General features: G+C 72.3%; 59 protein-coding genes and 1 tRNA gene (2 of these 60 running past the window's edge). 17 read left to right on the plus strand and 43 right to left on the minus strand.

The annotated features are described in order from the left end of the window. The 4 genes from AC6EXY_RS11215 to AC6EXY_RS11230 all read left to right on the plus strand — a co-directional run. Positions 1–151 carry the 3' portion of a CAP domain-containing protein gene (locus AC6EXY_RS11215; protein ID WP_499817313.1) on the plus strand. The gene continues 761 nt to the left of window position 1, outside the view, so the window shows 151 of its 912 coding nt (coding positions 762–912); the start codon falls outside the window, past its left edge; it ends in the stop codon at positions 149–151. A 264-nt stretch (positions 152–415) separates the two neighbouring features. Further along, a complete protein-coding gene (locus AC6EXY_RS11220) occupies positions 416–1726 on the plus strand; it encodes an NAD-dependent epimerase/dehydratase family protein (protein ID WP_499817314.1) in 1311 nt (436 codons plus the stop codon). Beyond that, complete coding sequence (locus AC6EXY_RS11225; protein ID WP_101833543.1) at positions 1719–2288, plus strand: GNAT family N-acetyltransferase; 570 nt, start codon at positions 1719–1721, stop codon at positions 2286–2288. Before AC6EXY_RS11220 ends, AC6EXY_RS11225 begins: the two co-directional genes overlap by 8 nt. A 439-nt stretch (positions 2289–2727) precedes the next feature. Continuing rightward, a complete protein-coding gene (locus AC6EXY_RS11230) occupies positions 2728–3810 on the plus strand; it encodes a nucleotidyltransferase domain-containing protein (RefSeq protein ID WP_101833542.1) in 1083 nt (360 codons plus the stop codon). Between the two features lie 40 nt (positions 3811–3850). Here AC6EXY_RS11230 and AC6EXY_RS11235 read toward each other — a convergent pair whose 3' ends face one another. From AC6EXY_RS11235 to AC6EXY_RS11280, 10 genes are all read right to left on the minus strand, one after another. Then, complete coding sequence (locus AC6EXY_RS11235) at positions 3851–5308, minus strand: PH domain-containing protein (protein ID WP_243407878.1); 1458 nt, start codon at positions 5306–5308, stop codon at positions 3851–3853. Continuing rightward, positions 5305–5790 (minus strand): PH domain-containing protein, encoded by a 486-nt coding sequence (locus AC6EXY_RS11240; protein ID WP_101833541.1) that lies wholly within the window; start codon positions 5788–5790, stop codon positions 5305–5307. The genes AC6EXY_RS11235 and AC6EXY_RS11240 overlap by 4 nt, the downstream gene beginning before the upstream one ends. 148 nt (positions 5791–5938) lie before the next feature. After that, positions 5939–8104: an MMPL family transporter gene (locus tag AC6EXY_RS11245; protein ID WP_101833540.1), complete on the minus strand. Its 2166-nt coding sequence runs from the start codon at positions 8102–8104 to the stop codon at positions 5939–5941. A 175-nt stretch (positions 8105–8279) separates the two neighbouring features. Then, positions 8280–9224 (minus strand): pseudouridine-5'-phosphate glycosidase, encoded by a 945-nt coding sequence (locus tag AC6EXY_RS11250; RefSeq protein ID WP_101833539.1) that lies wholly within the window; start codon positions 9222–9224, stop codon positions 8280–8282. A 128-nt stretch (positions 9225–9352) separates the two neighbouring features. Continuing rightward, positions 9353–11971 (minus strand): ATP-dependent chaperone ClpB, encoded by a 2619-nt coding sequence (gene clpB / locus AC6EXY_RS11255; protein ID WP_101833538.1) that lies wholly within the window; start codon positions 11969–11971, stop codon positions 9353–9355. A 201-nt stretch (positions 11972–12172) separates the two neighbouring features. Continuing rightward, on the minus strand, positions 12173–12739 hold the full coding sequence (locus tag AC6EXY_RS11260; RefSeq protein ID WP_101833537.1) for a heat shock protein transcriptional repressor HspR: 567 nt from the start codon (positions 12737–12739) through the stop codon (positions 12173–12175). After that, entirely contained in the window at positions 12736–13929 is a 1194-nt protein-coding gene (gene dnaJ / locus AC6EXY_RS11265; protein ID WP_101833536.1) for a molecular chaperone DnaJ, read from the minus strand. Before dnaJ ends, AC6EXY_RS11260 begins: the two co-directional genes overlap by 4 nt. Before the next feature lie 138 nt (positions 13930–14067). Continuing rightward, entirely contained in the window at positions 14068–14844 is a 777-nt protein-coding gene (gene grpE / locus AC6EXY_RS11270) for a nucleotide exchange factor GrpE (protein ID WP_101833535.1), read from the minus strand. Continuing rightward, on the minus strand, positions 14841–16670 hold the full coding sequence (gene dnaK / locus AC6EXY_RS11275; protein ID WP_101833534.1) for a molecular chaperone DnaK: 1830 nt from the start codon (positions 16668–16670) through the stop codon (positions 14841–14843). Before dnaK ends, grpE begins: the two co-directional genes overlap by 4 nt. Before the next feature lie 520 nt (positions 16671–17190). Then, positions 17191–18432, minus strand: a complete 1242-nt coding sequence (locus AC6EXY_RS11280; protein ID WP_101833548.1) for a nuclease-related domain-containing protein — start codon at positions 18430–18432, stop codon at positions 17191–17193. A 564-nt stretch (positions 18433–18996) separates the two neighbouring features. On the opposite strand from AC6EXY_RS11280, the gene AC6EXY_RS11285 reads away from it, so the two are divergent. Then, positions 18997–21207 carry a (Fe-S)-binding protein gene (locus AC6EXY_RS11285; RefSeq protein ID WP_101833533.1) on the plus strand — a complete coding sequence of 737 codons (2211 nt, stop codon included), beginning with the start codon at positions 18997–18999 and terminating at the stop codon, positions 21205–21207. 170 nt (positions 21208–21377) lie between these two features. Here AC6EXY_RS11285 and dcd read toward each other — a convergent pair whose 3' ends face one another. Next, positions 21378–21977, minus strand: a complete 600-nt coding sequence (gene dcd / locus AC6EXY_RS11290; protein ID WP_101833547.1) for a dCTP deaminase — start codon at positions 21975–21977, stop codon at positions 21378–21380. A 182-nt stretch (positions 21978–22159) separates the two neighbouring features. Here dcd and AC6EXY_RS11295 point away from each other — a divergent pair, with 182 nt between their 5' ends. The 3 genes from AC6EXY_RS11295 to AC6EXY_RS11305 all read left to right on the plus strand — a co-directional run bounded on the left by AC6EXY_RS11295 (position 22160) and on the right by AC6EXY_RS11305 (position 25537). Next, a complete protein-coding gene (locus tag AC6EXY_RS11295; RefSeq protein WP_101833532.1) occupies positions 22160–22930 on the plus strand; it encodes an HAD family hydrolase in 771 nt (256 codons plus the stop codon). Then, entirely contained in the window at positions 22927–25404 is a 2478-nt protein-coding gene (locus AC6EXY_RS11300) for a glycoside hydrolase family 65 protein (RefSeq protein WP_499817315.1), read from the plus strand. Before AC6EXY_RS11295 ends, AC6EXY_RS11300 begins: the two co-directional genes overlap by 4 nt. Before the next feature lie 62 nt (positions 25405–25466). Further along, a tRNA-Gly gene (locus AC6EXY_RS11305) sits at positions 25467–25537 on the plus strand. 92 nt (positions 25538–25629) lie between these two features. On the opposite strand, the gene AC6EXY_RS11310 is transcribed toward AC6EXY_RS11305, so the two are convergent. The 30 genes from AC6EXY_RS11310 to AC6EXY_RS11455 all read right to left on the minus strand — a co-directional run bounded on the left by AC6EXY_RS11310 (position 25630) and on the right by AC6EXY_RS11455 (position 42033). Continuing rightward, complete coding sequence (locus AC6EXY_RS11310) at positions 25630–26829, minus strand: tyrosine-type recombinase/integrase (RefSeq protein WP_499817316.1); 1200 nt, start codon at positions 26827–26829, stop codon at positions 25630–25632. Next, complete coding sequence (locus AC6EXY_RS11315; RefSeq protein ID WP_499817317.1) at positions 26829–27137, minus strand: excisionase family DNA-binding protein; 309 nt, start codon at positions 27135–27137, stop codon at positions 26829–26831. The genes AC6EXY_RS11310 and AC6EXY_RS11315 overlap by 1 nt, the downstream gene beginning before the upstream one ends. Before the next feature lie 320 nt (positions 27138–27457). Then, positions 27458–28759 (minus strand): DUF3631 domain-containing protein, encoded by a 1302-nt coding sequence (locus tag AC6EXY_RS11320; protein WP_499817318.1) that lies wholly within the window; start codon positions 28757–28759, stop codon positions 27458–27460. Next, a complete protein-coding gene (locus tag AC6EXY_RS11325; RefSeq protein ID WP_499817319.1) occupies positions 28756–29697 on the minus strand; it encodes a bifunctional DNA primase/polymerase in 942 nt (313 codons plus the stop codon). The genes AC6EXY_RS11320 and AC6EXY_RS11325 overlap by 4 nt, the downstream gene beginning before the upstream one ends. 99 nt (positions 29698–29796) lie before the next feature. Then, a complete protein-coding gene (gene ssb / locus AC6EXY_RS11330; RefSeq protein ID WP_499817320.1) occupies positions 29797–30270 on the minus strand; it encodes a single-stranded DNA-binding protein in 474 nt (157 codons plus the stop codon). A 20-nt stretch (positions 30271–30290) separates the two neighbouring features. Then, positions 30291–30680 carry an RRQRL motif-containing zinc-binding protein gene (locus AC6EXY_RS11335; RefSeq protein WP_499817321.1) on the minus strand — a complete coding sequence of 130 codons (390 nt, stop codon included), beginning with the start codon at positions 30678–30680 and terminating at the stop codon, positions 30291–30293. Between the two features lie 4 nt (positions 30681–30684). Then, complete coding sequence (locus AC6EXY_RS11340; protein WP_499817322.1) at positions 30685–30903, minus strand: hypothetical protein; 219 nt, start codon at positions 30901–30903, stop codon at positions 30685–30687. Beyond that, positions 30900–31382, minus strand: a complete 483-nt coding sequence (locus AC6EXY_RS11345; protein WP_499817323.1) for a hypothetical protein — start codon at positions 31380–31382, stop codon at positions 30900–30902. The genes AC6EXY_RS11340 and AC6EXY_RS11345 overlap by 4 nt, the downstream gene beginning before the upstream one ends. A 37-nt stretch (positions 31383–31419) precedes the next feature. Further along, positions 31420–31611 (minus strand): hypothetical protein, encoded by a 192-nt coding sequence (locus AC6EXY_RS11350; protein ID WP_499817324.1) that lies wholly within the window; start codon positions 31609–31611, stop codon positions 31420–31422. After that, positions 31608–32330, minus strand: coding sequence for a PP2C family protein-serine/threonine phosphatase (locus tag AC6EXY_RS11355; RefSeq protein WP_499817325.1), 723 nt, complete (start codon positions 32328–32330; stop codon positions 31608–31610). Before AC6EXY_RS11355 ends, AC6EXY_RS11350 begins: the two co-directional genes overlap by 4 nt. Further along, positions 32327–32719 carry a DUF6197 family protein gene (locus AC6EXY_RS11360; RefSeq protein ID WP_499817326.1) on the minus strand — a complete coding sequence of 131 codons (393 nt, stop codon included), beginning with the start codon at positions 32717–32719 and terminating at the stop codon, positions 32327–32329. The genes AC6EXY_RS11355 and AC6EXY_RS11360 overlap by 4 nt, the downstream gene beginning before the upstream one ends. Beyond that, the gene (locus AC6EXY_RS11365) at positions 32716–32907 is read right to left on the minus strand and encodes a hypothetical protein (RefSeq protein ID WP_499817327.1); all 192 of its coding nucleotides are present in this window, start codon (positions 32905–32907) and stop codon (positions 32716–32718) included. Before AC6EXY_RS11365 ends, AC6EXY_RS11360 begins: the two co-directional genes overlap by 4 nt. 74 nt (positions 32908–32981) lie before the next feature. Next, complete coding sequence (locus AC6EXY_RS11370; protein WP_499817328.1) at positions 32982–33308, minus strand: hypothetical protein; 327 nt, start codon at positions 33306–33308, stop codon at positions 32982–32984. After that, the gene (locus AC6EXY_RS11375) at positions 33308–33562 is read right to left on the minus strand and encodes a hypothetical protein (RefSeq protein WP_499817329.1); all 255 of its coding nucleotides are present in this window, start codon (positions 33560–33562) and stop codon (positions 33308–33310) included. The genes AC6EXY_RS11370 and AC6EXY_RS11375 overlap by 1 nt, the downstream gene beginning before the upstream one ends. An 88-nt stretch (positions 33563–33650) precedes the next feature. Further along, complete coding sequence (locus AC6EXY_RS11380) at positions 33651–33830, minus strand: hypothetical protein (RefSeq protein WP_499817330.1); 180 nt, start codon at positions 33828–33830, stop codon at positions 33651–33653. Between the two features lie 297 nt (positions 33831–34127). After that, complete coding sequence (locus AC6EXY_RS11385) at positions 34128–34544, minus strand: NUDIX domain-containing protein (RefSeq protein ID WP_499817331.1); 417 nt, start codon at positions 34542–34544, stop codon at positions 34128–34130. Positions 34545–34560: 16 nt separating this feature from the next. After that, entirely contained in the window at positions 34561–34815 is a 255-nt protein-coding gene (locus AC6EXY_RS11390) for a hypothetical protein (RefSeq protein ID WP_499817332.1), read from the minus strand. After that, the gene (locus AC6EXY_RS11395) at positions 34812–35057 is read right to left on the minus strand and encodes a hypothetical protein (protein WP_499817333.1); all 246 of its coding nucleotides are present in this window, start codon (positions 35055–35057) and stop codon (positions 34812–34814) included. Before AC6EXY_RS11395 ends, AC6EXY_RS11390 begins: the two co-directional genes overlap by 4 nt. Further along, the gene (locus tag AC6EXY_RS11400; protein WP_499817334.1) at positions 35054–35230 is read right to left on the minus strand and encodes a hypothetical protein; all 177 of its coding nucleotides are present in this window, start codon (positions 35228–35230) and stop codon (positions 35054–35056) included. The genes AC6EXY_RS11395 and AC6EXY_RS11400 overlap by 4 nt, the downstream gene beginning before the upstream one ends. 186 nt (positions 35231–35416) lie before the next feature. Further along, positions 35417–37630, minus strand: a complete 2214-nt coding sequence (locus tag AC6EXY_RS11405) for a cell division protein FtsK (protein WP_499817335.1) — start codon at positions 37628–37630, stop codon at positions 35417–35419. Next, a complete protein-coding gene (locus AC6EXY_RS11410) occupies positions 37627–37866 on the minus strand; it encodes a hypothetical protein (protein WP_499817336.1) in 240 nt (79 codons plus the stop codon). The genes AC6EXY_RS11405 and AC6EXY_RS11410 overlap by 4 nt, the downstream gene beginning before the upstream one ends. 76 nt (positions 37867–37942) lie before the next feature. Then, entirely contained in the window at positions 37943–38155 is a 213-nt protein-coding gene (locus AC6EXY_RS11415) for a hypothetical protein (protein ID WP_499817337.1), read from the minus strand. A gap of 64 nt (positions 38156–38219) precedes the next feature. Continuing rightward, on the minus strand, positions 38220–38465 hold the full coding sequence (locus AC6EXY_RS11420) for a hypothetical protein (protein WP_499817338.1): 246 nt from the start codon (positions 38463–38465) through the stop codon (positions 38220–38222). A gap of 102 nt (positions 38466–38567) precedes the next feature. Next, positions 38568–38768: a hypothetical protein gene (locus tag AC6EXY_RS11425; protein ID WP_499817339.1), complete on the minus strand. Its 201-nt coding sequence runs from the start codon at positions 38766–38768 to the stop codon at positions 38568–38570. Between the two features lie 136 nt (positions 38769–38904). Then, positions 38905–40023 (minus strand): hypothetical protein, encoded by a 1119-nt coding sequence (locus AC6EXY_RS11430; protein WP_499817340.1) that lies wholly within the window; start codon positions 40021–40023, stop codon positions 38905–38907. Further along, positions 40020–40373 (minus strand): hypothetical protein, encoded by a 354-nt coding sequence (locus AC6EXY_RS11435; RefSeq protein ID WP_499817341.1) that lies wholly within the window; start codon positions 40371–40373, stop codon positions 40020–40022. Before AC6EXY_RS11435 ends, AC6EXY_RS11430 begins: the two co-directional genes overlap by 4 nt. Then, a complete protein-coding gene (locus AC6EXY_RS11440) occupies positions 40370–40870 on the minus strand; it encodes a Pycsar system effector family protein (RefSeq protein ID WP_499817342.1) in 501 nt (166 codons plus the stop codon). Before AC6EXY_RS11440 ends, AC6EXY_RS11435 begins: the two co-directional genes overlap by 4 nt. Positions 40871–40911: 41 nt before the next feature. Next, entirely contained in the window at positions 40912–41244 is a 333-nt protein-coding gene (locus AC6EXY_RS11445) for a hypothetical protein (RefSeq protein WP_499817343.1), read from the minus strand. Positions 41245–41335: 91 nt separating this feature from the next. Continuing rightward, positions 41336–41578 carry a DUF6284 family protein gene (locus AC6EXY_RS11450; RefSeq protein WP_499817344.1) on the minus strand — a complete coding sequence of 81 codons (243 nt, stop codon included), beginning with the start codon at positions 41576–41578 and terminating at the stop codon, positions 41336–41338. Continuing rightward, positions 41575–42033, minus strand: coding sequence for a hypothetical protein (locus AC6EXY_RS11455; protein WP_499817345.1), 459 nt, complete (start codon positions 42031–42033; stop codon positions 41575–41577). The genes AC6EXY_RS11450 and AC6EXY_RS11455 overlap by 4 nt, the downstream gene beginning before the upstream one ends. Positions 42034–42433: 400 nt before the next feature. Between AC6EXY_RS11455 and AC6EXY_RS11460 the strand changes: the two genes are divergently transcribed. Next, entirely contained in the window at positions 42434–43444 is a 1011-nt protein-coding gene (locus AC6EXY_RS11460) for an NsdA family TPR-like regulatory protein (protein ID WP_499817346.1), read from the plus strand. Here AC6EXY_RS11460 and AC6EXY_RS11465 read toward each other — a convergent pair. Then, on the minus strand, positions 43401–44252 hold the full coding sequence (locus AC6EXY_RS11465; protein ID WP_499817347.1) for an NUDIX hydrolase: 852 nt from the start codon (positions 44250–44252) through the stop codon (positions 43401–43403). The two genes, AC6EXY_RS11460 and AC6EXY_RS11465, sit on opposite strands and share 44 nt — an antisense overlap. Before the next feature lie 840 nt (positions 44253–45092). Here AC6EXY_RS11465 and AC6EXY_RS11470 point away from each other — a divergent pair. After that, positions 45093–46100 carry a carbohydrate kinase family protein gene (locus AC6EXY_RS11470; protein ID WP_499817348.1) on the plus strand — a complete coding sequence of 336 codons (1008 nt, stop codon included), beginning with the start codon at positions 45093–45095 and terminating at the stop codon, positions 46098–46100. Between the two features lie 148 nt (positions 46101–46248). Next, entirely contained in the window at positions 46249–47208 is a 960-nt protein-coding gene (locus tag AC6EXY_RS11475; RefSeq protein ID WP_499817360.1) for a PIG-L deacetylase family protein, read from the plus strand. Between the two features lie 65 nt (positions 47209–47273). On the opposite strand, the gene AC6EXY_RS11480 is transcribed toward AC6EXY_RS11475, so the two are convergent. Then, positions 47274–48743 carry a glycosyltransferase gene (locus AC6EXY_RS11480; protein WP_423748133.1) on the minus strand — a complete coding sequence of 490 codons (1470 nt, stop codon included), beginning with the start codon at positions 48741–48743 and terminating at the stop codon, positions 47274–47276. 1050 nt (positions 48744–49793) lie between these two features. Between AC6EXY_RS11480 and AC6EXY_RS11485 the strand changes: the two genes are divergently transcribed. The 6 genes from AC6EXY_RS11485 to AC6EXY_RS11510 all read left to right on the plus strand — a co-directional run. Further along, entirely contained in the window at positions 49794–50690 is an 897-nt protein-coding gene (locus AC6EXY_RS11485) for a class II glutamine amidotransferase (RefSeq protein ID WP_101833529.1), read from the plus strand. Positions 50691–50877: 187 nt separating this feature from the next. Continuing rightward, positions 50878–51744: an LLM class F420-dependent oxidoreductase gene (locus tag AC6EXY_RS11490; RefSeq protein WP_101833528.1), complete on the plus strand. Its 867-nt coding sequence runs from the start codon at positions 50878–50880 to the stop codon at positions 51742–51744. A 97-nt stretch (positions 51745–51841) separates the two neighbouring features. Next, positions 51842–52231, plus strand: a complete 390-nt coding sequence (locus tag AC6EXY_RS11495; protein WP_101833527.1) for a hypothetical protein — start codon at positions 51842–51844, stop codon at positions 52229–52231. Between the two features lie 61 nt (positions 52232–52292). Continuing rightward, positions 52293–53054, plus strand: coding sequence for a GAF and ANTAR domain-containing protein (locus AC6EXY_RS11500; RefSeq protein ID WP_499817349.1), 762 nt, complete (start codon positions 52293–52295; stop codon positions 53052–53054). Between the two features lie 370 nt (positions 53055–53424). Then, positions 53425–54471 (plus strand): ABC transporter ATP-binding protein, encoded by a 1047-nt coding sequence (locus tag AC6EXY_RS11505; protein ID WP_207770460.1) that lies wholly within the window; start codon positions 53425–53427, stop codon positions 54469–54471. Then, on the plus strand, positions 54468–54651 hold the 5' end (the start) of the coding sequence (locus tag AC6EXY_RS11510) for an ABC transporter permease (RefSeq protein WP_101833526.1). 578 nt of this gene lie beyond the right edge of the window; 184 of the gene's 762 nt are visible here — the first part of the coding sequence; it begins with the start codon at positions 54468–54470; the stop codon falls past the right edge of the window. The genes AC6EXY_RS11505 and AC6EXY_RS11510 overlap by 4 nt, the downstream gene beginning before the upstream one ends.

Genomic DNA, 54651 nt, shown 5'->3' on the forward strand with positions numbered 1-54651 from the left:
CCCGGCCGCCGTGATGCAGGCGTGGATGAACAGCCCCGGACACCGCGCGAACATCCTCAACTGTGCCCTGACCCGCATCGGTGTCGGCGTCGCGAACGGCGGCACCTACGGCGTCTACTGGACCCAGGATTTCGGGACGCCCCGCCGATGACGGCACGGTGAGAAGGTGCCCCGGATCGGTGACGGTCGCCTGATCCCCGAGTGACGATCCGGTGACGGCCACGGGGAGGGGCGGTGCCAGCCTGACCCGCGGGACGTCCGCGTCCGTGGCCGGGTGTATCCCGTAGGGTCTGGACATCGTCGCCGACGGCGGCCCGGGTGTCGCGTGCACCGGGCGGGCCGGGCGGCGGCGGTCGCGACAGCGCCGTCGGCGCGGGCGGCCCCGGCGCGGGCGCCCCGGGCAGGAGGAGAGACCGTGGTTCGGGCGGTGGTCACCGGCGCGGCCGGTTTCCTCGGCGGGGCGCTGACCCATGCGCTGCGCCGGCAGGGGTTCGAGGTCGTCGCGCTGGACATCCGCCGGTCACCCGGCGTCGTCCAGGCCGACGTCACCCGGCCGGGGGAGTGGGAGCGGGCGCTCGAGGGCGCCGCCCTGGTCGTCCACGCGGCCGCCGTCGGGACCGGTGGGGTCGCCGAACTCACCCCGGTGCGGCCGGGACGTGCCGGCGCGCCGGTCCGGGTACCACCCGCGGAGGTCCGCCGGGTCGCGATCGGCGGTACGGCATCGCTGCTCGACGCGGCGACCCGGGCCGGCGTCGATCGGTTCCTGCATCTGTCCTGCGTGGATGTCCTGTCCCGGCCGCCGTCGTCCACCCCGGCCGGGGCCGCCGGGTCCCCGCGCGCCAGCGCGGACGGGCCGCTGCTCGACGAGTTCTCTCCCGTCGGCCTGACCGGGGACGCCCGCGCCGACGCCCTCGCGGCCGCCGAGCAGGCGGTCGGCTCCGCCGCCGCGCACGGGCTCGGCGCCACCGTCCTGCGCATCGGTGACGCCTACGGCCCGCGGGCCGGCCGGTGGACCCTGTGGCCGGTGCTGTTGCTGCGGGCCGGCCGATTCGTGCTGGTCGGCGGCGGGCGCGGGCTCGTCAGCCCCGTGCATGTCGACGACGTCGTCGACGCGGTCACGACGGTGGCCGCCGCGGACCGCGAGGCCGTCGCCGGCACGGTGCTGCACGTCACCGGCGGCGCGCCGGTGAGCGCCGCCGAGTTCTTCGGCTGGTACAGCCGGATGCTCGATCTGCCGGCGCCCCGCTCGGTGCCCGCCCGCGTGTTCGAGGCCGTCGGCGCCCTGGACCGCGTCCGCGCGCTGGCCCACGGGTCCACCGAGCCGGGGTCGCGCGGCGCGCCGGGCGTCGCCCCGACGGCCGGCGATCCGACGGACGTCCTGGTCGCGGACCGGGGCGGCGGCATGTCGGGGCCCGCGGCGGAGCAGGGGCAGGCGGCGTGGGCGGCGGGTGGCGCGTCCGGTCGGGGGCCCGGTCGGCCGGGCGCGGGGCTGGTCCGGGGCATCGGGGCCCGGCTCGCCGCCGGCGTCGACCCGCGGGCGCGGATCGACGTGGGCCCGCTCGGAGTACGCGACCTGACCCGCGAGGTCGGTTTCTCGACCGCCCGGATCCGCGAGCTGACCGGCTGGGAGCCGGCCGTGTCACTCGCCGACGGGATGGCCCGCACGGAGGTCTGGCTGCGCGAACGCGGACTGCTCGGAGTGCGGGAACCGTCCCGTCGTGGGTGAAGGGCCGACCCTCACCACGCCCCGGCTGCTGGCCCTGCCGCTGACCATCTGGAACGCCGGCTATGTCGCCGAGGAACTAGCCCCGGCGTTGGCCTACACCGCGGTCATGGCCCGATCGGGGGGGCGTGGCCCGACCACCGGCGGGCCCTACGGCGGCATTGTCGGCACCGATCCGCACGCACCCGCGCCGGATCCCCTCGACCCGGCCGGATCCCTGCGCCGCGAGCTGCGCCGCCGGGCCGGCGCCGGCCGGTCGGTGCTGACCTGGGTGTTACGGCGCAGGTCCGAGGCGGCGGCCGTCGGCCTGCTCGCCGCGGACACCCATGGCCGCCGGGCCGTCGTGGGGGTGTCGATCGTGTTCGGCTCCCGGCGGGAGGGCTACGCGACCGAGGCGGTCCGGGCGGCCGCCGGCTGGCTGGAGTATCGCGGGGCGCTCGTCGAGACGCGGATCCAGCGCGGCGACGCCGTCGGGAAGCGGCTGGGGCAGGCGACGTCCTTCGTGCCCACCCCGGTTCTGGTAGCCGAGTGGTGGCGGATCTGGCTGCGGCCGCCCGCCGAGTGAGCCTGCCGTCACGTCACTGTGCGTCATGTGGTCCCGGCGGGCACACCTCGGTGCGAGGACGCGGTGAGCTGGCGGGGCACCGCCCGGTGGCGGTCCGCCGCGCCTCGCGGTGATCCGCACGAAACGACCTGGTAAGAACGGTCGTGCGGACACACGGAACATTGTGCGGGTGTTGCCGTTCCGATGGCCTGATGTCAGGCGCGCGACACCCTCGTTCTCGTAATTTCACCGTCACACGTCGGGTGGCGGACACGCCGCGCCGGCAGCCCCCTGTTCAGACCGTGATGCCCTGGGGCACCATGTAAAGCGATGTCGCGACCGTTGGCCGACGGGCCGAGCGAGGGCGGGGCGTCCGCGACGGGCCGTGGGAGGTCCGTCGCGCGTCCGGGGAGGGGAGCCCGAACGGTTCGGCGCTACCTGCGCCTGGGAGGTCAGCAGCATGAGCGTGGAAACCCCTCGGGGAACACCGGCCGGAGTCCGGCCGGGCGAGGTCACCTATGACCATCTGATCATTCCGTCACACTGGCGACGGTCGAACGAGTCCACGCCCGGCGCGCCGAACGCCCTGTTCCCGCCCGAGGGCGGCGCCACCGATGCGTCGTCCCACCCGCCCACCGGGCCGATCAACCCGTCGACCGGGGCGCTGACGGGCCCGCTGCTGGTCGGGACGACCGCGCGGGCCTTCGCCAAGCTCGACGACATGATCCGCCTGTCCGCCGAGGACAAGGCGGTCATCGCCGCCCGCCGGGACGAGGCCGAGCGCGCGCTGCGGGCGATCTTCCCGCCGCGCTGCGCGCTGCCGCTGGTCGGCGTGGCCACGATCGGCTCCGCCGGGCGGGACACGATGATCCGCCCGCTGGACGAGGTGGACATCTTCGCGGTCTTCTCGGCGGCGAACAGCGCCTGGAAGCGATTCCGCTGGGACTCGCGCGACCTGGTGCTCTGCGTGCGCAACGCGATCGGCGGCGAGCGGATCCAGACGATCGGCAGCCGCGGCCAGGCGCTGCGCATCGTCTACGACTCGCCGCCCGACGTGCACCTCGTCCCCGCGTTCGACCACCCGCGGGCCGGCTATGTGATGCCCGACCGGGTCGGCGGCTGGCTGCCGACCCGCCCGGAGCGGCACATGAGCTGGACGGCGGATCTCGGTCCCCGGGTGATCTCGGCGGTCCGGCTGCTCAAGGCGTGGAACCGGGTGTGCGGCAGCCATCTGCGCTCGTTCCACATCGAGGCGCTCGCCGGCCAGGTTCTCGCCGGCAAGGGACTCAACACCCGGCAGGGCCTGGCCGAGGTGTTCCGGTACATGGACGAGGTCGGCCTCGCCGTGCCCGACCCGGCCGACGTCGGTGGCGACCTGGCCAGCTACGTCCGCCCGGAGGACCACGACGCCCTCGGTGAGACGATCCGGCTCGCCCGGATCTACTCGACGAAGGCGCTGGCGGCCGAGCAGGCCGGCGACCACGAGGAGGCCGTCGCCCTGTGGGGCTCGGTCTTCGGACCGGAGTTCCCGGCCTTCGGCTGAGCGCCCGCCCGCTGCCGCCCGCCCGCCGTCGCCCGCGTGCTCAGGGCGGTCCGTCTCCCGGGGGTGGCTCGGCGCCGGGGACTGCCCTGCGCCGGCCCAGCCGGGACCGCTCCGCCTGCGCGGCGACGATCCGCAGTGCCTCCTCCCTCCCGCGCAGCCCGGCCTTGACCCGGACCGGGCCGCCGGTGGTGTCGAGCTGCACATCGGCCAGCCCCAGCACCCGGACCAGCGGATTCGCCACCATCCGGATGCTCTGCACCTTGGCGTGCGCGATGACGTCGGTGTGCCGGCGCAGCAGGCCGTGCCGGCTGACGAACGCCGCGTCGTCGGCGCCGCAGGCCAGCGCCCACCAGTGCAGCGGCGCCAGCAGGACGGCGCGCCGCGGCGGGCGGTCCAGCCGGACCCGCCCGAGGTCCACTCCGGGCAGCAGCCTGCCGACCAGATCCAGCGCGTCGGCGCGGCGGGCCACCGGCAGCAGCACGGACGGCCCGCGTCCGGCCACGTTCATCCGGATCGTGGCCCAGCCGAACGGGCGCCACAGCAGCGGCTCGACGACGCTGATCGCCTGGACCCGGCCCGGCGGAATGGTCGCGTGGGCGCGTTCGAGCAGCCCGCTGTCGATGCGCAGCCCGTTCGGCGACGTGGACACCGTGTACGGGTAGCCGGCGGCGAACACCCGGATCGTGCGGTGCCACAGCCAGCCGAGCAGCGGGACGGCGCCGAGGAAGCCGGCCCGCGTCCCGGTCAGCAACGACGGGACGGCGATCGCCACCGCGCCGAACAGGGCCACCCACGGCGCCGGGGACAGCGCGATCGCGGCGACGAGCCGGCGCGGCGGCACCTCGGCGAGACGCTGGTGGGGGGCCTCGGGGGCATCACCCCCGAGTCCCGCGGCGGCGGTCAGCAGCGTGGCGCGCAGCCGGTGGGCGTGCCCGAGCGACAGGTAGCGCAGGTCGGAGGCGGCCTCACCGCCGTCGCCGTCGGCCCGCTCCCGATGCTCCCGGCCGGCGAGGTCGAGCCGCAGGATCGCGAGCCCGGTGAACCGGGCGAGCAGCGGCTGGACGATGTCGACGGACTGCAGCCGGTCCAGCCGGACGTACCGGGTCCGGCGGACCAGCAGACCGGTGTCCAGGCGCAGGTCGTCGCGCTCGATGCGGTACCGGGTGAACCGCCAGGCGGTGTAGCCGTAGAGCCCGGCGGCCGGAATGAGGAAGATCATGGTCAGCCCGATCGCCCGGGCGGTGACATCCTCGGCGAGGTTGCGCCCGACGGTCGCCGCGAACGCCGCCACGATCACCCAGCCGCGCAGGAACGGCGTCAGCGGATGCAGGCGGTGAAAACCATCCGGGGCGGCCGCCGGTGCCTCGCCCCGCACGGGCGCGGGCGGATCGGACCGTGGGACCGGTATGCCGCGGCCGGCGGGGCCCGTCGTGGCGGCCGGGTGGATGGGGACCGGCGCGACGGAGGTGTCGTCGGCGGCGCCGCGCTGCGTCGTCACAGGCCGGCCGACCGGGCTTCGCCGCGTTCGGTCAGCGCGTCGCGCAGCCGGGCGGCCTCCGGCGGGCGCAGGCCGGGAATGACGGCGTCGCTGGTCGCGGCGGCGGTGTGCAGCTGCACCCGGGCGATGCCGAACCGGCGGGCGAGCGGTCCGGCGGTGACGTCGACGAGCTGCAACCGGCCGTAGGGCACCACCACCAGCCGCTGGACGAGCACGCCCCGGCTGATCAGCAGGTCGTCCTCCCGCTCGGCGTACCGCCAGGCCCGGCACACCCGGCCAATCGCGAGCCAGGCCCAGCCCGCGACGGCGAGGGGCACCAGGGCGACCAGCGACCACGGCCAGCCGCCGACGGCGACCGTGACCAGCACGGTGAGCACCACCGCGGGAACGGCTCCGAGGATCAGCAGGGTGCGACGCAGTCGCCGCAGGTCCGGCGACAGGACCCGCCACCCCGCGGGGTCCGCCAGGAGAACGTCGGCCATGTCGCAACGATAGGTCGCGGCCTGGATACGTCCGAGCGGATTGGGGTGAGCGGCGCCGGACCGGTGATGGCTGGTGCTCCTGGGCCAGGCCCGATCGGGCCATCCCGGTGCTGGTCGGCCCCGTGCGGTGCTGGTCGGGCCCGTCCGGTCAGGTGCCGCCCGCGTCGAAGCCGTCGTTCGCGCGGGCGAGCCGGCCGGGCCACCAGATGGCGCGACCGATGTCCAGCGCGAGCGCCGGTACCAGGATCGACCGCACGACCAGCGTGTCGAGCAGGACGCCGAAGGCGACCACGAAGCCGACCTCGGCGAGCTGCACCAGGGGGAAGATGACCAGCGCGGAGAAGGTGGCGGCGAGCACGACGCCGGCGGAGGTGATGACGCCACCGGTCACCGCCAGGGCGTGCAGCACGCCTGGCCGCGAGCCGATCCGTGCCGTCTCCTCCCGCACCCGGGTCATCAGGAAGATGTTGTAGTCCACGCCGAGCGCCACCAGGAAGATGAAGGCGAACAGCGGCAGGGACGGATCTGATCCGGGGAATCCGAAGAGCCACCGGTAGGCGACCGCGCTCGCGCCGAGGGCGGCGAGGTACGACAGCACCACCGTCGCCATCAGCAGCAGGGGGGCGACGACCGCCCGTAGCAGGAAGACGAGCACCACCAGGACGACGGCGAGCACCATCGGGATGATGACCTGACGGTCCCGCTCCGCCGCCCGGCGCACGTCGAGGTTCACCGCCGTGTTCCCCCCGACCAGCGCTTGCGCCCCCGCCAGCCCGTGCAACCGCTCCCGCAGCGACGACACCGCCGCGAACGACTCCGGACTGTCCGGTCGCGAGCGCAGCACGACGAGGAACTGCGCCTTCCCGCCGGTCCGGCCCACCTCGGTACTGGCCGCGACCTCCGGGGAGCCGCGCAGGATGGCGGCGGTCGCCCGGGCGGCCCCCTCGTCGACGATGACGTAGGTCGGCGCGGTGGCACCGGGCGGGAAGTCGGCCGACGCCAGCCCGATGCCGCGCACCGACTCGACGCCGTGCCGGAACCCCTCGTCCTGCCGCAGCGAGGTGTCCATCGCCAGCAGGCCGATGGCGAGGGCGCCGAGGAGCAGGGACGTGAGCACCCACACGGTGCGGGGGCGCCGGTCGATCGCCGCGCTGATGCGGACCCAGCGGCCCTCCTCCTCGGCGAGGTCGAACTCGGTGAGGTCCTCGTGGCCCGGGATCGTCGGCGCCGCCAGCGCCGCGGCGTGCGCGGTGCGCGCGGCCGGCCCGCGCCTGGCCGTGTCCGTGACTGGCGGATGCTCCCCGAAATGCGGGATCCGCGGCCAGAACAGCCGGCGCCCGCACAGCACCAGCGCCGCGGGGAGCAGCGTCATCATCGTGATCAGTGCGGTGCTGATGCCGATCGCGCCCACCGGGCCGAGCCCGCGGTCGGAGGCGAGCAACCCGAACAGCAGGCAGAGCATGCCGATGATCACGGTGCCGGCGGAGGCCAGGATCGCCGGTCCGGCGCGGGAGACGGCCTCCCTCATCGCCCGGCGCGGGTCGCGGTGCCGGGTGAGTTCCTCCCGGTAGCGGGCGATGAGCAGCAGCGCGTAGTCCGTACCGGCACCGAAGACGAGTACCCGCAGGATGCCGGAGCTCTGCCCGTTGACGGTCAGCCCGGTGTGCCGGGCGAGCAGGTAGACGATGCCCGCCGCCGTCTGGTCGGCGATGCCGACCGAGATCAGCGGCACCAGCCAGAGGAACGGGCTGCGATACACCACCAGCAGGATCACCGCGACGATCGTGGCGGTGACGAGCAGCAGGAGGGTCTCGATCGTGCTGAACAGGTGGAAGGCGTCAGCGACGAGCCCGGCGGGGCCGGTGATCGCGATCTGGGCGCCGGGCGGTACCAGGGGGCGCGCGACCCGGCGCATCTCGCGGACATCGTCGGTGAACGCGGAGGCGTCGTCGCGCTGCGCGAGGGGAACGGTGAGGATCAGCGTCCGGTTGTGGGGGGAGGGGACCGGTCCGAGTACCGGACCGGAGGCGAAGGGGCGCAACGCCTGCCCGATCCTGGCGGCGGCCGCGCGATCGGCGTTGGTCAGACCGCCCGGCCTGTCCAGGACGACGATCGTCGGGACGGCGTCGCCGCCCGGGAAGTGTCGCTGCTCGGCGAGCAGTCGGGTCGATTCGGCGTCCGAGGGCAGGAACGCCGCCGCGTCGTTCCTCTGCGCGTCCGGAAGCTGGAAGGCGAGGGGACTCAGGGCCGCCGCGATGGCGAGCCACAGCACGATCACCACCCAGGCGGAGCGTCGCCCGATGATCCACGACACGACCCGACAGCCCCTTCCCGGCCGGGTCGCGATCAGCCCCCCGTCGCCGTCGCTCAGACAGCGCGGAGGGTGGTCCGCGCGACGCGGTCGGGATCTCCCCGCTCACCCGGCGCCACGGCCCTCGCCGGGAATCGTCGCAGCTCCACGTCGTCGGCGCCGCGCGGGCCGACGGAAATCACCCAGGCTGACCGGGATCTGACGCCGCGGTCCGCGCCCAGGCGACGGCGACGTCCGCGGCGACGGAGACGTTGTTGCGCACCGCGTTGATGTTGACCTCGAGACTGGCGCCGCCCGTCTCGAGGTGGAAGGTCTCCAGCAGGAACGGGGTGACGGACTTGCCGCGGATGCCGCGGTCCGCGGCCCAGGTCAGCGCGTCGGTCAGCACCCGGTCATGCAGGGCCGGGTCGAGCGCCTGGTCGGTCGGGAGGGGGTTGGCGACGACGATGGCCGAGGCCAGTTCCATCGCGTCGGCCGCCGCCATGACGGTGGCGACCTGTCCCGGCTCGCCGACTCGCCAGTCCAGGTCATAGGAGGTGTGCTGCAGGTAGAAGCCGGGGAACGTGGAGGTCCGATATCCGAGCACGGTGACGCCGAGGGTCTCCAGCCGTTCGAGGGTCGCGCCGACGTCGAGAATCGACTTGACCCCGGCGCAGACCACGGTGATCGGCGTGGTTGCCAGCGCCACCAGATCGGCGGACTCGTCGAAGCTGTCGCCGGCTCCCCGGTGCACGCCGCCGAGACCGCCCGTGGCGAATACCCGGATCCCCGCACGGGCCGCGAGCAGCGCGGTGGACGCGACCGTCGTCGCGCCTGTCCTCCCGGTCGCACAGGCAACGGGCAGGTCGCGGACGGACACCTTGAGTACGGCCGTGTCGTCGGCGATCCGCCGCAGGTCGGCCTCGTCCAGGCCGACCCGGGGAAGCCCGTCGATCACCGCGACCGTGGCGGGTGTCACCCCCTTCTCGCGCAGCTGGTCCTCGAGCTCCAGAGCGACGTCCCGATTGCGTGGCCGGGGCAGGCCGTGCGCGATCAGCGTCGATTCCAACGCCACTACTGGTGCTCCGACGGCCAGCGCCTCCCGCACGGCCGCCGAAACGACGATGTTCGATCTGCCCGCCATGCGCCGACCCTACGTCGGGACCACACTGTGCGATCTGGCATACGCCGACGATCGGCCGGCGGTAGCCGGGTGCACGCACCGCGTGGGTCGCCTGCGCCCGGGCGCTGGCCGCGGCCAGAACGCCGGGGTCAGAGCGTTTTGGCGGTGGCGTTCGCCGCCGCGCTCACGCTCAGGCCGGAGCCGCCGGGCGCGGCGTCGACGAGAACCTCGTCGCCGTCCCGTACCTGCCCGGCGAGCAGTTCCCGGGCGAGCTGATCGCCGATCGCGGTCTGCACCAGGCGCCGCAGCGGACGCGCGCCGAAGACCGGGTCATAGCCGACGTCGGACAGCCAGCTCTTCGCCGCGTCGGTGACCGTCAGACCGATCCGCCGGTCCTGCAGCCGCGTGCGCAACCGGTCGAGCTGCAGGTCCACGATCCGGGTCAGGTCCTCCCGGCCGAGCTGGTCGAAGACGAGGACGTCGTCGAGCCGGTTGAGAAACTCCGGCTTGAAGGCGTCGCGCACGGCGACCATCACCGACTCGCGCCGCACCTGCGGGCTGAGCGTCGGATCGGCGATGAACTGCGAACCGAGGTTGGAGGTGAGGATGAGGATCGTGTTGCGGAAGTCCACCGTCCGCCCCTGCCCGTCGGTCAGCCGCCCGTCGTCGAGGACCTGCAGCAGCACGTCGAAGACGTCAGGGTGGGCCTTCTCGACCTCGTCGAGCAGGATCGCGCTGTAAGGCCGGCGGCGGATCGCCTCGGTGAGCTGACCGCCGGACTCGAAGCCGATGTAGCCGGGCGGTGCGCCGATGAGGCGGGCGACCGAGTGCTTCTCGGCGTACTCACTCATGTCGATGCGGACGACGGCCCGCTCGTCGTCGAACAGGAAGTCCGCCAGCGCCTTCGCGAGCTCGGTCTTGCCGACTCCGGTCGGCCCGAGGAACAGGAAGGAACCGGTGGGACGGTCCGGATCGGAGATGCCCGCCCGGGCCCGGCGGACCGCGTCGGACACGGCCCGCACCGCGTCGTCCTGACCGATCACGCGGGTGTGCAGCTCGGACTCCATCCGCAGCAGCTTGGCGGTCTCGCCTTCCAGCAGCCGTCCGGCTGGGATGCCCGTCCAGGCTGCGACGACCTCGGCGACGTCGTCGGGGCCGACCTCCTCGTTGAGCATGGCCCCGCCGGGGGCGTCGGTGGCGGCCAGCGCGTCCGTGGCGTCCGTCAACCGCTTCTCCAGCGTCGGGATGGTGCCGTAGCGAAGCTCGCCGGCCTTCGCCAGGTCGAGGTCGCGCTCGGCGAGCTCCGCCGCCCGCCGGGCGTTCTCCAGCTCCTCCTTGATCTTCTGGACCTCGGAGATCGAGTCCTTCTCCCGGCGCCAGCGGGCGGTGAGGGTGTTCAGCTCCTCCCGCCGGTCGGCCAGCTCGCGCTGCAACCGCTCCCGCCGCTCGCGGGAGGCTTCGTCGTTCTCCTTCGACAGCGCCATGTCCTCGATCTCGAGCCGGCGCACGGCTCGCTCGAGCTCGTCGATCGCGACCGGTCGGCTGTCGATCTCCATCCGCAGCCGGGACGCGGCCTCGTCCATGAGGTCGATGGCCTTGTCCGGCAGGAAGCGGGCGGTGACGTAGCGGTCCGACAGGGTGGCGGCGGCGACGAGCGCGGCGTCGGTGATCCGGACGCCGTGATGCACCTCGTAACGCTCCTTGAGGCCGCGCAGGATGCCGATGGTGTCCTCGACGGTCGGCTCGCCGACCAGCACCGGCTGGAAGCGCCGCTCCAGCGCGGGGTCCTTCTCGATGCGGGTGCGGTACTCCTCGAGGGTGGTGGCGCCGATCATGCGCAGCTCGCCGCGGGCCAGCATCGGCTTGAGCATGTTGCCCGCGTCCATCGCGCCCTCGGCGGCACCGGCGCCGACGACGGTGTGCAGCTCGTCGATGAAGGTGATGATCTGGCCCTCGGCCTCGCGGATCTCGTTGAGGACGGAGGTCAGCCGCTCCTCGAACTCACCACGCAGCTTGGAGCCCGCGACCATGGAGCCCAGGTCGAGGGAGACGATGCGCCGCCCGCGCAGTGACTCCGGCACGTCGCCGGCGACGACCCGCAGCGCCAGGCCCTCGACGATCGCCGTCTTGCCGACGCCCGGCTCGCCGATCAGGACCGGGTTGTTCTTGGTGCGCCGGGACAGCACCTGGATCACGCGGCGGATCTCGGCGTCGCGGCCGATGACCGGGTCGAGCTTGCCCTGCTGGGCCCGCTCGGTGAGGTCGATGGAGTACTTCTCGAGCGCGCGGTAGGAGCCTTCCGGATCCCGGCTGGTCACCCGCCGGGCGCCGCCGCGGACCTTGTCGAACGCGCCGCGCAGCGCGTCCGCCGTGGCGCCGGCCGCGGTGAGGATGTGGCTCGCCTCGCCGCCTTCCTCGGCGAGCGCGACGACGAGGTGCTCGACGGAGGTGTACTCGTCCCCCAGCCGCGCGGCCTGCCGTTCGGCGTTGTTGAGGACGGCGATGAGCTGGCGGGACAGCTGAGGGGCCGAGACGCTCATCCCCGTCGCCCGGGGCAGCCGGGAGACGGCCGCCTCCGCACGGGCCTGGACCGACTCGACGGAGGCACCGACCGAGGACAGCAGGGTGGCACCGACCCCGTCGGGGGATTCGAGCAGCGCGGCGAGCAGGTGGAGCGGATCGACGAGCGGTGAGCCGTCGCCGGTGGCTCGGCTGATCGCCGCGGACAGAGCCTCCTGCGAGCGGGCGGTGAGGCGTTCAGCGTTCATGGCGGATCCCAGGGGGGTCGGGGAAAGTCGTTGTCGCGAGATACAACGCTCAGTATACCTGAGTCGTTCCCGCTCAACTCTGTCCTGATGTGTGGCGGTCGCCCGAAACGGCGAAGGGGCTTCCCGCGGTCCGTGACGGACCCGGCAAGCCCCCTGAGGTCGGGCGGTGGAGCGGGGCCGGCGCCTCTGCCGGCCGCGCCCTCAGCGGCGGGGAAGCGGCCGCCATACCACGACTGCCCCGCGGTCGACCGGGACGAGATCCCGGCGGTGGCTGGCGTGCGCCTCGGCCACCTGTCGCGCCGCGTCGGCGCGGGCGTGCGCCAACTCCTCGGTGAGCTGACGCACCTGCGCCTGCAGGGCCAGCACCTGGGCACCGAGCCGCAGGACCTGGCGGATGCCCTCGAGGTTGACGCCCTCTTCCTGGGAGAGACGCTGGACCTCCCGCAGCAGAGCGACGTCCCGGGCGGAGTACCGGCGCCCCCGCCCCGCGGTTCGTCCCGGCGTGACGATCCCGAGCCGGTCGTAGGAGCGCAGGGTCTGCGGATGCATGCCGGCGAGCTGCGCGGCGATCGAGATCACGTAGACCGGCGCGTCCTCGTCATGGGCCGGGCCAGGCAGTGGTCCAGTGGGGTAGTAGCCCTCCGGACGTACCTCGGTGGCCGAGAGCGGTGCCTCGGGTGCGGGTTGCTGGCCCGCTCGGCGTGCCGGCGCGGTCCGCGCGCGGGACGCGGCGGGCGGGTCGGACGTGCGGTTCGGGCGCGCGGTCATTCCCCTGCCTCCATCCGTTCCATCAATGGCGCCCGGGGGTCCTCGGGGTGGGCCTGGGCGAACTCCAGCAACGCCGTGCGGGCGCGTGGCGAGAGATCGGCCGGCTTGGGCACGGTCACCTCGAGCGTCACGATGAGGTCGCCGTGCCCGCCCCCGGACATCGGCACACCGCGGCCGCGAGCGCGCAGCCGCCGCCCGCTGGAGGTGCCTGCCGGCACTTTCACCGTGAGCGGGGCGCCGTCGAGCGTGGGCACCCGGACCGAGGCGCCCAGCGCCGCCTCGGTGATCGTCACGGGCAGGGTGATGGTCAGGTTGCTGCCCTCCCGATCGAAGATCGGGTGGCGTAGGACGTGAACCGTCACCTCCAGGTCACCGGCTGGTCCGCCGCGCTCACCGGGGGTGCCGCGGCCGCGGACGCGAAGCCGCTGACCGTCACTGACTCCCGGGGGGATCCGGATGCGCTGCTCACGCTCCCGGCGACCGGTGCCCCGGCAGTCCGGGCAGGGATGGTCGATCATCGTGCCCTTGCCCAGGCAGTCACGGCACGGCTCGGACAGCGCGAACCCGCCCTGGGAACGGGAGACCACCCCGAGGCCCCGGCAGGTCGGGCAGGTCCGGGGTGCGGTGCCAGGCCGAGCGCCACTGCCCTCGCAGGTGGTGCAGGTGGCGGCGCCCGGCAGGCGAACCGATGCCTCGAGGCCGGTCAGCGACTTCTCGAACGGAATCGTGACCTCTGCCTCGATGTCACCACCGCGGCGCGGCCCACGTCCCGGCGACGAGCGCTGGAACATGTCGAAGAAGCCGCCCAGGCCGCCGCCGCCCGCCCCGCCCAGCAGGTCCTCGAAGTTGAGGTTCGGGCTGCCGCCGTAGGCCGAACCCGGCGCGCCGAAGCCGCCGGGTGCCCCGAAGCCTCCCGGCCGCCCGCCAGTGAAACCACCGGGCCGCCCACCGGCGGCGAACAGAGCCCGGGCCTCGTCGTACTCGCGCCGACGACTCTCGTCGGAGAGCACGTCGTAGGCCTCGGACACCTCCTTGAAGCGCGCCTCGGCCTTGGCGTCCCCCGGGTTCTTGTCCGGGTGCAGTTCCCTGGCCAGCTTGCGGTACGCCTTCTTGATGTCGGCCGCCGAGGCGTCCTTTGGAACGCCGAGAGCGGCGTAATAGTCCTTCTCGACCATGTCGCGAACACTCACGGCGCCCCTCCTTCCCTCATCGTGTCATCCCGCCCGAATCGCCCGCCAGGGCGAGACGATGGCCGGCCGGCTCCGCCGCGGTCGGGACGGACCCCGGCCGGCGCGTCACGGCCGGCCGGGCGGCCTTGGCCCCCACTCTCAGTCGGCGCTGACAGTGGGCTCGCCGTTGTCCGGTCCGGGGATGCTGCCGGTGTCGTCCGGCATCGGGGCGGCGCGCTCGCCCTGCTCCGCGGGCCGGCCAGCCGTCTCGGCGACCGGTTCCGCGGCCGCCGGCGGCGCAGTGGTGGGCTCGCCGGTCGGCTCGGCGACCGAGACCTGCGCCGGGCGCAGCACGCGACCGGCGTGCAGGTAGCCGGCACGGAACACGTCCACGCAGGTTGGTCCGTTCACGTCCGACCGGTACGAGTGCATGAGAGCCTCGTGGATCGACGGGTCGAACTCGTCGCCGGGTGCGCCGTAGCGTTCCAGGCCGGCTGCTTCCAGCGCTGTCTCCAGCGCCTCGGCGATCGCCTTGAACGGCCCTTCGAGGTCACCGTGATCACGGGCACGGCCGATGTCGTCGAGGGTCGACAACAGGCTGGCCAGCACCTTCGCGGTGGCCTGCTCGCCGATCTGCTGGCGGTCGCGCTCAACCCGGCGGCGGTAGTTGTCGAACTCCGCCTTCAACCGCTGCAGGTCGGCTGTCCGCTCGACGAGCTGCGCCCGCAGGGATTCGGCCAGCTCGCTGTCGGCACCCTGGCCGGGCCCGCCGGCGGGAGCCGATCCCGCCGGCGCGCCAGCCGGGGAAGCGGACTCGGGTCGCACCTCACCGCTTTCCGGATCGATCCGTCGCCGGTCGCGCACGACCACGTGGGGCTCCTCGCCGTCGTCTCCGCCGCCCGTGCCCCACCAGTCACCGGACTGGCTGGAGGTCACTTCTTGTCCTCCTCGTCCACGATCTCGGCGTCGACCACGTCGTCGTCGGCGGGGCTGCCGGCGCCGGGCGCGCCCGCGCCGTCCTGGGCGGCCTGGGCGTACATGGCCTGGCCCATGGCCTGGCTCGCTGCCGCGAGAGCGTCGGCGGCCTCGCGGATCGCGGCCGTGTCGGTGCCGGCGACGGCGCCGCGCAGGGTGCCGAGCTTCTCCTCCACGTCCGACTTCACCGCGGCGTCGATCTTGTCGCCGTTCTCGGCGAGGAACCGCTCGGTGGAGTAGACGAGGGTCTCCGCCTTGTTCCGGGTCTCGGCCTCCTCGCGGCGGTTGCGGTCCTCCTCCGCGTACTGCTCGGCGTCGCGAACCATGCGGTCGATGTCGTCCCGCGGCAGCGCGGAGCCACCGGTGATGGTCATCGACTGCTCCTTGCCCGTGCCGAGGTCCTTGGCGGACACGTGCACGATGCCGTTCGCGTCGATGTCGAAGGTGACCTCGATCTGGGGCATGCCCCGCGGGGCCGGCGGCAGGCCGGTCAGCTCGAACATGCCGAGCTTCTTGTTGTACGCGGCCATCTCGCGCTCGCCCTGGAAGACCTGGATCTGCACCGACGGCTGGCTGTCCTCGGCGGTGGTGAAGATCTCCGAGCGCTTGGTGGGAATCGTGGTGTTGCGCTCGATGAGCTTGGTCATGATTCCCCCCTTCGTCTCGATGCCGAGGGACAGCGGGGTGACGTCGAGCAGCAGGACGTCCTTGACCTCGCCCTTGAGCACACCGGCCTGCAGCGAGGCGCCGACGGCGACGACCTCGTCCGGGTTGACGCCCTTGTTGGGCTCCTTGCCGCCGGTGAGCTCGCGGACCAGGTCGACAACGGCCGGCATCCGGGTGGAACCGCCGACGAGCACCACGTGGTCGATGTCGCTGACCTTGATGTTCGCGTCCTTCACCGCCTGCTGGAAGGGGTGCTTGCAGCGGTCGATGAGGTCGGAGGTCATCCGCTGGAACTCGGCGCGGGTCAGCGCGACGTCCAGGTGCAGCGGACCCTCGGCGGACGCCGTGATGTACGGCAGGTTGATCGTGGTCTGGGTGGACTGCGAGAGCTCGATCTTGGCCTTCTCCGCAGCCTCGCGCAGCCGCTGCAGGGCCATCTTGTCCTTGCCGAGGTCGACCCCGTGCTGACCGTTGAAGGTCTTGATCAGGTGGTCGGTGATCCGCTGGTCCCAGTCGTCACCGCCGAGGTGGGTGTCACCGGAGGTGGACTTCACCTCGACGACGCCGTCGCCGATCTCCAGCAGGGAGACGTCGAAGGTACCGCCACCGAGGTCGAAGACCAGGATGGTCTGCTCCTTCTCGCCCTTGTCCAGACCGTAGGCGAGCGCCGCCGCCGTGGGCTCGTTGACGATCCGCAGGACGTTGAGACCCGCGATCGTGCCGGCCTCCGTGGTGGCCTGGCGCTGCGCGTCGTCGAAGTACGCCGGAACGGTGATGACGGCGTCGGCCACCGGCTCGCCGAGGTAGGACTCGGCGTCCCGCTTGAGCTTCTGCAGGATGAAGGCGCTGATCTCCTGCGGGGTCAGCTCCTTCGCGTCGACCTTCATCTTCCAGTCGGTGCCCATGTGGCGCTTGACCGACCGGATGGTGCGCTCGACGTTGGTGACCGCCTGACGCTTGGCGACCTCGCCGACCAGGACCTCGCCGTTCTTCGCGAAGGCCACGACCGACGGGGTCGTGCGAGAGCCCTCGGCGTTCGCGATCACCGTGGGTTCTCCGCCCTCGAGCACGCTCACGACGGAGTTCGTGGTGCCGAGGTCGATGCCGACCGCTCGTGCCATGTCTGTGTGCCTCTCGATCCATGCCGGCGCCGCTGATCGTGCGTGCGAGCCGACCTCGTGGGGATGGAACCTCTCGGTGGACCGGCTCGCCGAGGGTCACCCGGAGAGTTCGGTCCGTCTAAAGCTAGGACGCCTCGATGGATTGAGTCTACCTGACTCAGGATGGCGGCCACCAGGGTTGCGGCGCAGAGATGAGTCTGTGTCACTCAACTTTTTGGCGGGAGATGGCATTCCCCTGGTGGCCGGGATGCCGGTTCTCCGCGCGGAGGCGCCACGCCGACCGTCTGGACCGCGCGATCGACCGAACTGGCCCGGTCCCACGAGACCGCGGACGCAAGCCCGGCAGGCACACGGCGGCGACGGCGTCCGAACTCCGGCCCGATCATGATCGGCGGTGGGCCCTCGCTCGCCGGTGGGCGGCCGGCGTCGGGGGCCGGGTCGAGGGCGACGCCAGCGATGATCGCGCGAGCGCGTGCCCAGCGCACAGGGCGGCGGTGGGTTGGCGGGAGTGCCGTGGGTGCTACGACCCGGCGGGAGGCGGCGAGGTGTCCTCGGGCGGGGTGTCGGCGCAACGGTCGCCCTGGCTGGGGGAGGCGGGCTGGTCGGCGTCCGTGCGCGGCGGGCGCACGGCGGCCAGGATGCGTCCGCGCCGGGCCCGGGGGCCGGCGCGGCCGGTGCCCGCCAGCCCGATCGAGGCGATCGGGCCAGTGCCCGCCGGTCCTTCGTCGTCGGGCGTGATCTCGTCCGCGCCGAGTTCGGTGGTCTCGGCGCCACCGGTGGCCTGGCCCGGCATGGCCAGCGGCATGCCGGCGCGGGCGTCGACGTCCGCCTGCCGGCCGAGGTCCGCCTCGATCTGGGCGAGCCGGTCGAGCATGCCGCTCGCGTCGCCGTCGCGCTCGCGGATGGTCCGCAGCGCGTCCATCAGCGTGAGCCACTGGTCGCGGTCGACGGTGACCTGGTCGGCCAGCCGGTTCGCCGAAAAGGCCGGGAACAGGCGCTCGGCGGCGGCGATGATCTGCCGGACCTCGCCCGGATTGAGCCGCCCCGGCTTCTTGCGGATGAAGTTGGCGACGTCCTTGATGCTGATGATCGTGACGCCGTCCAGCGCGCCGTCGCTCCACAGGACGTTGGCCTCGACCATCACCAGGATCGGGCTGACCGGGATCTTGAGCATCGGCAGCGCCGCGCGGATCTGGCTGCGGACTTCGCCGCCAAGCCAGGAGGCCCGGTCGATGACCGGCTTGAGCGACTCGCCGTCACACACCGCGCCGCCCTTGGTGTAGCGCAGGGTGCCCTTGCTGTTGTCGCTGCCCAGAACCATCACGCCGCCGGGCCCGATCAGCAGGTGGCCGATCGTCGCCTCCGAGTACGGCACCGCGCGGTCATGCAGGATGAGGTAGCCGTTGCGGCGCAGCCGGGCGATGGCACGGGCCGTCTTGCGCTCGGCCTCGGCGCCCTCCCGCAGCAGCTCGATGTCCGGCGCGGTGCCGAACGACACGACCATGATCCCCGCTGGCCAGGCCAGGAAGACCAGGAAGAACACGAGGATGGCGAGGCCGGGCTGGCCGACCCCGAACGCGATGACGAGCGCGAGGACGAGTCCGACCACGGCGGAGCGCACCGCCGTGCGGGGGATCTGCCGGGCCAGCCGGTCGCGCCGGACCAGTGCCTGGTTCTCGCGGGCCCGCTGGTACTCGGTCTGCAGGGAGTGCCCGGGACGGCCGACTCGGGTCATCGTCGTCGGCCGTGTGATCGTCGCCATCGTGCCCACCATGGTTCGCAGGGTTCGTCAACGTGGGTTGGGGCCCGCCCGCCGGGTACGCCGGGCGTCGTCGCGACAGCGCTGGCACGAGGCCCGCGGATGCCTCAGCGGAGCGGGCACCGCGGGACGTTCGATCGCCCGGTCACCATGGGCGAAAGGCCGACCCTATGGTGCGTCGATCGACCTTGTAGCACAAGGGTTGACATCATCGGATGGGGTGCCTTCGCGACGTGGGGTGGCGCGGGTCGTGACGATGCCGGGCGTTGCGCGTCGGTTGGGTGTCTGCCACTGAAAGTAGCAGTCCCGCCGGTCTCGCGCGGGTGATCGGACCTTCGGACCCCCTATGTCGGGCCGCTCGGACCACGTCGTGGCAGGGTCGGGTGGAGGCGGTGAAGCCGTCGCCCCCGATGCTCATCCATTGTCTCGTTATGGATTCGGAGGGTGAGATTTGGCGGGTAGACGGGCTGTAGCGCGCCCGGCGGGTGGCGCGCCTCACTCGCCCCATATGTTACTGACCGGTACGAGTAGGCTCGCCCGTGACGGTGGGTCCAGATGGAGGATGCTGTGAGAATTGCGATCGGTGGAGCGATCACGCTGATCGCTCTCGCGGTTGCCGGGCGCCGGGTGTTCTGGCTGTTCCGGCTGATCCGGTCGGGGCAGCCGGCCGAGGGCAGGCTGGACGACCTGCCCCGCCGCATCTGGACCGAGATCAGTGAGGTCGGGGGGCAGCGCAAGCTGCTGAAGTGGTCGGTGCCGGGTCTGGCCCACTTCTTCACCTTCTGGGGCTTCACGATCCTGCTGCTCACCGTCATCGAGGCCTACGGCGGCCTGTTCGACGACGACTTCCACATCCCGCTGTTCGGCCACTGGGCGGCCATCGGGTTCCTGGAGGACTTCTTCTCCGTCGCGGTGCTCGCCGGCCTCGCCGCGTTCACCGTCATCCGGGTGCGCAACGCACCGTCGCGGCTGGAGCGCAAGTCCCGGTTCTACGGGTCGCACACCGGCCCGGCCTGGGTCATCCTCGGCCTGATCACCGCGGTCATCGTGACTCTGCTCGTCTACCGCGGCGCGCAGTGGAACACCGGCAACCTGCCGCAGGGTCAGACCAAGTGGGCCTTCGCCTCCTATGTGGTCAGCCGGATCTTCTCCGGACTCTCGCACGACGCGAACGAGAACATCGAGACGGCGTTCCTGCTGCTCAACATCGCCGTGATCATGGGTTTCTCGGTGCTGGTGGTCTACTCAAAGCACCTGCACATCGGGCTCGCGCCGCTCAACGTCGTGCTCAAGCGGGAGCCGGTCGCCCTCGGCCCGCTGGCGACCACCCCCGACATCGAGAAGCTGATGGAGGAGGAGGAGCCGATCGTCGGCGTCGGCAAGATCGAGGACTTCTCCTGGAAGGCGATGCTCGACTTCTCCACCTGCACCGAGTGCGGGCGGTGCCAGAGCCAGTGCCCGGCGTGGAACACCGGCAAGCCGCTCTCGCCGAAGCTCATCATCATGGACCTGCGCGACCACCTGTTCGCCAAGGCGCCGTACCTGCTCGCCACCAAGGGCGCGGGTGAGGGCGAGGGTGCCGAGGCGCCGAAGGCCGTCACCGGGGTCGAGGAGGACGCGCACGCGCACCACGGCGTGCCGGAGTCCGGCTTTGGCCGGGTCCCGCAGCCGGGGCAGCCGCAGGTCGACCGCCCGCTCGTCGGCACCGCCGAGGAGGGCGGGGTCATCGACCCCGACGTGCTGTGGTCGTGCACCAACTGCGGCGCCTGCGTCGAGCAGTGCCCGGTGGACATCGAGCACGTCGACCACATCGTCGACATGCGCCGCTACCAGGTGATGATCGAGTCGGCGTTCCCGTCCGAGGCCGGCGTCATGCTGCGCAACCTCGAGAACAACGGCAACCCCTGGGGCGTCTCGCCGCGGACCCGCACCGAGTGGACCGAGGGCCTGCCGTTCGAGGTGCGAATCCTCGATGACGGCGAGCGGATCCCGGACGACGTCGAGTACCTGTACTGGGTCGGCTGCGCCGGCGCCATCGAGGACCGGGCCAAGAAGGTCGCCCGCTCGTTCGCCGAGCTGCTGCACACGGCGGGCGTGTCGTTCGCGATCCTCGGCACGAACGAATCCTGCACCGGTGACCCGGCGCGGCGTCTCGGCAACGAGTATCTGTACCAGGAGATTGCCAAGGCGAACATCGAGCTGCTGAACGAGACGGGCGTCAAGAAGATCGTCGCGACCTGCCCGCACTGCTTCAACAGCCTCGCCCGCGAGTACTCCTCGCTCGGCGGCCAGTACGAGGTCATCCACCACACCCAGCTGCTCGGCAAGCTCGTCGAGGAGCGCAAGCTGGTCCCGGTCACCCCGGTGGAGTCGTCGGTCACCTACCACGACCCGTGCTTCCTCGGCCGGCACAACAAGGTGTACACGCCGCCGCGGGAGATCCTGGAGGCCATCCCCGGCATCCGCGGCCAGGAGATGCACCGCTGCAAGGACCGCGGCTTCTGCTGCGGCGCCGGCGGCGCGCGGATGTGGATGGAGGAGAAGATCGGCAAGCGGGTCAACGTCGACCGCATGGAGGAGGCCCTCGGCCTCGACCCGGACGTCGTGTCGACCGCCTGCCCGTTCTGCATCGTGATGCTCACCGACGCTGTCACCGAGAAGAAGCTTGCGGGTGAGGCGAAGGAGAGCGTCGAGGTGCTCGACGTGTCCCAGCTGCTGGCGCGCTCCCTGGCGCCCGCGGCCCCGGCGGAGCCCGCTCCCGCCGAGCCGGTCGCCTGATCCGGTAGCCGTTCCCCGACCCTGAGGCCCAGGGCAGCGCGTCGATGGCGCGCCGCCCTGGGCCTTCGTCGTCACCTCGTCCGGTCGTCACCTCGTCCGGTCGTCACCGCGTCCGGGCAGCCGGCGTGGCGACGGGCCGGCATGGTGGCGACCCGCCGCGCCGAGTGCGGTCAGGCTGGCGGGTTCTGGCCGTTGCGAATGGGCCAGCGGGTGAAGTCCCGGTAGGCGCGCGACGGCGTCGGACCACGCTGACCCTGGTAACGGGAGCCGTAGATCGCCGAGCCGTACGAGTGCTCGGCGGGCGAGGTCAGTCGGAACAGGCACAGCTGGCCGATCTTCATCCCCGGCCACAGTTTGATCGGCAGTGTCGCGACGTTCGACAGCTCCAGGGTCACGTGCCCGGAGAAGCCCGGGTCGATGAAGCCCGCCGTCGAATGGGTCAGCAGCCCCAGGCGCCCGAGGCTCGACTTGCCCTCCAGCCGGCCGGCGAGGTCGTCGGGCAGGGAGACGACCTCCAGCGTCGAGCCGAGCACGAACTCGCCGGGATGCAGCACGAACGGTTCGTCCCCGTCGGGCTCGATGAGCTCGGTGAGGTCCTCCTGCTCGATGGAGGGGTCGATGTGGCTGTACCGGTGGTTGGCGAAGACCCGGAACCAGCGGTCCAGTCGCAAATCGATGCTGGATGGCTGGATCAGGTCGGGGTCGTGGGGTTCGAGACGGACCCGGCCCGCGGTGATCTCGGCCCGGATGTCCCGGTCGGACAGCAGCACGCCGTGGACGTTAGAGCATGCGCCGTCGATCTTCACCGGCCGCCCGTTGTTCCTCACGTTGGGACGTAGCGTGACGGGGGTAGGAGAGCCTTGCTCGCGCCGGAACACCCGAGGGGGACGGGGCTTCCGGCCGGTGGCGGCCAGCGGGCGACGGGAACGACGCGGACACAGGCGGGAGAACAATGCTCGGGCTACCCGATCACGTCGGATCATGCCTGTTCGATCTCGACGGTGTGCTGACGAACACGGCGACCGTCCACGCGGCGGCGTGGAAGGAGATGTTCGACGAGTTCCTGGAGAACTGGGCCAGCCGGTCCGGCGACCCGTTCGTCCCCTTCGATCTCGACCATGACTACGGCGAGCACGTCGACGGCCGGCCTCGCGTCGACGGGGTCCGCGCCTTCCTCGACTCCCGCCACATCCGCCTGCCCGAGGGCACCGCGGACGATCCGCCGTCCGCCCTGACGATCCATGCCCTGGCCAACCGGAAGAACTATCTCGTCCAGCAACGCATCCAGGCGGACGGCGTCGAGGTCTATCCCGGCTCGGTGGCCTATCTCCAGGAGGTCGTCGCGCGCGGAATCCCGCGGGCGGTGGTCTCCGCCAGCGCGAACTGCCGTGCGGTGCTGCGAGCGGTCGATCTTGAGCGGTTCATGGACGCGATCATCGACGGAACGGTCGCGGAGCACGACCACCTGGCCGGGAAGCCTGCGCCGGACACCTTCCTCGCCGGCGCGCGGGCCCTCGGTGTGACGCCGGAGCGGGCCGCCGTCTTCGAGGACGCGCTGGCTGGCGTCGAGGCCGGCCGGGCCGGGGGATTCGGCTTCGTCGTCGGCGTCGACCGGGTCGGGTCGGGGCACGCCGAGGCGTTGCGGGCGTACGGCGCGGACGTCGTCGTGCGGGATCTGTCCGAGCTGCGCGAGGCGGCCGCCCGGGGGCGAGGCCAGGCATGATCGACAAGGCGAGCTACCTGATCGAGCCCTGGTCACTGCGCGAGACCGGGCTTGACCTCGACGATCTCGGCCGGTCCGAGTCGCTCTTCGCGCTCTCCAACGGCCATATCGGCCTGCGCGGCAACCTCGACGAGGGAGATCCGCACGGCCTGCCCGGCAGCTACCTGAACTCCGTGCACGAACTGCGCCCGCTGCCCTACGCCGAGGCCGGCTACGGCTATCCGGAGTCCGGCCAGACGGTCATCAACGTCACCAACGGCAAGCTCGTCCGACTGCTGGTGGACGACGAGCCCTTCGACATCCGCTACGGCGACCTGCGCTCCCACCAGCGGGTGATCGACTTCCGGGAGGGATTGCTCAGCCGGGACGCGGAATGGCTCTCGCCGGCCGGCCAGCGGATCCGGGTGCACACGGAACGCCTGGTTTCGTTCTCCCAGCGGTCGATCGCGGCCTTCTACTACGAGGTGGAGGCGCTCGACGATCCCACCCGGATCGTCGTCCAGTCGGAGCTGGTCGCCAACGAGCAGCTGCCGGTGTGGCGCGGGGATCCGCGGGCGGCCGCCGTGCTGGAGTCACCGCTGATCTCCGAGCGGCACCTGGCCAGCGGCACCAGGGCCGAGACGGTGCACATCACCCGGCACAGCCAGATCCGGGTGGCGGCGGCGATCGACCATCACTTCGAGGGCCCGGACTCGCTGGCCGTCTCGGCGGAGAGTGAGCCGGATGCCGGGCGGGTGACGGCCACCGTGGTACTGATGCCCGGCCAGAAGCTGCGGATGGTCAAGTGGCTCGCGTACGGATGGTCGGAGCAGCGGTCCCTGCCGGCGCTGCGCGACCAGGCGGTGGCCGCCCTCGTCGCCGCCCGCCAGACCGGCTGGGCCGGGCTGGTGCGGGAGCAGAAGGAGTACCTCGACGCGTTCTGGCAGCGTGCCGACGTCGAGGTGGACGGCGATCCCGAGGTCCAGCAGGCCGTCCGGTTCGCGCTACTGGGAGTCCTGCAGGCCGGGGCGCGGGCCGAGCGGCGCGCGATCCCGGCCAAGGGCCTGACCGGGCCGGGCTACGACGGGCACGCCTTCTGGGACTCCGAGTCGTACGTGCTGCCGGTGCTGACCTACACGGCGCCGGACGCCGCCGCGGACGCGCTGCGCTGGCGGCACACGACGATGCCGCTGGCCCGGGAACGCGCCGAGCTGCTCGGCCTGGGGGGTGTGGCCTTCCCCTGGCGGACGATCCACGGCGAGGAGTGCTCGGGATACTGGCCGGCGGGGACGGCGGCGTTCCACGTCAACGCCGACATCGCGGACGCGGTCGCCCGGTACGTCAACGTCACCGAGGACGACCGCTTCGAGCGCGAGGTCGGCCTGGAACTGCTCGTGGAGACCGCCCGGCTGTGGCGCTCGCTGGGCCACCACGACCTCGAGGGACGCTTCCGCATCGACGGCGTCACCGGGCCCGACGAGTACTCGGCGATCGCCGACAACAACGTCTACACGAACCTGATGGCGAAGCGGAACCTGCTCGCCGCCGCCGAGGCGGCGCGCCGCCATCCCGACCTCGCCGCCGAGCTCGGCGTGGACGCGGAGGTCACCGCGAGCTGGCGGGACGCGGCCGAGGACATGTTCATTCCCTACGACCCGAACCTCGGCGTCCACCCACAGTCCGAGGGCTTCACCGAACACCAGGTCTGGGACTTCGAACACACCACGGCGGATCAGTATCCCCTGCTGTTGCACTTTCCCTACTTCGATCTCTATCGCAAGCAGGTCGTCAAGCAGGCCGATCTGGTGCTCGCGATGCAGCGATGCGGAGAGTCGTTCACCGACGACGAGAAGATTCGCAACTTCGCCTACTACGAAGCTCTGACCGTGCGGGACTCGTCCCTCTCGGCCTGCTGCCAGGCTGTCATGGCCGCCGAATGCGGCCATCTCTCCCTCGCGCACGACTACCTGCGTGAGGCCGCGCTGATGGACCTGCGCGACATCGAGCGCAACACCGGCGACGGCCTGCACATCGCCTCTCTCGCCGGCAGCTGGATCGCCCTGGTCGAGGGCTTCGGCGGCCTGCGCGACGGCGGCCAGGTCATCGCCTTCGCACCCCGCCTTCCCGAGGGCCTCACCCGACTCGCCTTCGGCCTGCTCGTGCGCGGCCGCCGCCTGCGGGTCGAGGTGTCCGACGCGACCGCCACCTACACCCTCTCCGACGGGCCCGCCATGACCCTGATCCACCACGGTCAGACGGTGCGCGTCCAGCCCGACGAGCCGGTCAGCCTGGACGTCCCGCCCCCGCCGGTGCTCGACCCGCCCCGGCAGCCGGCCGGGCGCGAGCCGCTGCGGTTCCAGCGCCAGTCGGGCGGGGGCACCAAGCCTGCCTCGGGCGCGGGCTCCAGCGCGGGCGGGTGGGCGAGCACCGGTGGCGGCGGGAACAGCCGAGGAGGAGCGAGCAGAGGGCGCATAGTGGGTGCCGTGGACGGCTGACCGTCACCGGCGATCCCCACGCTTCGGTGGCCTGGGCCTCCTGTATGATGCGCATGTACCACGCGGGCGTAGTTCAGAGGCAGAACACGAGCTTCCCAAGCTTGCAACGCGGGTTCGATTCCCGTCGCCCGCTCTATTCCTCCGCCCCTGGTCAGCTGCCCTTTCCAACCAGGGGCGGCGATCGTTCGGACGGTCTCGCATGAGCTACGGGCCATCCACGGGCCATTAAGCGGGGACCAGGGCCCCCGCGGCGCCGTCGTCGGGGTCGTCTTCCGGGCTCGTGTCGGTCGGTGGTCGGCTCGGCTTCGGCGGGGCCTGGCGGTCGCTGAGGCGCGCGTTAACGGCGTCCGCGATGGCTATGTCCGCGTCGGTAGACGTGTGCTGGTAGATGAGGGCGGCGCGCGGCGAGTCGTGCCCCATGCGCGCCATGAGGTCGCGCAGGCTCGCGCCGGGCGCTTTGGACGCCAGGGTGTTCCCGGTGTGACGCAGGTCGTGGAAGTGCAGTCCGGGAGCGCCGATCGCGGCCACGGCGTCCCCCCACTTCACGAGCGTCCGGAAATTCCCCCGCCGCAGAAGGGCGCCCTTCGGCCCGGTGAAGACGAACGCATCCGGCCTGTCCGGCACGTAGTCCTTCAGATGGGTGCGCAGGTCGGGAAGGATCGCGGCGGGCAGGGCGACGGTCCGAATCCCGGCGCGCGACTTCGGTGGCCCCAGCGTCGGCCCCTGGCCGCGGATCTCGACCAGGGCGCGGCGCACTCGGACGGTGCCGGCGTCGGCGTCGACGTCCTGGCGCTGGAGCGCCGTCACTTCCCCCCAGCGGAGCGAGGCGAAGGTGGTGACGAGGATGAACGCCCGGAATCGGGCGCCGAGCGCGTCGGCCAGCGCGTACACCTGCGGAATTGTCAACACCGGGCGTTCTGCGGCGTGCTCCTGGTCGGCGCCGGGCACCCGGCACGGGTTGACCCGGATCATCTCGTCCTCCTTGACTGCGGTCATGAGGATCGCGCGCAGTAGTCGGTAGGCCTTGGCCGCAATCCCGACCGACACGCCCTTCTTGAGCAGCGTCGCCCGCCACTCCCTGACCATCGGGGTGGTAAGCCTGCCGATTTGCACGCCACCCAGCTCCGGCACGATGTGCCGGTTGAACAGGCTGGTGTAAAGGTCGACCGTCGACGGGCGGAGGTTCGGCCGCTGCGCGATCCAGCGGGTTCCGTAGTCGGTGACGGTCACCTTCCCGCGTTCCGGATCGATCCACTCGCCGCGCAGCATCTGACCTTCCACGAGGGTCAGGAACCGCTCGGCTTCGCTCCGGCGGGCGAAGGTGTCGGGGGCGCTCCGCATCCGGCCGTCAGGACCCGGATAGCGGGCCTGGTAGCGGCCGGACTCGCGGCGTCGGATGCTGCCGAAGCGGCGGCGAGCGGGCATTAGCCGACGCTCCGCAGGTCGCGCCATACCTCGGAGGTGGTCAGCGGTTCGACGCGTCCGGCGGCCAGGTGGGCGTCGACGTCGGTGGCGGTGAGGCGGATCGATCGGCCGATGCGGTGGTAGGCGATGCGGCGGTCGGCGACCAGGCGGCGGACGTAGCGGACGCTCATGTTCATCCGCTCGGCGGCCTGGTCGACGGTGAGGACGTCGCCGTGGGGCGGGAATGGCGCGGCGGCCGGCGGATGTGCCGGGGCGGAGACCACACCGGTCGGGCCGTGGGCGTATCGGCGGGTGGGCGGAGGGGTCACGATGGGGTCGCCTTCTTCCGTGTTGAGCGGTGGGGCGGGCGGCCCTGGCGGGTGCTTGGCGGTGTTCGCCGGGGCCGTTTTTGGCGGTTTCGGGGCCTGGTTGATGGGGGCTGCTATCCGCTAGAGCCCTGGTCAGGCCGTGGATTGGGTGCTAGCGGTCAGATGAGACTCCTTCGGCGTTGATGTCCTGTCTTCCGACGGGACGTGGGCTTGGGGCGTGGGGGTGCTCCTTGCGGGGAGTGCAGCCCCGGCGGGTTGCTGGTAGGCGGTCGCCGGGGCCGCGTGTGGGCGGGTGGGATCGTCGCGTGGTGGGTGTGGGTTCAGGCCGTGCGTTGGTCCGTGGGCGCGCTGCTGCCGGGGGTATCCGTCCCATCCGTACCAAGCTCGTTTTCGCTGGTCAGGGGTGGTACGGATGGGGTTGCTGGTACGGATTGATCCGTACCAGGCAGGGGTGTTGGTACGGTTCGATCCGTACCGCCGGCGGGATCCGTACCGGGGTTGACCTGGGGTTTTACGGTTGGTACGGCTGGTACGGATACCCCCGGTGGGGTGGGGGTGTAGCGGCGCCAGGCGTCGGTGAAGTCGGCGGCGCGGTAGCCCTTGGCCTGTCCGACCGGGAACCGGATCGTGTCGCTTTTGATCTCGAAGTCGCGGAGGACGTCGCCCATCTTCTTGCCGGTGAGGCCGTTGGGTCCGCTGGTGGCCCAGGGGGCTTCGGGGTCGCTGTTGAGGGTTTTGAGGAGTTCCTCGGTGCGGGCGGCGGGCGGGTCGCCGAGGGCTGTGAATGCGGCGTGGATGTCGGTGAGCAGCCGGATACGGGTGGAGACTTCGGCGGCGTCGGCGGCCTGCTCGGTGAGGGCGAGGACGGCGCGGCGGGCGCGGGCGGGCCAGTGGGCGCCGGCGTGGTCGGCGACGGCGACGAGTGGTTCCCAGGTGTCGGCGGCGCGGTCCTCGACGGGCATGGCGGGTTCGGCGCGTTCCAACGCGGCGAGGTCGGGGCGTAGCCAGTCGGTGAGCTGGCCGGCGAGCGTGTTGAGGTGGGGGCGGTCGCGGCGGTGGCGGTAGGGGGAGACGGTTTCCCCGGGGGCGCGCCGACGCATGCGGACGACGACGGCCCGGTCTTCGATGGTGTCGGGCATGGCGCCGATGCCGGCGAGTGCGGCCATGGCGAAGGTGGGCAGGATCTCGCGGGTGCGGCTGACGTTGTCCCAGCGGATCGCCGGGCGGTTGCGTTGGTGTCCGGCGTTGAGCAGACCGCGGAGGTCCTCGTTGGCGTCGGCGTTCTTCCCCCCGAAGATCGTGTCCGCTTCGTCCACGAGCAGGGTCGGGGGGTCGTCGTCGATGGAGCGGTAGACGGCGGCGCTGGACGTGTTGACGGTGATCAGCGGGTTGTGGACGGTGGCTTCGGTGATGTCGAGGAGCCTGCTCTTGCCGCACCGCTTTTCCGGTCCGCGGATGACGAGGCGGGGCGCGTGGGCCCAGGCGGGTTGGGCGTGGGTGGCGGCGATCCACAGGACGACGGCGTCGGCGGCTTCCGTGCTCGGGAGCACGACGTAGCGGACCAGCGCGGCGCGCAGCATGTCGAGGAGAGCGGCGCCGTCGACCGGGGGTCGGGCGGTCATGCGGGGATCTGCCGGGGCTTGGCGGCACCGGCACGCAGACCGGAGCGGATGGTGGCCTCGACGCTCGCCCAGGTGAAGCCGTCAACGCCGATGTGGATTTCCGCAGCCTGCTTCAGCATGTCGGTGACCTCGCCGTCGGTGAGCGCGCCCCCGGCGGCGAGTTGTCCGAGTGCGACGGCGGACCGGAAGAGCGCAGTGTTCCGGCCCCCGGTGGTGGCGTCGGTGACGTAGGCGAGTTGCCGGCTGATCGCGGCGTTGAGGTAGGCGGTGCGACGCCCGGCGGGCAGGGCCAGGACGACGGGGCGCGGCGCGGGTCGGGGCGGGGTGAGGAGGGGCTGAAACAGGGTGGGGGGTAGCGGGGCGACGGGAAGGTCCCGGACGCGGGTGTAGGGGCGGCCGGCGACGTGGGTGCCGGCGGCGACGACCTGCCCTCCCCACGCGCGGGTGTCGATCCACGGGCCCAGCGTGCGGTTGGTGTTGCCCAGGCGGACGCCGGGCGGGGCGGCGTAGTAGAGATGCCAGCCACCACGGCCGGTGCGGACCATGTAGGTGCGGGGGACCTCGACACCGGCGCGGCGGGCGAGGACAGCGAGGACATCGGCGCCGTCGCGGACCTTCTCGGCCCGCCAGGCGGGCGGGAGCGGGGGGTCACCGGGTTTGGGGGTGTCGAGGTCGACGACGACTAGCCCGGACGGGCCGGTCGCGATCCCGACCCCGTGGCGGGGGTGAGCGTGCCAGTGGGCTTCGACCTGCGCGAGGTCGCACGTCGCGCGCTGCTCCCACGTGCGGTGCCCGCCAGCGCACGGCCCGGTGGCCGGGCAGTGGTCGACATCGTGGGCGAGCGGGACCTTCCGGCCGGGGCGTAGGGGGATGACGTGCCAGCCGCGGAACGCGGCGTTGAGCGCGACGGCGAGCGTGCCGGACGCGAACACGGGCATCAGCGCGGCTCCTTCCTGTAGGCGGGGGCGGCGGGGCGGGGCAGGCGGTCCGCGTGTGGCCCGGCCTGCCCCTCCTCGTCGCCGTGGGCGGGACGGCGTCTAGAACGGCGGTTCGTCGCTGAAGCCCTGCTCCGACTGGCCCGCGGTGCCGGCCGGGCGGGTCGGCGTGGCGGTGGACCAGACGTCGTCGTCCTGGCGGGCGCTGCCGCGGGCGGTGCGGGTGACGGCGGCGGTGGTGAACAGCAGGGACGGGCCGACGTCGTCGACGTCGAGGCCGAACATCGACCGGTGCTCGCCCTCGTCGGTGGTCCAGTGGTGCTGGCGCAACCGGCCCGTGACGATCACCCGGGTGCCCTTGTCCAGCGACTTGGCGGCGTGCTCGGCGGCCTGACGCCAGGCGGTGCAGCTCAGGAACATCGCGTCGCCGTCGGCCCACTGGTTCGTGGTCTTGTCGTAGCGGCGGGGGGTGGAGGCGACGGTGAACCGGCACATCGCCACCCCGTTCGGGGTGAACTTCAGCTCCGGATCGGCGGTGAGGTTCCCGACGACGGTCAGCGGGGTTTCGTTGGCCACAGGAATTGGTCCTTTCGCGGTTAGGCGGCGGGGTGCAGGAGTGACACGGGCGTGGTCTCTTCGCAGGTGAGGCAGTGGCCGTAGCGGGCGGGGATGACGTAGCCGGCGAGGGTGTGGCAGGCCGGGCAGAGGCGACGGCGGGCGCGGGCGGCGGCGAGCTGGGCGAGCCGGCCGGGGCTGGGCGGGTCGGCGAGTTGGGTGTGGGCGAGGTGGTAGAGGGCTGCAGTGCGGTAGCCGGCGCCGCTGCGGCGTGCGGGGTGTCCTCGCCAGGCGAGTTGGGCGACCGGGTCGGCGGTGGGGCGTAGACCCAGCGCGCGCAGCTGGGCGCGGGTGGCGAGATGGTCGGGGGCGAGCCGGTACGGGAAGGTGGGAATGCCGAACCGGTCGCCGCCGGGGTCGTGGAACCTCACGGCGTCACTCGGGGACGAGGTGGCGCTGCGCAACGACGGTCGAGAGTCCGGGGCTGCGCAGGAAGACCCCGCAGGCGCCGCAGTCGCTGGAGGTGGCGCAGCCGCGGGCGTCGGGGATGCAGAACACCTCTGCGACGGTCATCGGTTCGGAGGTGCGGGTGCGGCCGTCGACGACTTCGGTGATCCGGACCCGGCTGCCGACGCGGGGCGTGCTGGCCGTCACTGGGCGGTCCAGTAGCCGACGTGGATGGGCTTGGCCCAGGAGCTTCTGGCGCGCCGGTCGATCCAGATCTCCCCGTTGTCCTTGACGATCACCTCGTGCGGCTGGAGGCCGTCGCCGGGGGCGAACGCCTCGTGGTCGATGCAGGTCCGCCTGGCGATCTGGGCGCGTTGATCGTCGGTGAGTCGGGGCGTGGTCGTGGTCGTCTTGGTGGGCGTCGAGGGCCGGCGTGCGGGCCGCGGCGGCGGGTCGGTCCTGCGTGTCGCGGGCTGGGGTGCGGCGGCCTTCTTCGTGGGCTTCTTCTTCGGCGTCGGGGCGGCCGCGGCGGTCTTCTTCCTCGGGGTCGGCGTCGAGGTGGCGGGCTTCGCTCTGCGGTTTCCGGTCGCGGCGGGAGCGGCGGCGGTCTTCTTGCCCGTGCGGGCCTTCTTCGTGGCGGGCGGCGGCGGGGGCGGGGTGGTCTTCTTCGAGCGGAACAGGCCCATCTGCTTCTCCAGGTCTCGTGGTGGGGGTGGGGTGTGTTCAGGGGCGGGTGCGGGGCACGAGGCCGATGCCGCGGATCAGTCCGTCGGAGACGCGTAGCGCCTCCTGGTGGTGGTCGGGGCAGACGTTCATGCGGTCGCCGGCGGGGTCGGCGAGGATGACGACGGCGGGAGCGGTGCAGTCGAACCGTTCGCACACCGGATCGCCGCTGTCGGCGGTTCGTGGGCTCATGGGTGAGGACCGGCGGGCGCGAGGGCGATGACCGTGGCGTCGTCGCGGTAGCCGTCACTGTCCGGCTGGACCGCGCCGGTGATCGTGTCCGCGAGGGTTTGCAAGTCGTTCTGGTGGCGGAGCACCAGCGCGGTCAGCTCGGTCCCGGTGATGCTGTCGTGGACACCATCGGTGGTCAGCACCACCAGGCGTTCCGCGGGGATGACGACCTCGTAGACGGTGGCGACGACGGCGCGGCTCAGGGTGGTGCGCACCCAGTTGTCGTGATCCTCGGCGACGTCGGCGGGCAGGCCGTTGACGCGCAGCTGCTGGCCGACGGTGTGGTCGGTCGTGTACTGGCGGAGGATGCCGCCGGTCAGTCCGTAGGCGCGGCAGTCACCGATCCAGTGGATAACGGTGCTGTCCGGGTCGGCGACGGCGACGAGGGCGACCGCGTCGGGTTCCGGGCCGTCGGGGTCGTCGTCCGCGAGGAGGGCGCCGGCGGTGAGGATGCCGGCCAGGCCGCCGTAGCGGGCGGCGATGCGGGCGGTGACGTCGGCGGCGAGCTGGGCGGCGTGGGCGACCTTCGTGGAGTTGCCGATCCCGTCGACGATCGCGGCGACGGCCAGGTCGCTGGTGATGCGGATCGCGGTGGCGTCGGCGTTGTGGTCGCGGGTGCCCCGCCGGGTCGACACGGCGACATGGGGGACGGTCACTGCGGCGATTCGCTGCGGGCTCATCGGGTGTCCGCCGGGGTGCTGGTGGTGTTGAGGGTGGTGATGGTGGTGTCGAGCAGGGTGTGGACCTGGTCGAGGGTGCGGCCGTCGCGGTCGTTCCAGGCGATGACGATGTCCACGAGGCAGTCGAGGTTGATGCCGGCGGGGTAGTTGGTGCGGTCGGGGAGCTGTCCGGCGAGGGCGTCGACGGCGTCGGTGAACGGTCCGACGCCGCCGACCAGCCGGGCGGCGGTGATGCCGTCGTCGGGCGGCGAGCCGGCGGCCAGGCACAGGGCGCCGGCCAGGCAGACCTGTCCGGTGGGGCGCTGCCAGTGGTGCTGGGTCCAGCCGCGGCGGTCGAGTTCGGTGCGGGCGGCGCTTAGCAGGGCGGCGGCGGTGGTCGGGGTGGTCATGTCATCTCCGTGTGGCGGTGGGGGTCGGGGGTGCCACCGAGCCGGGTGATCTCGGTGTTCAGCGCGGTGATGCGCCCGCGCAGGTCGGCGGCGGCGTCGCCGCCCGGGTCGAGGCGCGCCAGGCGGCTTCTCCAGCTGGTGACCTGCGCCTTGCGGTCGTCGATCATCGCGGCGAGTTCGGGGTGCATGGGGGGCGGACGGCTCCTTGCCGGGTGGGTGCCGGGACGCGCGGGGCTGGGTCCTCGCGCGTCCCGGCAGCGGGTCAGCTGATCTCGTAGGCGCCGGCGGTCACGGCGTCGAGGACGCGGTGTACCTGGGCGTGCAGGCGGGGGTTGGCGAGGGCGTGGTGCACCTCGCCCGGGTGGGGGCTGGTCCAGGGGGCGGGCAGGGCGGCGAGGTCACGGGCGGCGCGGTGCAGCTCGGTGACCGGGCGAGCCCACGGCCCGCCGAGGACCAGGCCGGCGTGGCTGACCAGCGTCCAGCCGGTGCCGCCGCGGGGCCGGGTGACGTACAGGCCGCGGGCGACCTGCACACCCGCCACCCGCTGCGTCCCGCCGTCGGCGAGGGAGACGGTCAGCATCGTGGCCATCAGGCCGCACCGTTTCGACGGTTCTTGGCCTCGACGGCCCACAGCTTCTCCAGGTCGTCGAACGAGATACCGCTCGCCGGGTCCCTTTCGACCCCGTTCATCTGGTAGAAGTTGATGGACCGCCTGTTGGGAAAGAGCGGAGAAATTCTGTCGAGCACCTTGCTGGGGTCGATGCGGTCCGCCCATCCCGGGTGCGTCTCGTCGAGGTAGCGGGCGCCTCGCCCGACCCGGGTGGCGGCGAGTGTGCTGGTCATGTGATCTCCCAATTCTGATGGGCGAGCGAGATAGTCGATGTCGACACGGAGAAGTGCCCGTGGAGGTGGTGAAAGGCGAGGCTGTTTTCTAGCTGGCACCCCCGGTCTCGGGCTTCGGCTTCGGCCGGCGGACGTCGAGGGTGTCCGCCGCGTTGTTGGCGCGGTCAAGGACGACCGAGGTGGTGAGGCTGATAGCGCCCTTGATGAGGTGGCGGCGGTTCATCTCGCTGTCGAGGGCGTCATCAACCCGCTGACGGATCCGGCTCATCTGCGATTCCCTTTTCTGGTTTCGAGACCCTGTTTTTGGCATGGGGATAGCCAGTGCGCGGCAAAAGGGGGGAAGAGGAAGGGCTTACGGGAGTGGTTCTTGGTGGTTGGTGGGGTTAGCGGCAGCGGGTCATGCAGACGGCGCGGCCGCGGCGGACGGTGAGGGGCCGGCCGGTGGCCTGGCAGGACTCGCAGACCGGCATGGCCTGTCGTCTCGGCCGGCCACCGGCGGTAAGCGCGGGGTCTGCGGCCCGCCGCCGGCGGGTGGGTGCGCCGCCGAACAGGCGGCCCAGCAGGGTCATCGGGTGAGGCCGCTCAGGCGGGCGGCGTCGGCGAGGATCTGGTCGTGGTCGAACGCGAGCCGGCGGGCCTGGGCGAGGGGCGTCCAGGTGGCGGCGGCCGCGTCGTCGCCGGCGCGGGGGCGGGTACGGGCGGCCAGGGCGGTGAAGGCGTGGGAGATGTAGGGGCCGCGGGGGTCGCGGCCGGGCCGGTTGTAGACGGCGACCGGGTCGAGGGTCACCACGCGGATCCCGGTCTCCTCCCGCAGTTCGCGGATCGCGGCGGCGAGCGGGGTCTCGCCGGGGTCGACCAGGCCGCCGGGCAGGGCCAGGCGGCCCTGGAACGGGGGCCATCCGCGGCGGATCAGCAGCACATCGGCGGGGTCAGCGGTGAACAGGACTACGTCGACGGTCAGCGTGGGCGTGGGGCGGGGCATGGCGGGGTCCTTTCGGCTACGGGGCGGGGTTGGCCGGTGGGGTGTGCGCGTGGGCCTGGCGGACGGCCTTGCGTCGGGCGCGGCGGGTTTCGGCGGGGGTGCGGAACAGGCGGGTGCCGTGCTCACGCTGGTGGCGGGGGCACAGCGACTCGGAGTCGTAGAGGTGGCTGGCCGGGGCGTCGCAGTAGTCGCAGCACTCCGCGGCCGGGGCGGCGCTCACCGCTCGCCTGCGCGTGGGCCCCGGCGGGGCCGGGGCGGGCTCGGTGCTCATCGCGGACGTCCGTTCCGGCGGAGCTGAACGGTGAGGTCGCCGCCCCGGGCGGCGGCGGACAGGGACAGGACGCTGGCGATCGTGATGGCGGGCGGCCGCGGGCCGCGGCCGGTGGGGGTGGGCAGCTGGGTGCCGAGCCGGCCGGCGACGGCGGCGACCAGCCGGTCGGTGGCGTCGCGGTCGTGGACGCCGGGCACGTCGGCGATCACGACCACGGCGACCCGGTGCGTGGTGACGCTCACTGGTCGGCCTCGGCTTCGGCCCGGTGAGCGGCGCAGAACGGCGACGGTGTGTCGGCCGGCTGGGTGCAGCGGCGGTTCAGGCACTCGCCGTGGTTGAGCAGCCGGTCGAGGGGGCTACCGGGGCGGACACCGCCCACGGCGGTGACGGTGTGGTCGCGGTCGTTGCTGGACATGACCAGTCCTCCCTGTGGTTACTGTGGGTGATGGGTGGTGGGTGTGGCGGGTGGAGGGAGGGAGGCGGGCCACGGGGTGGGCCTGCCGCTCTCGGTGGGGGCTGCGGGGGCGTCGCGGGGGCGGCTCGCTGCTTCCCTGATGGCTATCTGTGCTGGTGGGGGCAGGGAGGCGGTGCAGGGAGGGGGTTAGGGAAGTTTCCCTGTGTTCGGAGCCTCTCCCTGATCGTTTCCCTCCTCCTGGCTGTCACGGAGGGCGATGGCCGCGTGGAGGTCTTCGGCGCGGATGACGCTCTGGCCGTCGGACTTGCGGATGGCGATGTGGTGGGCGGCGAGGGTGGCGCTGAGGGTCTGGAAGGTCCAGTCCTCGTAGAGGGCGGGGACGGCTTCGGCGAGGCGGGCGAGCACGATCTGGGTGCGGACCCGCTTCTCCCCGCGTAGCGCGGCGGCGATGTCGGCGAGGTGGTCGACCTGGACCGGTTCCGCGGCGGGGGTGGGGCGCTCCCCGAGGGGGATGTGGGGGTGCACGCCGGTCATCGCGCGGGCGATGACGTCGGTGGCGGCGTCCCAGCCGGTCTCGTCGTCGACGGCGATGTAGTACCAGCTGAGGATCTCGAAGCGTTCGGTGGTGGCGCCGGTGAGCAGGCTGGTGCCGCGGTCCTTGCCGGGGCGTAGCTCGGTGGCGCGGATCCCGGCCTGGAAGCTGCCGTCACCGAGGAACCCGTCGTTGGACCGCCAGGTCTTGACCGCGAAGCAGGCGTTGAGCTTGACCAGTTCGACGATCTTCGGGGGGATCGCGTCGGCGCGGGACGACTGGGTGTCGAACGCGAGGATGATCGCGGTCTTGCGGGCCCGGCGCAGGGTCTGCACGGCGAAGTCGGCGGCGGGTTTGCCGTGCTCCTCGTGGCCGAACAGTTCGTGGCACTCGGAGAACAGCACGACCAGGGGGCGCAGGTCGGGGTGCTTCTCCGCGACGCCGCGGGTGACCTTCTTCGCGCCGATCTCCTTGAGGCGTTCCTCGCGGCGTCCGACCTCGGCGTAGAGCTCTTCGAGGGCGGTGCGGCCGGCGGCGGCGACGCTGTCGTCGATCCCGCGGACGTAGCGGGACAACCGAGGCCGGTAGGCGTCGAAGTCGCCGTTGTTCGCGAAGACGAACACCCACAGCTCGGCGAGCGGGTCCAGGGCGGCGTCGAGCATCATGACCCGGGCGGCGTTCGACTTGCCCTGTCCCATCATCCCGCCGAAGACGATGTTCGCTTCGACCAGCGGCGGGGCGATGACGTCCCCGCGTTGGCTGGTGCCCAGCGGGATCCCCGCGAACACGTCGGCGGTCCCCGTGTGCAGCAGCGGATAGTCGGGCGCCGCCCGGCCGGCGGAACCGGCGTCGGCGACCCACAGGTCGACGTAGCCGGCGCGTTCGGCGGCGCTGGGCCAGACCTCCATCGGCGCGCGGGCGAGGTTGCGGGCCAGTACCGCCCGCTTGTCAGCGATCATGTCGGGGGTGACACCCAGCGGCAGGGAGAACACCGTCTGGTAGCCGCGGTTGTTCACCCGCACCGGTGGGGTGTCGAAGGCGACCTGCCAGCCTTCCCGGCTGATCGCTTTGGTGAGTGGGGCGATCCCGAGGTGGGCGAGGGCCTGCCCGATGCCGGTCGGGGTCACGATGAGGGTGGTCTCGTCACGGTCGGCGGGGGCCATTGCCCATCCCGGCACGGTGCCGCTGGCCCGCCCGGTGCGCCAGGCGACCAGCAGCCAGGCGGGGATCGCCGTGTACAGGCCGATCTGCCCGGCGATCAGCAGCAGTGCCAGGGTGATCCGGCCAAGGTGGGCGAGGAACGTCCAGTACGCCTGCCACGTCCACCCCGCGGCGCCGGTCAGACCGATGAGGATCCCGACACCGAGCAGCAGCACGCCGACCACCGCGGTCACGGACACTGCGGCGATGACCCCGCTGCGGATCAGGCTGGGCAGGGCCAGCAGCGCCTGGCGTCGCTTCGCCTTGGCCTGCGCGTACCGGTCCAACCACAGCGCCAGCGTCTCGGCGTCGCCGGCGGCGCGGGCCGCGCGGATCTGCTCGCGGATCGCCGCGTGCGTCACCGCGTCGGCCATCCGCCGCACCCACACCGCATGCCCGTAGCCGACGTGGACCAGGGCCCGGCCCACCGGCCGGGCGGCAGCACGCACCGCGTCGACCCGCACCAGCGGCCCCGGCCGGCGCGGCTCGAGCACCCCGCCCCCGGGACGCCAGCTTCCGGCGACCGGGCCGGCGGCGGGGCCGGTGACGACTTCCCCGTCGATGACCCGGTCCTCGTCCACCGCGACCAGCGGCGACCACGGCCCCGGCAGGACCATGCCATCGACCTCGTCGTCGGGCTGGTCGGGGGTGAGGGTGGGTTCGCTCATCGGGCACCTCCTCGGAAGGCGTTGGTCAGATCAGGTGGGAGAAGGACGGTGGAGGCGCCGAGCGGGCTGATCCCGGTCAGGCGGCCCACCGCGGTGTCGGCGCGTTCGGCGTAGGTGACGACCAGCGCGACCAGGAGGCCGACGATGCGCAGGGCCAGGACGACGACGGCGAGAGCGACGACCGGTGCGGCGATCCACCAGGGCAGGCGGCGCAGGTCCGCGGGGATGCTGCTCACCGTGGGCCGGCGCCGGTGGTGGGGTGGGGGGCCCGGCCCGCCGGCGGGGCGGGGGCGGGCCGGCGGGCCGGGCCGGTCACTGCTGCGCGCTTTCGGCGGCCAGTTGCGCGTCGAACCGTTCCTGCGCGCGGTGCCAGGCCCGCCCGATCGGGGCGACCTCGGCGCGGGTCAGCCACCCGCGGCTCACCAGCGGGTCGAGGATGCCGACCAGCTCACCGAGCAGGTACACGTCCTTGTCGAGGTCACGCAGCTTCGTCGACCACTTGCCGGGCGGAAAGATGGGACTCACGGCTGTCTCCTTCGGTGTAGGCGATGTGGGTGCGGGTCAGTGGTGCGGCGGGGCGAAGCGGCGCCTACTCCTTCGCCGTGTCCAGGGCGGCGGCGATCTTGGCGGCGTCGCCGTAGCCGCGGATGACCGTGGCGGTGATCCGCGCGACGGTCTGGCGGTCCGCGGCCGCGATGAAGCCCTCCCGCACCGCCCAGGCCAGCGACGCATCGGCGTGCGACATGTGGTCGGCGAAGGTGACAGCGGCGGCCTTCATGGCCTTCGCGCCGTTGATCCCGGTGAATCTGCTGTCACCGTTGGTGGTCCTCGACATGGGATCGGCTTTCTCTTCGGGGGTGGGGTGTCAGTGGCGGCGGCCGATTAGGGTGGGCCCGGCCCGCCGGCGGGCGGGAGACGGGCCGGCGGGCCGGGGCGGTCACCGCTGCCGCTGCCGTTGGTCCAGCTCGTGCTGCCGGTCGAACTCTGCGCCGGCCTTGTCCAGCGCCTTCTGGATCGGGCGGATCAGGGTGGAGGGCAGCAGCCCACGGGCGACGGCCGCGCGGACGGCGTCGTTCGCGGTGTACAGCGTGTTGAAGTTGATGTCGGCCTTCACCAGGGCGGTTTCCTGATAGGGCATGGCAGTCTCCTTGGTGATCGGGATAGGTGGCCGGGGTTCAGCGGCGGCGGCCGGAGCCGCTGTTCAGGACCAGCAGCGGACCGGTGTTGTCGCAGAACTCGCTGCGGCAGAGCGGGGTGGCCTTCACAGGGGCTCCTCAGGGGGTGTCGGGGTAGAGCTCGGCGTTGACCTGGTCGCGTAGGTCGCGGGCGGCTTTCGCGCCGATGCCGAGGGCGGTGCGGATCTGTTCGCCGCTGACCGGCCGGCCGTTCTTCCGCGCGACCCGACGGGCGGCGGCGAGCGCCTGGGGGGCGGTGAGTTTGCGGCGGGCCTGCGGATCGACCTGGGGACGTCGGCGGGCCGGCGGCGGGTCGAGGGGAGGCGGCGGGTCGGCGAGCGCGACCCCACTGGTTCCGGCGGGGGTGGTGTCGTCGTGATCGTGCTGGTCGGCTGTGGTAGTCGAGTCGGCCAGCCGGTCGGCGTTGAGGGCGGGTTCGGCGGGGCCGCCGTCGATGTCGAGGTCGGCGAGGGCGGCGTCCCACGGGTCGAGGACGGGCAGGGCGGTGGGGGTCAGCTGGGTGGTGCGGGTCAGCCGGTGGCGGCGGGTCTGGTAGGTGCCGGGGGTGTGGACGAGCCGGGCGGTGCCGTCGGCGTCCAGGACGACGGCGGCGCGGCGGATCGCGGCGCGCCGGGCCTGGTCGACGCGGCGGTCGGCCCGGCGGGTGAGACGGGCGGTGGCGCGTTCGGCGCGGCTACGGGGCGGGCTGGCGATCGCGAGCTGGTGGGCGATGACGCCGGCGACGGAGACGACGGCCATCACCGGCCCGGCGGCCGCACCCCCGCCGGAGCTCAGGCCGTGGGCGAGGTTCATCCCGAACGCGACCAGGCCGAACAGGACGGTGCCGGCGGTGAGCATGACGGTCGGCCGGTCGGGGTGACGCCGCCGGGACTCCAGCACGGCCATCGCGAACGCCCACACGCCCAGCTCGGACAGCAGCGGCAACGCCAGGCCGGTCGGGTTGCCGTACAGGTCCCAGCCGTACATGGCCATGGCCGGTATCGCCATGAGCGCGGAGACGGCGGCGAGCGGGTAGATGAACAGTTCCACCCTGTGCTTGGCCCGCCACGCCGCCCGCTTCTCCCGCCGCTCGGCGCGGGTCTTTTCCCGGGCGGCCGCGTCGGCACGGGCTTCCTGCCGGTCGGCGGCCAGGTCGAGACGGTCCTGTTCGCGGGCGGCCGCCCGGTCCGCGCGGCGCTGCTCCGCCCAGCTGCTCACGACAGCCACCCCCCGCCGAAGAGCACGACCGCGGCGGCGAGCAGCGCCACTGTCCCGGTCTCGTGGACGACGGCGCGCAACCGGTGCCACCAGGCCGTCGGCCACTGGCCTGGTTCGGGGTCCACGAGAACGCCGAGCGTTCCCGTGGCGGTACGGGCCAACAGCCCGCCCGCGAGCAGCACGGCGGCGTGCCCCGGCGTGCCCGCGGTCCACAGGAGCTGTCCGATCCGGCCGGATGCCGCCTGGCCGAACAGGCGGGTCAGCAGCCCGAACCCCACCACCTGAAGTGCGATCATCTGGCCGAACTCGGCAGTCCAGTCCAGGGCCGCCACGGCCTGCCGGCGGATCATGCCGTCACCGCGATTCCAGCGGCGGCGAGCAGCACCAGGGCGACGCCGAGCAGGCGCAGCCCGTCGCGGTTGCGCTGCCACTTGGCGGTGACGATGCCGGCGAGTGCGGCGGTCTGCCGGTCGGCGGCGGCCAACGCCCGGGGAGTGTTGTCCAGGACGTCGGTGAGCAGACCGGCCTGGTCGGCGGCCCGGACGTGCCAGGCGTGCCAGGCCGCGGCCGGCACCGCCAGACGGCGCGGGATCGCCGGGCACAGCGACGTGCCGAGCAGCAGCACCCCGCCGATCCCGGCGGCCAGACCCGCCCACCACAACACCAGCGCCAGCGCGCCGGCGGGCTGGCCGGTGGACACGACGAACCCGAGCCCGGCGGCGGCGCCGGCGAGCACGATCCCGACCTGCCCGTCGGACCGGGCGGCCTCACCGCGCATCGACGCGATCAGGTCGGCGCGGGTCCGCATCCGCTCGGCCAGCGGCACGGCGGACGGCTGATCGGACATCATCATTTCCCTCCCTTCGAGGGGTGTGGGCTGGGTGGGGGTCAGCGGCAGGTGGGGCACAGCGCGCCCCGGCGCTTGAGCGTCAAGGTCTGCCCGACCTGGCCGCACTCGTCGCAGGCCGCGGGGTTACGTCCGCTGGCGGACCGCGGGGCGACCCCGCCGGGCAGCGGGCGCACGGTGACCCGCCCACGGCTCTTCTCGATCTGACCGTGGGGAGTGAGCTGGATCGATCGGCCGGCGAGCCGGTCGGCGGCACGCTTACCGGCGCCGACGATGCGGTCCCCGATCGCACCGGAGGGGTTGCAGGCCTGGCACAGCTCGACGCCCCGCCGGCCGGTGCCCTCGCAACGAGGGCAGATCCTGTTCTTGCCCATCACAAAACTCCTGAACAGCAACGAAACGGACGCCTCAGGCGCGGCAGCGGCCGTGACCGCCACCCGCGCAGGGCGAGACGGAGGAAGAGGGTTAGGCGGCGGCCAACGTCAGCGGCCGGACGTCGACGTCGGCCAGGCCCACCGGCAGCGCAGCGCCAGCGGTCGCGACGGCGATCAGCAGGTCGACCTCGGCCAGACTGGCCGCGATCGCCGGCCACTCGGCGTCGATCGCCCGCAACTCCGCCCGCGTCGGACCCCGCAACTCGGCCAGCGACCCGGCCGGGCCGGCCGGCAGGGAGACCCCCGCCGACCGGATCCCGCGACGTCCGCTCACCGCGCACCGCCATCGGCGGTGGCGAGCAGCGCCCGCGCCTCGGCGCGGACCGTGTCGTCGTGCAGGTGGGTGTAGACGTCGACCTCGACACCGTCGAGGTCCATGCCGGTGACCTCGGTGAGGTCGACCGACATGTAGTCCTCCCCGTCGTGGCGGATGCACGGCCGGGCGCCGAGGATCTCGGCGACCGCGCGGATACCCGCCAACCTGGCCCGGTCCTCGGTGGCCTCATCCGCGTCGAGGGCGGAGGGGTAGTCCGTCACCTGGACGCCCAGCCACCGCCGATGCGGGAGCGTCATCAGGTACAGGCCCGCGGCGCCACCGACCCGGCGGACCAGGTCGAGAGCGACCTGCAGCGCCGCCACCTGATGATCGACGCCGGCCAACACCGGCCACGGCCGAACCGCCGAACCGGCGTCCGCGATCGAACCCTCGGACGTACGCTCAAGCAGCATCTTTCGTTCCTCTCAGCAGGGGGAGCACTTGGTGCACCGACCCCGGCGGGTAGCCGCCCGCCGGGGTCTTACAGCTCCGAAAGTACAGACTCACGCTGTACCGGTCAAGCATCGATTTCGCGCCGGGTGTGTCCTGGTGGCGCCTGTCGATCGTCGCCCGGGGAGGGGCGCTCCCGGTAGAGGACTCGGGCGGACTCGGGCGGACTAGTCCGCTGATGTAGCTTCTCGTAAGGGATACGCGACGGAACGCAAGAGGTGCCGGATGATGTCGATGCATGCCAAGGACATCGGAACCCTGTGTGAAGGGCGCGGGTGGTCCCGAGCCCGCTTGGTCCATGAGCTACGCCGGACGGCAGCGGCGCGTGACAGGCGTCTGCCTGGCGAGGCAAGCCTTCAGCGCATGATCCGCCAGTGGAACGCCGGGGACCGCGTGCCGTCCGACTTCTACGCTGAGCTGCTGTCGGCGGTGTTCGGAGTTCCCGTCTCAACGGACCGCAACGGCGGCGGGACGGAGATCCCGGCCGGGGACACCATGTTGGCGCTGGCGGAGCGCCTGGAGTCGTCCGCCGCAGTGGACGTCGAGCTGATCAATCTTCTTGAGGATCAGACGGAGTCATACCGGACGCTCGACCGTCGGCTCGGGGCGAAGCGGATTTTTGGCCAGGCCAATAGTCATGCCGAGAACATTCGAGAGCTGTTCAGCCACTCAATTCCCGGGTCACATCGCGCCGGTCTCGGTGCAGCCGCCGCAGAAGCGGCAGCCCTTGCCGGTTGGCAGGCATTGGATCTAGGCGAGCTTGAAAGCGCATGGCAACTTCACGAAATGGCAAAAGCTGCCGCTCGGGAAAGCGAAAGCCCGTCAATCCTTGCGCACGTTACTGCACAGCAGGGCTATGTGCTGCTAGACGCCAATCGCAACGAGGACGCAATTTCGCTAATGCAGTCCGCAAAGTCTGCGGCGCAGGGGAAAGTGTCCCCGCTGATCTGGGCTTGGTTGTGTGCGGCTGAAGCTGAGTCGCTCGCCGCTGCCGGGCGGGATGCGGCGACGCGGGAAAGTCTGGACGAGGCGGCGGCAAGCCTGAGTAATGACGCCGGTGAGAAGATACCGTTCGTATTCCTCGACGAAGTTCATCTGTCGAGATGGCGGGGGCACTGCCTTGCCCGCCTCGGCGCGGTCGAGGCGGTCGAGGACCTGGCCGCTGCCCTCGATCGCCTCGACCCGACGTTCACACGTGCTGCGGCGGGGCTCCACTGCGATCTTGCCCTGGCCCTATCCGTACAGGGCCAGTACGTCGAAGCTCGGGACGAGGCGCGGACGGCCGAGACGCTCGCCCAACAGACGGCGTCGACTCGTCAGCGGCGGAGGATCAGGCGCCTGACGTCCGCAGGTCCCGAACAGTCGGCCCACTGAGCGCGAGGACGTGCAGCAAGGCGACCAAGGAACCGGAGTTGCGGACCTGACCGTCCCTGATGAGGTCTGGAATGTCTGCCAGAGGAACCCATTCCATCCGCTGCATTTCGGTCTTCTCGCTCGGCTCTCCGACCTTTTCCGCCCCGATACCGAGGAACACGTGATGCGGGCATTCCAGCATTCCGATCATCGGCTCAAAGGTGACCAGGTGCTCCAGCTTTCGAGGTCGATAGCCGGTTTCCTCTTCGATCTCGCGTGCCGCCGTTTCCGACGGCTGCTCACCCTCGTCAATGAGTCCGCCTGGCATCTCCCAATTCCAGATGTCGGGCACGAAGCGGTGCCGCCACATGAGCAATACGTGAGTCAGCGAGTCGTTCAGAAGGGCTGTCATTGCCGCCGAAGGCATCCACACGATGTGGTGCTCGAACCGCTGACCGTCGGGCAGCTCGACGTCTGCCAGTCCGAGGCGGATCCACTCGCTCTCGTACAGGGAACGCTTCCCGTGCACGATCCACTCCGACTCGGCGATTCCCTCGGTCACCACGAGAGGCCCCTGATCGTGGGGTGCGGTCGGCGACTCGCTGTCGGCGATCGGCCGCCCGCCTACCCCCGGGCGCGGGCGGGCGTCGTGCCATTCGGTGATCGTCTTGGGGCGCCACATGTGGGTGCGGCCGATGGTCTGGTCCGGCGGCGGCATCTGTCCACGGGTCCGGTAGGAGGACACCGTGCCCACCCGAACATCGAGGTAAGCAGCAACGTCGGACGTCGTCCACCAGTCGGCGGTCAGGGCGGGTGATCCTTCAGGCACCAAGACATCTTGCCGGAGGGTTGGGGGGCCGCCAAGGGCACTTGGCCGGTGCGACCCGACGGGGGCGGAAGTTGACGGGGTGGGAGGCTTCACGTCGGTCTCCTGTAGGCAGTGCGGCACTGGTGGTCGACCGGCGAGGTCTGGCACGGGCGCGGCGCGAGGGTCCGGCCGGGCCATCCACGGGCCAGATGGTGAGGTGACGCGGGGGCACTCGGGGCCACATCAGGACGCGCCGACCGGGGAGGGTGGGGCGTCAGGGCGGGGGGCGATCAACTTCCCAAGCTTGCAACGCGGGTTCGATTCCCGTCGCCCGCTCCAGTCTTTCCGTCCTTGGCCTGGGGACGCTTTCTGGCCAAGGACGAAGTCTTTCCGGCCGGCCGTGATCGGGCTGCGAGCCATCCACGGGCCAACCATGCCTGGACGAGGGCACGAACGAACGTCACCCCGAGTCCCACAACGCGCCCACGCGCCTTTCTGCGCGGTCTTTGTGAAGCCGCGCCGCACAGGGCCCGGATGCCCGAGGTGCAGGCACCGATCGTCGGTGCCGCGGTGTAGTCGCTTCGTGGCGCGGAGCTCCTCACGCCCGCCGGGCCCCGGGCCCGGGCCCCGGGCCCCTGCCATGCCTGCACGTGACCGCCGATGGCGTCCCGGCCGGTACAGGCAACTCTTCCGAACGATCTTGGGGTGACTACGGTGGGTGCGTAGCGGGTTGGTCGCCGATGACGGGTCCTTATATGAGGCTTTGTGTGGATTGGTGACGGTACTCGAAGGGCGGAGCGACCGGGTGACGGTGCGCCAGGCGGAGGTGGATGCGCGATCGAGGAGCGGCCCCGGGGCGAGATGAGTACCGAGCGTGTCGGAGAGGGCGACCTCCCGCCACGCTTCGTGGTCGCGGGGGCGTTCGTGCTGGACTGTCTGATCGAGGCCGCGGATCTGCCGGCCTGGGGACGGTACCTGCGGGCCGACGCGATGCGGATGGTGCCGGGGGGCAAGGCGTTCAACCAGGCCGTCACGCTGGCGCGGCTCGGTCTCCAGGTCGCCGCGGTCGGGGCCGTCGGGCGGGACCCGGTCGGCGTGGCCATCCGGTCGGTGCTGGTCACCGAGGGCGTCGAGGTGTCCGCGATGGCGGTGCGCCCGGGTGCGCCGACCCCGGTCTGCGTTGTGCACACCCGGGGTGACGGCGAGAAAGCGGTGGTCTGGCGGGTGCCGGATGAGCTCGCGGGCACCGGTCATGACCTTGCCCGCGCCGTCGGCGCGAGCGGCGGCCACGTCGACGCGGCTCTGGTGACGTTCGAGTTCCCCTGGGCGGTGCCCGATCTCGTGACCGCGGCGGCGAAGGCCGACGCCCGGGTGATCGTCGACCCGGCGCCGACCGTACGGGACGCGGGCCTGCTCGACGAGGTGCCCTGGGAACTGGTGGACGTGCTCGTGCCGAACGAGTCCGAGGCGCGTGCCCTGCTCGGCGCGCACCCGGCCGCGGCCGGCGCCGCCCTGCAGCTCGCCGCGGCGGTCGCGGACCGGCTCGGCGTGCCGACCGTCTGCGTCACGCTCGGCGCCCGGGGATGCGTCCTGCACACCGCCGAACGGAGCACCCATCATCCGGCGCCGCCCGCCGCGGTCGTGGACACCACGGCCGCCGGCGACGCGTTCACCGCGGTGTTCGCCGCGAGGCTGGTCGCGGGCCAGCCGCCGGACGAGGCGGTCCGTGCGGCGCTGCTCGCCGCGGCCCTCACCGTGGCACGGCCGGGGGCGTACGAGGCCCTGCCCACCGCGCGTGAACTGCGTGATGTCACCGCGCGTGGTGATCGGGGCCGGGGCCGGGGAGCGCTGTCCCACCGGGCATGCTGAAGGGGCACGCGGTGGGCGCGTTGCGGCCAGGCAGCACGAATTCCGGGATTGGCATGCGGGGATCCGTTTCGGCCGGGTGTCGGACACGGTCGGGCAGACGCGGGACGCTAGGGTCCCGAGCTGTCGAGGGGAGGCGGTCACGGTGACGATGACGACGGCGTGGCAGTCGGTGCGGCGCGATCCGCGGACCGCGAAGTCCGAGGTGATGGTGCTGGCCCGCTCGGCGTTCCGCTGGGCCTGGACCCGGCGTGGCACCGACCTGACCGCGGCCATGGCCCGGTCGTCCTGCCTGGTGGTGGCACCGCATCCCGACGACGAGACGCTGGGCTGCGCGGTGGCGGTGATGCGCAAGCGCGCCGTCGGGACGCCGGTGACCATCGTGATCGTCTCGGACGGTGCCAGGGCCGAGCCGGTGACGCTGCCGCCGGCCGAGCTGGTCGAGGTGCGGGCGGGCGAGACGCGGCGGGCGTGCGCGGCGCTCGGCGTCGGCGAGACGGACGTGCTCTTCCTCGGCTTCCCCGACTCCGAGCTCGGCGAGCATCTCGATGCCATCGCCGGCCGGCTGTCCGAGATCATCCGGGCGCGCGGGCCCGCGCAGATCCTGGTGCCCACGTCCTGCGAGGGCCATCCGGATCATGACGCGACGCACGAGGCGGCGCGCCGGGCCGTCGCGGCCACCGGGTTCACCGGCCAGGTGCTGGAGTACACGGTCTGGCTGTGGACGCACTGGCCCTGGACCCGCGGCTACGGAACGCGGGACAGGTCGGTGAGCCGGCTGCTCGTCGAGCCGTTCCGCCGGCTGGGCGACGCGCGTCCCCTGCTCGTCGACGCCCGGGGGCTGCGAACGCGGCAGCGCCGCGCGCTCGCCGAGCACGTGACCCAGGTCGGCGCCGGTGATCCGGGCGGAGCTCCGTCGGCCGGGGGCGCGGCCGGCGAGGATGCCGGCACTCCGGTGACGGGACCGCTGCTGGCCACCCTGCAGAGTCGATACGAGGTCTACGTCCAGGCGGGCGCGCTTCGCCACCTGGACTTTCCCCGCCCGTGGCGGTCCAGCGGCCCGGTCGGGGCGACGATCGAGCGCCGGGCACGACCCGGCGCCAGCGGGTAGATCGACGCTACCCGGTCAGAGCCGCTGCGCCGGCGTGAGCGGGCCTGATATCGGCGATTTCGGTGTCAGCCGGTTCGCCGCTGCTCGCCGCGCGGCGCGGGGCCCGCGGGGCTGGCCGCCTCCGAGGCGGCAAGAAGGTTCGGCGTGGTGGTCGGCACGACGATCGCGGCCGGGCCGGACCTGGGGGAGACGGGCGCCTGCGGGTCCGCCGCCGTGGCGCCGTCCGGCCCAGCCACATTGCCCGGCGACGCCGCCGCGGGCAGGGCCAGCGGCTGGACACCGCGCCAGCGCCCGCGCCGGCGGACGCCGACCTGCTCGAACTGGACGATGGCGCGCCGGTAGGCGTCCTCCTTGCGGCGGGCGATCGTCATCGGGTCGATCTCCCGCACCCCGGTGCGACCCTGCGCGCCCACGACGGCAGCGCGGGCGGGATCGAGCAGGTACGGCGCGAGCGCGGCGGCCAGCGCCTCCGGGTCCCCGGGCGGGACCGCGGCGCCGGCGCCCCAGCGCTCGACGAACGGCGCCACGCCGGTGCGGGTCGTGGTGACCACCGGCCGGCCGGCCGCCATCGCCTCGGCGGCCGCGATGGAGAAGCTCTCGAAGCGGCTCGGCACCGCGACGACCCGGGCCCGGCGGTAGACCTCGCGGATCTGGTCGCCGGAGAGGTGGCCGGTGAACTCCACGTCGAGCCCGAGTTCGCGGACCCGGCGGTCGAGCCAGGTACCGGCCGCCATCCCGTTGATCAGTCCGGCGGGGCGGCCGGCGAGCACGAGCCGGTGCTCGACGCCGGCGGCGCGCAGCCGGGCCGACGCGTCGAGCAGCACGTCGACGCCCTTGTAGGCCTCCAGGCGGCCGATCGCGGCGACGGTCGGCGTCGTGCCGGAGACGTCGGGAACGGTGAGCCACGGCACCGCGTCGAACGGGTTGGGGATGACCTCGACGGCCCGTCCGTCGAGCCAGCCGCGTTCCCGCAGCGTGTCGACGAGCAGCTGCGACGGCGAGGTCACCACATCCGCCAGGTCGGCGGACATGCGGTCCAGACGGTCGGCGAGCCGGCCCTTCGGGCCGATCGGCGCGCCGGCCAGCCGGACGGTGAGCATCGTCGGGCAGTGCAGATGGATGGCGAGCGGCCGCGAGTGCGACACGGCCTGGATGAGGCCGCGTGTCTCGCCGTCCTGCGTCTCGATGACGTCCGGGCGCAGGTTCAGCCGGCGCATCCAGAACGTGTATGACAGCGGCAGGCTCGCCCGCAGACTGATCGAATCCCGTGGGTACAGCGGCCCGCGCAGGCGGGTGCCCACCGGCCCGAGCCCACGGCTGACCGGGACCCGCAGCAGCGGGCGCCGGTGGACGTGTACGCCGTCCTGCACCGAGTCGACGACCTTGTGACCCTGTGCGCAGACCACGTGCACCTCGTGGCCGAGCTTCGCCAGCGCGATGGCGAGCGTCGCGGTGTAGCTGCCCGCGCCGTCCCAGACCACCGGTGGAAACTGCTCGCAGAGGAACACGATGCACAGAGCGTGTAGTGATCGCATCGAATCCACCATCAGAGACTCCGGCCCCCGTGTGCCTGGTCGTGAAACCTCATCCAAGGCACTCCTGTCGTCTCCCGCCGACTCGCCCCGCGGCCGCCTGTCCGGTGCCGCGCGCCGAGCCTGTGTGCCTTTCCTGCCCGCCTGCCGTCCTCACGGTCATGACCGCGCTCACGGACCGTCGCCGCGAGGGCGTCGTCCGTCGGGACGGTACGCCGACGGAGTGACAACCTGTGGGAACAGCCCTGATGCGGAGAGCGACCGTATGACGGTCATGGCCGGACGAACCGCCCACCCGAACGTGACGCACCGCTACGCCCCCGCAGACACCGGCCGAACCGGACCGCCGGAGTTCGCGGCCTCGGAAGCCGGCGGACCGCGCTGTCGGAGTAGTCACGCGTCTCCGTTCCACCGCCCGATCGCCGACATGTGGGGGTAATGGTGGGGATACGTTACCCGTCCCCACGACCGCTCTGGCAAATCTTAAGGAAACGCGAACGCCGTTTTGTGAAGAACGGCCCGATCGAGTCTGCGATGTTCAGCTTCTGGACGCCTGTCGGCTGTCGGCCCGTGGGTGCCCGTTCTGGCCCCGATCGCCTCCGTTGCTCCACGGCTGGGTCCCGTTGGGATGTGCAGTGATGGCGGAGGGGAACCTGGTTTGGAGTATTACGTCCGGATAACATACATTTCGGCCGGGTTAGCCGGATCAGGCCATCATCGGGTGGTCATCGCGTCCTGGCCCGAACGGGCGGGGGCAGGCTGCGGCACCTACTCGCGGCGCGATGGTGGTGATCGTGTCCGGCGGAGTGAACAGGTAAACATTACGAAAGGGAAGAGTCGGTCTGGACGCCGGGTCGGTCCGGGCCGTTGTCCAGAAATGTCGGGCCGAGCGGGAGTAGCCGACAGATCGGCGGGAACAGGGCGACGGAACGGAACGTCCGCGTCGAGCCCGGGCGGCCGGGCGGCCGGTCGGAGCAGGCCAGGCTGGTTACGGAACGTAACCTCCTGTCGGGTCGGGCGACGGATCCGTCAACATCGTCAGGGAGGGCGTCCATGTGTCACCTGTTCGCGATGAGCAGTGGGCCGGCGCGCGTCCAGGCCACGTTCTGGCTGCTCGACGCGCCGGACAGTCCCCGGGCGGCGCAGCGGCGCACGCCGGACGGCGCGGGACTCGGCGCCTTCGACGTCAACGGCGTCCCGCACGTGGTCAGGCAGGCGATCCGCAGCCGGGCCGACACCGCCTTCGCCCGGGAGTCCCAGGAGGTGGTGTCGTCGACCTTCGTGGCGCATGTCCGGCATGCCTCGACCGGGCGGGCCGTCGACGCCAACACCCATCCCTTTGTCCGGAACGGTCGGATCTTCGCCCACAACGGCGTGATCGAGGGTCTGGGCACCCTGGACGCGGAGCTCGGCCCGGCCTGCTCCGACGTGTTCGGCGACACCGACTCCGAGCGGTTCTTCGCGCTGGTCAGCCGCGAGATCGCCGCCCGTGGCGGGGACGTCGGCGCGGGGATCACGGCCGCGGCCCGGTGGGTCGCGGGCAACCTGCCGCTCTACTCCATCAACATGATCCTCATCACCGGCCGTGAGCTGTGGGCGCTGCGGTATCCGGACACGAACAGCCTGTACGTGCTGCGCCGTGACGCGGGCGGGCGCAACGCGCGCCATCTCGACCACGCCAGCCCGTTCAGCGAGATCCGGGTACGGTCCCTCGACCTGCTTGATCTGCCGGCCGTGGTGGTGGAGAGCGAGCGGATGGACGAGGACCCCCGCTGGCGGCTCATGGACAGCGGTGAACTGCTGCACGTGGCGGCCGATCTGACGGTGACCTCCCGGCTCGTGCTCCCCGAGCCGCCGACACACCAGCTCTCCCTCGAGGACCTGCGTCCGCAGGCCGCCGAGTCGCAGACCACCGCGGTGCCGGAGGTGCCGGCGGCCACGACCCCCTGACCGCGCACTCCGCGTGGCCCCCGCCCGCACGACCATGGCCCGCGCGCTCCCCGGCGTGGCCGCGCGGGCGGGCCCGAGGTGCCGGGTCGGCGAAAGCTGCGGACATAGTGGGCGTGTGCACGGGGTAGCAAATGTGATGGGGTGTTGATGCGGACAGTCGCAGTTCCCTGCGCGGAAGGGGCTCGTCGTGGTACTTGAAGTCGGCAGGATCGGGCTCTGGGCAGCTCAGCGGCAGTGGCCGACCGATGTCCGGACGCGGACGGAGATCGCCGTCGAGGTGGCGGCGATGGGTATCCCGACGGTGTGGATCGGTGCGGCGAGCGGGGACCTGGAGCTCCCCGCGGCCATCCTGGATGGCACTGAAGGGCTCGCGGTCGGCACGAGCATTCTGAACATCTGGACGGAGAAGGCGGACATCGTCGCCGACCACTACGCGATGCTCGCCAAGGCGCACCCCGACCGGCTGCTGCTCGGCTTCGGCGTCGGGCATCGCGACCCGGTCGAGAAGATGACGGGCCGGCGCTGGGAGAAGCCGGTGCGGGTGCTGCTCGACTATCTGGACACGCTCGACGAGCTCGGCGTGCCTCGCGAGGACCACGTGCTCGCCGCGCTCGGTCCGCGGGTGCTGCGGATCGCCGCCGAGCGGACGGCGGGTGCCCTGCCGTACCTGGTCACCCCCGAGCACACCCGCCAGGCCCGCGAGATCATGGGGCCGGGCCCGCTGCTCGCCCCCGAACTGAAGGTCGTGCTGGAGACCGACGCCGAGCGTGCCCGCGCCATCGCCCGCCAGTCCCTGTCCATCTACCTCGGGCTGCCGAACTACACGAACAACCTGCGCCGGCTCGGGTTCACCGACGACGATCTCGTTGGCGCGGGCTCGGACCGTCTCGTCGACGCCGTCGTCGCCTGGGGGGACCTGGACTCGGTGCTCGCCCGCATCGCCGAGCATCACGAGGCCGGGGCCGACCACGTCGCCGTGCAGGTGCTCACCGACACCCCGGGCGAGCTGCCGCGCGCTCAGTGGGCGCTGCTCGCCGAAGCGATCAACGGCTGACGACGGACCCACCGGGCCTGCCCGGGTGCGGTAATCTGGGCGGCAACCGATCAATTCGCCTGCCCTGTGTCTGCGGCCGAGTCACGGAGAGTGACGCATGCCCGCAGACAGTACTGACGAGCCTGCCGCGACGATTCCCGCTACCCGGGACGGCGCCAGCGCGCCGCTCCCGCCGATGCCGACCGAGGCTGCGGCCGTCGCCATCGATGGCGATGCGGAGCTGGTCGCGAGCCTGATGGTGGGGATGAGTACGGATGAGCGGGCCCGCCTGCTTTCTATGATCAGCTCTTCGATCGAGGCCGAGCGGTCGGCGGCGCTCGAGGGGACCGTGCGCCGCCAGGTGGACGTCGGGGTTCGCCGTCGCCGTTGGTCGCGCCGGCCCGCGGGCGTCGACGCCGGCCCGGCGCCGGCTGAGGGTGTCGAAGCCGGCCCGGGGCCGGAGCGTTCGGAGTCGGGCGATACCGGCACGGGCGGTGCCCGGGCCTAGCCGCTCCGCGTCCGGCTGGCGTCCCGCTGGCGTCCGGCGGCGGCGTTCGGTCGGATGGGATGTGAGCGCGGAGGGGCGGCGGGCGCGGGTTGACGGGCGGCACGGCGGGAGCGGCATCGTGGAGATCGACAGGGCGAAGCTGGACGCGAGCCTGACCAGGCTGCATCACCTGGCGCCCAGCGAGATCGAGCTCGGCAGGCTGGTCGGCGAGGTGGTCCGGGCCGTCACCGAGATCTTCGGGCTGGCCGGCGCGGGCATGCTGCTGGTCGACGCGGACCGCGCGCTGCGCAGCATCGCCGCCTCCGACAGCAGGGGAGCTCTGCTTGAGCGCGCCCAGGAGGAGTACGGCGAGGGCCCGTGCGTCGAGTCGTTCATCATCGACGAGGTGGTCGTCTCGAACGACATCGCCGCCGACGAGCGATGGCCGCGGGTCACGCCGATCCTTGCCCGGGGAGGAGTGCGCGCGGTCCTCGGCGTGCCGGTGCGTCTCGGCGGCGGGCCGATCGGCACGCTGAACGTCGCCGACGACCGGCCGCGGGTGTGGACCGACAGCGAACGGGACGCGATGGTTCATTTCGGCGCCGTGCTGGAGAATCTGCTGCTGGTCGGTCTGGTCGCGGACCGCAACGACCGTCTCGCCCGCCAGCTGCAGTACGCGCTGGACTACCGGGTGCCCATCGAGCGGGCGGTCGGCTATCTCATGGCGACGATGCGCACCGACCCGATAACCGCCTTCGAGAAACTGCGCCGGATCGCGCGCGGGGAGCGCCGTCGGGTATCCGAACTGGCCGAGGAGATACTCTCCGGGCGGCGGGTGTTGTGAATATCCGCCGGGTGGCACCCGGCTGATTCCGGGGGCTGGCCCGATGGTCGGCCGGCGCGGGCGGTGGTTGGCTGTCGCCAGGACGACATGGTCCTGCCGGCCGTGGGGCTGGCCTGCCGGGTGGGGGATCCGTGACGATGAACCCCGGCGGAGCGGTTCGTGGGGGATGCGTGGCCATGCCGTTTCACGCGTTGTACCGGCCGCCGCCGGGAGTTGCCGTCGGCGTGGTGGAGCGCGGGATCCGCGTCGCGCGGGCGGAAGGTCGGATGGACGTCCGTCGGGTTACTGGTAAGAGACCCGGACGTGAACTGGCTTTCGCAGGGACCCGGTCGTCCGCGTGCATACAGGGACGTATGTCGAAAGGAGGCGAATGATCGAGGCACAAGGGCTCACCAAGCGTTATGGACGTACGGTCGCCGTCAACGACCTGTCCTTCACGGTGCAGCCCGGCAGGGTAACGGGATTCCTGGGGCCGAACGGCGCCGGAAAGTCCACGACCATGCGGATGATCCTGGGGCTGGACAGCCCGAGCGCCGGCACGGTACGGATCAACGGCCAGCGGTACGCCGAGCTGCGCCACCCGCTGCGGCAGGTCGGCGCGCTGCTGGACGCGAAGTGGGTGCATCCCAACCGTTCCGCCCGGTCGCACCTGCGCTGGATCGCCGCGTCCAACCGGATCCCGCCCAGGCGGGTCGACGAGGTGCTGGAGATCGTCGGGCTCACCGGGGTGGCGGGCAAGCGGGCCGGCGGGTTCTCGCTCGGCATGTCGCAGCGGCTCGGCATCGCCACCGCGCTGCTCGGCGACCCCACGGTGCTGCTGTTCGACGAACCTGTCAACGGTCTCGACCCGGAGGGGATCCTCTGGATCCGGCAGTTCATGCAGCGCCTCGCGGGCGAGGGGCGCACCGTGTTCGTCTCCAGCCATCTGCTCTCCGAGATGGCGCTGACCGCGCAGGACCTCGTCGTCATCGGCCGGGGCCGGCTCATCGCGCAGACCAGCACCCGGGAGTTCATCGACAACGCGTCCGAGTCGTCGGTGCGGGTCCGTGGGCCGGAGATGCAGCGGCTGCACGGCGTGCTCACCAGCCAGGGTCTGGCCGTACGCGACCTGCCGGCCGGGGACGACGGGCCGGCGGCGCTGCTGGTCACGAACAGCACGACAGAGCAGGTGGGCGAGCTTGTCGGCCGGGTCGGCCTGGTGCTGCACGAGCTGTCCGCCCAGCGCGGGTCGCTGGAGCAGGCGTTCATCCAGCTGACCGGAGGTGACGTGGAGTACCAGTCGGGCGGCCTCGGGACCCCGGGCGCCGTGCGGCCGCCGGCCCAGGGCGCGCCGGCCCAGCCGGGCGAGGGCCCCTTCGCGGCGCCGGCGGGCGCGGGCCAGACCGACCCGGCGACGCAGGGAGGCACCACCCGATGACGCTGCTCACCGTGGAACGGATCAAGCTGTTCTCCACCCGCTCCCCGTGGTGGTGCATGATTCTCGCGACCGCTCTCACCGTGGGGCTCACGTCGGTCTTCGCGGCGACGACCAAGTCCCGGGACCTCAACGACCTCACGCCGAGCGTCACACAGTTCGCCTACAACTTCGGGCTCGTGG

The organism is Frankia sp. RB5 (assembly GCF_059816245.1).

What these genes read in the sequence shown, in the direction of transcription:
- AC6EXY_RS11230 (WP_101833542.1), top strand. Translation starts at nt 2,728, where the DNA reads ATGAGCGTGGAAACCCCTCGGGGAACACCGGCCGGAGTCCGGCCGGGC.
- AC6EXY_RS11240 (WP_101833541.1), bottom strand. Translation starts at nt 5,790, where the DNA reads ATGGCCGACGTTCTCCTGGCGGACCCCGCGGGGTGGCGGGTCCTGTCG.
- AC6EXY_RS11250 (WP_101833539.1), bottom strand. Translation starts at nt 9,224, where the DNA reads ATGGCGGGCAGATCGAACATCGTCGTTTCGGCGGCCGTGCGGGAGGCG.
- clpB (WP_101833538.1), bottom strand. Translation starts at nt 11,971, where the DNA reads ATGAACGCTGAACGCCTCACCGCCCGCTCGCAGGAGGCTCTGTCCGCG.
- AC6EXY_RS11260 (WP_101833537.1), bottom strand. Translation starts at nt 12,739, where the DNA reads ATGACCGCGCGCCCGAACCGCACGTCCGACCCGCCCGCCGCGTCCCGC.
- dnaK (WP_101833534.1), bottom strand. Translation starts at nt 16,670, where the DNA reads ATGGCACGAGCGGTCGGCATCGACCTCGGCACCACGAACTCCGTCGTG.
- AC6EXY_RS11280 (WP_101833548.1), bottom strand. Translation starts at nt 18,432, where the DNA reads ATGGCGACGATCACACGGCCGACGACGATGACCCGAGTCGGCCGTCCC.
- AC6EXY_RS11295 (WP_101833532.1), top strand. Translation starts at nt 22,160, where the DNA reads ATGCTCGGGCTACCCGATCACGTCGGATCATGCCTGTTCGATCTCGAC.
- AC6EXY_RS11300 (WP_499817315.1), top strand. Translation starts at nt 22,927, where the DNA reads ATGATCGACAAGGCGAGCTACCTGATCGAGCCCTGGTCACTGCGCGAG.
- AC6EXY_RS11310 (WP_499817316.1), bottom strand. Translation starts at nt 26,829, where the DNA reads ATGCCCGCTCGCCGCCGCTTCGGCAGCATCCGACGCCGCGAGTCCGGC.
- AC6EXY_RS11320 (WP_499817318.1), bottom strand. Translation starts at nt 28,759, where the DNA reads ATGACCGCCCGACCCCCGGTCGACGGCGCCGCTCTCCTCGACATGCTG.
- AC6EXY_RS11325 (WP_499817319.1), bottom strand. Translation starts at nt 29,697, where the DNA reads ATGCCCGTGTTCGCGTCCGGCACGCTCGCCGTCGCGCTCAACGCCGCG.
- AC6EXY_RS11345 (WP_499817323.1), bottom strand. Translation starts at nt 31,382, where the DNA reads ATGGGCCTGTTCCGCTCGAAGAAGACCACCCCGCCCCCGCCGCCGCCC.
- AC6EXY_RS11350 (WP_499817324.1), bottom strand. Translation starts at nt 31,611, where the DNA reads ATGAGCCCACGAACCGCCGACAGCGGCGATCCGGTGTGCGAACGGTTC.
- AC6EXY_RS11355 (WP_499817325.1), bottom strand. Translation starts at nt 32,330, where the DNA reads ATGAGCCCGCAGCGAATCGCCGCAGTGACCGTCCCCCATGTCGCCGTG.
- AC6EXY_RS11360 (WP_499817326.1), bottom strand. Translation starts at nt 32,719, where the DNA reads ATGACCACCCCGACCACCGCCGCCGCCCTGCTAAGCGCCGCCCGCACC.
- AC6EXY_RS11365 (WP_499817327.1), bottom strand. Translation starts at nt 32,907, where the DNA reads ATGCACCCCGAACTCGCCGCGATGATCGACGACCGCAAGGCGCAGGTC.
- AC6EXY_RS11370 (WP_499817328.1), bottom strand. Translation starts at nt 33,308, where the DNA reads ATGGCCACGATGCTGACCGTCTCCCTCGCCGACGGCGGGACGCAGCGG.
- AC6EXY_RS11375 (WP_499817329.1), bottom strand. Translation starts at nt 33,562, where the DNA reads ATGACCAGCACACTCGCCGCCACCCGGGTCGGGCGAGGCGCCCGCTAC.
- AC6EXY_RS11380 (WP_499817330.1), bottom strand. Translation starts at nt 33,830, where the DNA reads ATGAGCCGGATCCGTCAGCGGGTTGATGACGCCCTCGACAGCGAGATG.
- AC6EXY_RS11385 (WP_499817331.1), bottom strand. Translation starts at nt 34,544, where the DNA reads ATGCCCCGCCCCACGCCCACGCTGACCGTCGACGTAGTCCTGTTCACC.
- AC6EXY_RS11390 (WP_499817332.1), bottom strand. Translation starts at nt 34,815, where the DNA reads ATGAGCACCGAGCCCGCCCCGGCCCCGCCGGGGCCCACGCGCAGGCGA.
- AC6EXY_RS11400 (WP_499817334.1), bottom strand. Translation starts at nt 35,230, where the DNA reads ATGTCCAGCAACGACCGCGACCACACCGTCACCGCCGTGGGCGGTGTC.
- AC6EXY_RS11405 (WP_499817335.1), bottom strand. Translation starts at nt 37,630, where the DNA reads ATGAGCGAACCCACCCTCACCCCCGACCAGCCCGACGACGAGGTCGAT.
- AC6EXY_RS11420 (WP_499817338.1), bottom strand. Translation starts at nt 38,465, where the DNA reads ATGTCGAGGACCACCAACGGTGACAGCAGATTCACCGGGATCAACGGC.
- AC6EXY_RS11425 (WP_499817339.1), bottom strand. Translation starts at nt 38,768, where the DNA reads ATGCCCTATCAGGAAACCGCCCTGGTGAAGGCCGACATCAACTTCAAC.
- AC6EXY_RS11435 (WP_499817341.1), bottom strand. Translation starts at nt 40,373, where the DNA reads ATGATCCGCCGGCAGGCCGTGGCGGCCCTGGACTGGACTGCCGAGTTC.
- AC6EXY_RS11440 (WP_499817342.1), bottom strand. Translation starts at nt 40,870, where the DNA reads ATGTCCGATCAGCCGTCCGCCGTGCCGCTGGCCGAGCGGATGCGGACC.
- AC6EXY_RS11445 (WP_499817343.1), bottom strand. Translation starts at nt 41,244, where the DNA reads ATGGGCAAGAACAGGATCTGCCCTCGTTGCGAGGGCACCGGCCGGCGG.
- AC6EXY_RS11455 (WP_499817345.1), bottom strand. Translation starts at nt 42,033, where the DNA reads ATGCTGCTTGAGCGTACGTCCGAGGGTTCGATCGCGGACGCCGGTTCG.
- AC6EXY_RS11460 (WP_499817346.1), top strand. Translation starts at nt 42,434, where the DNA reads ATGATCCGCCAGTGGAACGCCGGGGACCGCGTGCCGTCCGACTTCTAC.
- AC6EXY_RS11470 (WP_499817348.1), top strand. Translation starts at nt 45,093, where the DNA reads ATGAGTACCGAGCGTGTCGGAGAGGGCGACCTCCCGCCACGCTTCGTG.
- AC6EXY_RS11475 (WP_499817360.1), top strand. Translation starts at nt 46,249, where the DNA reads ATGACGACGGCGTGGCAGTCGGTGCGGCGCGATCCGCGGACCGCGAAG.
- AC6EXY_RS11480 (WP_423748133.1), bottom strand. Translation starts at nt 48,743, where the DNA reads ATGCGATCACTACACGCTCTGTGCATCGTGTTCCTCTGCGAGCAGTTT.
- AC6EXY_RS11485 (WP_101833529.1), top strand. Translation starts at nt 49,794, where the DNA reads ATGTGTCACCTGTTCGCGATGAGCAGTGGGCCGGCGCGCGTCCAGGCC.
- AC6EXY_RS11495 (WP_101833527.1), top strand. Translation starts at nt 51,842, where the DNA reads ATGCCCGCAGACAGTACTGACGAGCCTGCCGCGACGATTCCCGCTACC.
- AC6EXY_RS11505 (WP_207770460.1), top strand. Translation starts at nt 53,425, where the DNA reads ATGATCGAGGCACAAGGGCTCACCAAGCGTTATGGACGTACGGTCGCC.